This window comes from Pseudonocardia sp. GCM10023141 (assembly GCF_042653605.1).
Genome location: NZ_JBHSIR010000008.1, coordinates 168118 through 223606, shown reverse-complemented (window position 1 = coordinate 223606; position 55489 = coordinate 168118). Strand labels below are relative to the sequence as shown.

58 protein-coding genes and 2 pseudogenes (1 of these 60 cut by a window edge) are annotated in these 55489 nt (G+C 70.3%); 5 read left to right on the top strand and 55 right to left on the bottom strand.

The annotated features are described in order from the left end of the window. The 7 genes from glmM to eccCa form a co-directional block, all read right to left on the bottom strand. Positions 1-406: the start of a phosphoglucosamine mutase gene (gene glmM, locus ACFPFQ_RS04630; protein WP_379615077.1), read on the bottom strand. Its footprint begins 938 nt before the window's first position; 406 of the gene's 1344 nt are visible here — the first part of the coding sequence; it begins with the start codon at positions 404-406; the stop codon falls past the left edge of the window. A 5-nt stretch (positions 407-411) separates the two neighbouring features. Further along, a complete protein-coding gene (gene rpsI / locus ACFPFQ_RS04625; protein ID WP_379615075.1) occupies positions 412-981 on the bottom strand; it encodes a 30S ribosomal protein S9 in 570 nt (189 codons plus the stop codon). A 38-nt stretch (positions 982-1019) separates the two neighbouring features. Beyond that, positions 1020-1463 (bottom strand): 50S ribosomal protein L13, encoded by a 444-nt coding sequence (gene rplM / locus ACFPFQ_RS04620; RefSeq protein WP_379615073.1) that lies wholly within the window; start codon positions 1461-1463, stop codon positions 1020-1022. A gap of 255 nt (positions 1464-1718) precedes the next feature. Then, complete coding sequence (locus ACFPFQ_RS04615; protein ID WP_379615071.1) at positions 1719-2006, bottom strand: WXG100 family type VII secretion target; 288 nt, start codon at positions 2004-2006, stop codon at positions 1719-1721. Between the two features lie 13 nt (positions 2007-2019). Continuing rightward, complete coding sequence (locus tag ACFPFQ_RS04610; protein ID WP_379615069.1) at positions 2020-2331, bottom strand: WXG100 family type VII secretion target; 312 nt, start codon at positions 2329-2331, stop codon at positions 2020-2022. A gap of 129 nt (positions 2332-2460) precedes the next feature. Further along, positions 2461-3882 carry a type VII secretion-associated protein gene (locus ACFPFQ_RS04605; protein WP_379615067.1) on the bottom strand — a complete coding sequence of 474 codons (1422 nt, stop codon included), beginning with the start codon at positions 3880-3882 and terminating at the stop codon, positions 2461-2463. Then, positions 3879-7931 (bottom strand): type VII secretion protein EccCa, encoded by a 4053-nt coding sequence (eccCa, locus tag ACFPFQ_RS04600; protein WP_379615065.1) that lies wholly within the window; start codon positions 7929-7931, stop codon positions 3879-3881. Before eccCa ends, ACFPFQ_RS04605 begins: the two co-directional genes overlap by 4 nt. A gap of 146 nt (positions 7932-8077) precedes the next feature. On the opposite strand from eccCa, the gene eccD reads away from it, so the two are divergent. Then, entirely contained in the window at positions 8078-9445 is a 1368-nt protein-coding gene (eccD, locus tag ACFPFQ_RS04595) for a type VII secretion integral membrane protein EccD (RefSeq protein ID WP_379615063.1), read from the top strand. Continuing rightward, on the top strand, positions 9442-10728 hold the full coding sequence (gene mycP / locus ACFPFQ_RS04590; protein WP_379615061.1) for a type VII secretion-associated serine protease mycosin: 1287 nt from the start codon (positions 9442-9444) through the stop codon (positions 10726-10728). The genes eccD and mycP overlap by 4 nt, the downstream gene beginning before the upstream one ends. A gap of 103 nt (positions 10729-10831) precedes the next feature. Here the strand turns inward: mycP and eccB are convergent, their stop codons facing one another. The 15 genes and pseudogenes from eccB to infA all read right to left on the bottom strand — a co-directional run bounded on the left by eccB (position 10832) and on the right by infA (position 23347). Beyond that, positions 10832-12253 (bottom strand): type VII secretion protein EccB, encoded by a 1422-nt coding sequence (gene eccB / locus ACFPFQ_RS04585; protein ID WP_379615059.1) that lies wholly within the window; start codon positions 12251-12253, stop codon positions 10832-10834. Positions 12254-12312: 59 nt separating this feature from the next. Beyond that, entirely contained in the window at positions 12313-14169 is a 1857-nt protein-coding gene (locus ACFPFQ_RS04580; RefSeq protein ID WP_379615057.1) for a hypothetical protein, read from the bottom strand. Next, positions 14154-14906 (bottom strand): ABC transporter ATP-binding protein, encoded by a 753-nt coding sequence (locus ACFPFQ_RS04575; protein WP_379615055.1) that lies wholly within the window; start codon positions 14904-14906, stop codon positions 14154-14156. The genes ACFPFQ_RS04580 and ACFPFQ_RS04575 overlap by 16 nt, the downstream gene beginning before the upstream one ends. After that, positions 14906-15526 (bottom strand): TetR/AcrR family transcriptional regulator, encoded by a 621-nt coding sequence (locus ACFPFQ_RS04570; protein WP_379615053.1) that lies wholly within the window; start codon positions 15524-15526, stop codon positions 14906-14908. The genes ACFPFQ_RS04575 and ACFPFQ_RS04570 overlap by 1 nt, the downstream gene beginning before the upstream one ends. Positions 15527-15640: 114 nt before the next feature. After that, entirely contained in the window at positions 15641-16591 is a 951-nt protein-coding gene (locus tag ACFPFQ_RS04565) for an isopenicillin N synthase family dioxygenase (RefSeq protein WP_379615051.1), read from the bottom strand. After that, positions 16588-17043, bottom strand: a complete 456-nt coding sequence (locus ACFPFQ_RS04560) for a nucleoside deaminase (RefSeq protein ID WP_379615183.1) — start codon at positions 17041-17043, stop codon at positions 16588-16590. The genes ACFPFQ_RS04565 and ACFPFQ_RS04560 overlap by 4 nt, the downstream gene beginning before the upstream one ends. Before the next feature lie 46 nt (positions 17044-17089). Further along, on the bottom strand, positions 17090-18511 hold the full coding sequence (locus ACFPFQ_RS04555; RefSeq protein ID WP_379615049.1) for a purine-cytosine permease family protein: 1422 nt from the start codon (positions 18509-18511) through the stop codon (positions 17090-17092). Between the two features lie 91 nt (positions 18512-18602). Next, positions 18603-19466, bottom strand: coding sequence for a tRNA pseudouridine(38-40) synthase TruA (truA, locus tag ACFPFQ_RS04550; protein WP_417715027.1), 864 nt, complete (start codon positions 19464-19466; stop codon positions 18603-18605). A gap of 212 nt (positions 19467-19678) precedes the next feature. Next, a pseudogene (rplQ, locus tag ACFPFQ_RS04545) lies at positions 19679-20203 on the bottom strand (50S ribosomal protein L17); the annotation flags it as partial. Positions 20204-20205: 2 nt separating this feature from the next. Further along, on the bottom strand, positions 20206-21252 hold the full coding sequence (locus ACFPFQ_RS04540; RefSeq protein ID WP_379615047.1) for a DNA-directed RNA polymerase subunit alpha: 1047 nt from the start codon (positions 21250-21252) through the stop codon (positions 20206-20208). Positions 21253-21367: 115 nt separating this feature from the next. Next, on the bottom strand, positions 21368-21973 hold the full coding sequence (rpsD, locus tag ACFPFQ_RS04535; protein WP_379615045.1) for a 30S ribosomal protein S4: 606 nt from the start codon (positions 21971-21973) through the stop codon (positions 21368-21370). A 19-nt stretch (positions 21974-21992) separates the two neighbouring features. Then, entirely contained in the window at positions 21993-22400 is a 408-nt protein-coding gene (gene rpsK / locus ACFPFQ_RS04530; RefSeq protein ID WP_379615042.1) for a 30S ribosomal protein S11, read from the bottom strand. Continuing rightward, positions 22400-22780: a 30S ribosomal protein S13 gene (gene rpsM, locus ACFPFQ_RS04525; RefSeq protein WP_379615040.1), complete on the bottom strand. Its 381-nt coding sequence runs from the start codon at positions 22778-22780 to the stop codon at positions 22400-22402. Before rpsM ends, rpsK begins: the two co-directional genes overlap by 1 nt. 200 nt (positions 22781-22980) lie before the next feature. After that, positions 22981-23094 carry a 50S ribosomal protein L36 gene (gene rpmJ / locus ACFPFQ_RS04520; RefSeq protein WP_010148647.1) on the bottom strand — a complete coding sequence of 38 codons (114 nt, stop codon included), beginning with the start codon at positions 23092-23094 and terminating at the stop codon, positions 22981-22983. A 31-nt stretch (positions 23095-23125) separates the two neighbouring features. Then, complete coding sequence (infA, locus tag ACFPFQ_RS04515) at positions 23126-23347, bottom strand: translation initiation factor IF-1 (RefSeq protein ID WP_028929190.1); 222 nt, start codon at positions 23345-23347, stop codon at positions 23126-23128. Positions 23348-23632: 285 nt separating this feature from the next. On the opposite strand from infA, the gene ACFPFQ_RS04510 reads away from it, so the two are divergent. Both ACFPFQ_RS04510 and ACFPFQ_RS04505 read left to right on the top strand, forming a co-directional pair. After that, the gene (locus ACFPFQ_RS04510) at positions 23633-24913 is read left to right on the top strand and encodes an MFS transporter (RefSeq protein WP_379615038.1); all 1281 of its coding nucleotides are present in this window, start codon (positions 23633-23635) and stop codon (positions 24911-24913) included. 91 nt (positions 24914-25004) lie between these two features. Then, positions 25005-25748 (top strand): hypothetical protein, encoded by a 744-nt coding sequence (locus ACFPFQ_RS04505; protein ID WP_379615036.1) that lies wholly within the window; start codon positions 25005-25007, stop codon positions 25746-25748. Positions 25749-25820: 72 nt separating this feature from the next. Here ACFPFQ_RS04505 and ACFPFQ_RS04500 read toward each other — a convergent pair whose 3' ends face one another. The 31 genes and pseudogenes from ACFPFQ_RS04500 to rpsL all read right to left on the bottom strand — a co-directional run bounded on the left by ACFPFQ_RS04500 (position 25821) and on the right by rpsL (position 46235). Further along, positions 25821-27212 carry an NAD(P)(+) transhydrogenase (Re/Si-specific) subunit beta gene (locus ACFPFQ_RS04500; RefSeq protein WP_379615034.1) on the bottom strand — a complete coding sequence of 464 codons (1392 nt, stop codon included), beginning with the start codon at positions 27210-27212 and terminating at the stop codon, positions 25821-25823. Beyond that, the gene (locus ACFPFQ_RS04495; protein ID WP_379615032.1) at positions 27212-27535 is read right to left on the bottom strand and encodes an NAD(P) transhydrogenase subunit alpha; all 324 of its coding nucleotides are present in this window, start codon (positions 27533-27535) and stop codon (positions 27212-27214) included. Before ACFPFQ_RS04495 ends, ACFPFQ_RS04500 begins: the two co-directional genes overlap by 1 nt. Continuing rightward, complete coding sequence (locus tag ACFPFQ_RS04490) at positions 27535-28683, bottom strand: Re/Si-specific NAD(P)(+) transhydrogenase subunit alpha (RefSeq protein ID WP_379615030.1); 1149 nt, start codon at positions 28681-28683, stop codon at positions 27535-27537. The genes ACFPFQ_RS04495 and ACFPFQ_RS04490 overlap by 1 nt, the downstream gene beginning before the upstream one ends. A 100-nt stretch (positions 28684-28783) precedes the next feature. Continuing rightward, positions 28784-29611 carry a type I methionyl aminopeptidase gene (gene map, locus ACFPFQ_RS04485; RefSeq protein WP_379615028.1) on the bottom strand — a complete coding sequence of 276 codons (828 nt, stop codon included), beginning with the start codon at positions 29609-29611 and terminating at the stop codon, positions 28784-28786. Positions 29612-29636: 25 nt separating this feature from the next. Beyond that, positions 29637-30200, bottom strand: coding sequence for an adenylate kinase (locus tag ACFPFQ_RS04480; RefSeq protein WP_379615026.1), 564 nt, complete (start codon positions 30198-30200; stop codon positions 29637-29639). Between the two features lie 60 nt (positions 30201-30260). Further along, entirely contained in the window at positions 30261-31568 is a 1308-nt protein-coding gene (secY, locus tag ACFPFQ_RS04475; protein ID WP_379615024.1) for a preprotein translocase subunit SecY, read from the bottom strand. A gap of 241 nt (positions 31569-31809) precedes the next feature. Continuing rightward, complete coding sequence (rplO, locus tag ACFPFQ_RS04470; RefSeq protein ID WP_379615022.1) at positions 31810-32259, bottom strand: 50S ribosomal protein L15; 450 nt, start codon at positions 32257-32259, stop codon at positions 31810-31812. Next, entirely contained in the window at positions 32256-32486 is a 231-nt protein-coding gene (gene rpmD / locus ACFPFQ_RS04465; RefSeq protein WP_379615020.1) for a 50S ribosomal protein L30, read from the bottom strand. Before rpmD ends, rplO begins: the two co-directional genes overlap by 4 nt. Then, positions 32486-33136: a 30S ribosomal protein S5 gene (rpsE, locus tag ACFPFQ_RS04460; protein ID WP_379615018.1), complete on the bottom strand. Its 651-nt coding sequence runs from the start codon at positions 33134-33136 to the stop codon at positions 32486-32488. Before rpsE ends, rpmD begins: the two co-directional genes overlap by 1 nt. A gap of 28 nt (positions 33137-33164) precedes the next feature. Continuing rightward, entirely contained in the window at positions 33165-33569 is a 405-nt protein-coding gene (gene rplR, locus ACFPFQ_RS04455; protein ID WP_379615016.1) for a 50S ribosomal protein L18, read from the bottom strand. Further along, positions 33569-34108 (bottom strand): 50S ribosomal protein L6, encoded by a 540-nt coding sequence (gene rplF / locus ACFPFQ_RS04450; RefSeq protein WP_379615014.1) that lies wholly within the window; start codon positions 34106-34108, stop codon positions 33569-33571. The genes rplR and rplF overlap by 1 nt, the downstream gene beginning before the upstream one ends. Before the next feature lie 12 nt (positions 34109-34120). Next, positions 34121-34519, bottom strand: coding sequence for a 30S ribosomal protein S8 (gene rpsH / locus ACFPFQ_RS04445; RefSeq protein WP_379615012.1), 399 nt, complete (start codon positions 34517-34519; stop codon positions 34121-34123). 72 nt (positions 34520-34591) lie between these two features. After that, positions 34592-34777, bottom strand: coding sequence for a type Z 30S ribosomal protein S14 (locus ACFPFQ_RS04440; protein ID WP_379615010.1), 186 nt, complete (start codon positions 34775-34777; stop codon positions 34592-34594). A gap of 1 nt (position 34778) precedes the next feature. After that, positions 34779-35342, bottom strand: coding sequence for a 50S ribosomal protein L5 (gene rplE / locus ACFPFQ_RS04435; protein WP_379615008.1), 564 nt, complete (start codon positions 35340-35342; stop codon positions 34779-34781). Next, positions 35342-35656 (bottom strand): 50S ribosomal protein L24, encoded by a 315-nt coding sequence (rplX, locus tag ACFPFQ_RS04430; protein ID WP_379615006.1) that lies wholly within the window; start codon positions 35654-35656, stop codon positions 35342-35344. The genes rplE and rplX overlap by 1 nt, the downstream gene beginning before the upstream one ends. Position 35657: 1 nt before the next feature. Further along, a complete protein-coding gene (rplN, locus tag ACFPFQ_RS04425; protein ID WP_379615004.1) occupies positions 35658-36026 on the bottom strand; it encodes a 50S ribosomal protein L14 in 369 nt (122 codons plus the stop codon). Next, positions 36023-36310: a 30S ribosomal protein S17 gene (rpsQ, locus tag ACFPFQ_RS04420; protein ID WP_379615002.1), complete on the bottom strand. Its 288-nt coding sequence runs from the start codon at positions 36308-36310 to the stop codon at positions 36023-36025. Before rpsQ ends, rplN begins: the two co-directional genes overlap by 4 nt. Further along, positions 36307-36549 carry a 50S ribosomal protein L29 gene (gene rpmC / locus ACFPFQ_RS04415; RefSeq protein WP_379615000.1) on the bottom strand — a complete coding sequence of 81 codons (243 nt, stop codon included), beginning with the start codon at positions 36547-36549 and terminating at the stop codon, positions 36307-36309. The genes rpsQ and rpmC overlap by 4 nt, the downstream gene beginning before the upstream one ends. Next, positions 36549-36968 carry a 50S ribosomal protein L16 gene (rplP, locus tag ACFPFQ_RS04410; RefSeq protein WP_379614998.1) on the bottom strand — a complete coding sequence of 140 codons (420 nt, stop codon included), beginning with the start codon at positions 36966-36968 and terminating at the stop codon, positions 36549-36551. The genes rpmC and rplP overlap by 1 nt, the downstream gene beginning before the upstream one ends. A gap of 2 nt (positions 36969-36970) precedes the next feature. Next, positions 36971-37807: a 30S ribosomal protein S3 gene (gene rpsC, locus ACFPFQ_RS04405; protein ID WP_379614996.1), complete on the bottom strand. Its 837-nt coding sequence runs from the start codon at positions 37805-37807 to the stop codon at positions 36971-36973. Further along, positions 37807-38229, bottom strand: coding sequence for a 50S ribosomal protein L22 (rplV, locus tag ACFPFQ_RS04400; protein WP_379614994.1), 423 nt, complete (start codon positions 38227-38229; stop codon positions 37807-37809). The genes rpsC and rplV overlap by 1 nt, the downstream gene beginning before the upstream one ends. 36 nt (positions 38230-38265) lie before the next feature. After that, complete coding sequence (rpsS, locus tag ACFPFQ_RS04395) at positions 38266-38547, bottom strand: 30S ribosomal protein S19 (protein ID WP_379614992.1); 282 nt, start codon at positions 38545-38547, stop codon at positions 38266-38268. Positions 38548-38565: 18 nt separating this feature from the next. Continuing rightward, positions 38566-39402 (bottom strand): 50S ribosomal protein L2, encoded by an 837-nt coding sequence (gene rplB, locus ACFPFQ_RS04390; RefSeq protein WP_379614990.1) that lies wholly within the window; start codon positions 39400-39402, stop codon positions 38566-38568. Positions 39403-39414: 12 nt separating this feature from the next. After that, the gene (gene rplW / locus ACFPFQ_RS04385; RefSeq protein WP_379614988.1) at positions 39415-39714 is read right to left on the bottom strand and encodes a 50S ribosomal protein L23; all 300 of its coding nucleotides are present in this window, start codon (positions 39712-39714) and stop codon (positions 39415-39417) included. A 266-nt stretch (positions 39715-39980) separates the two neighbouring features. After that, positions 39981-40661: pseudogene (gene rplD, locus ACFPFQ_RS04380) on the bottom strand (50S ribosomal protein L4); the annotation flags it as partial. Beyond that, entirely contained in the window at positions 40658-41314 is a 657-nt protein-coding gene (rplC, locus tag ACFPFQ_RS04375) for a 50S ribosomal protein L3 (protein WP_379614986.1), read from the bottom strand. The gene rplC and the pseudogene rplD, both read right to left, overlap by 4 nt. A 13-nt stretch (positions 41315-41327) precedes the next feature. After that, positions 41328-41633, bottom strand: coding sequence for a 30S ribosomal protein S10 (gene rpsJ, locus ACFPFQ_RS04370; protein ID WP_040804197.1), 306 nt, complete (start codon positions 41631-41633; stop codon positions 41328-41330). 306 nt (positions 41634-41939) lie between these two features. Further along, entirely contained in the window at positions 41940-43133 is a 1194-nt protein-coding gene (gene tuf / locus ACFPFQ_RS04365) for an elongation factor Tu (RefSeq protein ID WP_379614984.1), read from the bottom strand. Between the two features lie 108 nt (positions 43134-43241). Then, positions 43242-45341: an elongation factor G gene (gene fusA / locus ACFPFQ_RS04360; RefSeq protein ID WP_379614982.1), complete on the bottom strand. Its 2100-nt coding sequence runs from the start codon at positions 45339-45341 to the stop codon at positions 43242-43244. 49 nt (positions 45342-45390) lie between these two features. After that, entirely contained in the window at positions 45391-45861 is a 471-nt protein-coding gene (gene rpsG / locus ACFPFQ_RS04355) for a 30S ribosomal protein S7 (RefSeq protein ID WP_379614980.1), read from the bottom strand. After that, positions 45861-46235, bottom strand: a complete 375-nt coding sequence (gene rpsL / locus ACFPFQ_RS04350) for a 30S ribosomal protein S12 (RefSeq protein WP_379614978.1) — start codon at positions 46233-46235, stop codon at positions 45861-45863. The genes rpsG and rpsL overlap by 1 nt, the downstream gene beginning before the upstream one ends. Positions 46236-46704: 469 nt before the next feature. On the opposite strand from rpsL, the gene ACFPFQ_RS04345 reads away from it, so the two are divergent. Continuing rightward, positions 46705-47601 (top strand): alpha/beta hydrolase, encoded by an 897-nt coding sequence (locus ACFPFQ_RS04345; protein ID WP_379614976.1) that lies wholly within the window; start codon positions 46705-46707, stop codon positions 47599-47601. A 249-nt stretch (positions 47602-47850) separates the two neighbouring features. On the opposite strand, the gene ACFPFQ_RS04340 is transcribed toward ACFPFQ_RS04345, so the two are convergent. Next, a complete protein-coding gene (locus tag ACFPFQ_RS04340) occupies positions 47851-51777 on the bottom strand; it encodes a DNA-directed RNA polymerase subunit beta' (protein WP_379614974.1) in 3927 nt (1308 codons plus the stop codon). A gap of 40 nt (positions 51778-51817) precedes the next feature. Next, positions 51818-55321 carry a DNA-directed RNA polymerase subunit beta gene (rpoB, locus tag ACFPFQ_RS04335; protein WP_379614972.1) on the bottom strand — a complete coding sequence of 1168 codons (3504 nt, stop codon included), beginning with the start codon at positions 55319-55321 and terminating at the stop codon, positions 51818-51820. Between the last annotated feature and the right edge of the window lie 168 nt (positions 55322-55489).

The window sequence follows — 55489 nt, the reverse complement described above, 5'->3', positions numbered from 1 at the left end:
TGCCGGCCTCCACCGCGTCCTCGAGCTCGTCGGCCAGCTTGTGGCCGCCCGCGGCGAACAGCTTGATGCCGTTGTCGGGCATCGGGTTGTGCGACGCCGAGATCATCACGCCCAGGTCGGCACCGAGCACGCCGACCAGGTGCGCGACCGCCGGGGTGGGCAGCACACCGACACGGACGGCGTCGACCCCTGCCGAGGTGAGGCCGGCGACGACCGCCGCCTCCAGCATCTCGCCACTGGCCCGCGGATCCCGCCCGACGACGGCGGTGGCCCGGCGCGACCCGTCACGGTGCGCCAGCACCCGTGCGGCGGACGCGGAAAGCCCAACGGCGAGCTCCGGAGTGAGGAGCTCGCCGTTGGCCAAACCACGAACGCCGTCTGTACCGAAGAGACGTCGCTCGCCCAAGGAGATCAGCGCTTGCTGTACTGAGGCGCCTTGCGGGCCTTCTTGAGGCCGTACTTCTTGCGCTCGATGACACGCGGGTCACGAGTGAGGAAGCCTGCCTTCTTCAGCGGCGGGCGGTCCTCCGGGTCGGACTCGATGAGCGCACGGGCGATGGCGAGGCGCAGCGCGCCTGCCTGGCCCGAGGTGCCGCCACCGTGCAGGTTGGCGAAGATGTCGAAGCGCTCGGTCTTCTCGACCGTGACCAGCGGCTCGCGGATGAGCTGCTGGTGGAGCTTGTTGGGGAAGTACTGCTCGAGCGTCTTGCCGTTGAGCTTGAAGGCACCGGTGCCCGGCATGAGGCGGACGCGGACGACGGCCTCCTTGCGGCGACCCACGGTCTGGATCGGGCGGTCGGAGTAGACGATCGGGGCCTCCGCCGCGATGTCGACCTCGATCTCCTGGTCGAACTCGTCGACGGCAGCCTGCTCGTCGACGGCCTGCTCGTCGGCCTCGACCTCGGGGGCCTCGATCTCGGTGGCCTCGGCGTCGACGGCGGCCTCCTCGACAGCCTCGATCTCCGGCTCGGGGGTGCTCACGGTCTGTCCCTCTTCCACTTCGTTGCTGATCGGCTCAGTCACTGAGCGACCTGGGTGATCTCGAACGCGGCCGGCTGCTGCGCGGCGTGCGGGTGCGTCGGGCCTGCGTAGACCTTGAGCTTCTTGCCCATCGCGCGGCCGAGCTTGTTCTTGGGGAGCATGCCCGTGATGGCCTTCTCGAGGAGGCGATCCGGGTGCTTCTCGATCATCTCGCCGACCGAGCGCTTGCGGAGGCCGCCCGGGTAACCGCTGTGGCGGTAGACGAACTTGTTCTCCCGCTTGTTGCCGGAGACCGCGATCTTCTCCGCGTTGATGATCACGACGAAGTCGCCGGTGTCCATGTGCGGGGCATAGGTGGGCTTGTGCTTGCCGCGCAGCAGCGTGGCGGCGTGGGTGGCGAGCCGGCCGAGGACCACATCCGTGGCATCGATCACGTGCCAGGCGCGGGTGATCTCGCCGGGCTTGGGGCTGTACGTGGGCACGGACCTACCTCGTCGCTGTCGTGTGCTCGTCGAAATACTCGGGAGCTGCTTCTGGTGCGCGGATGCGGAAGGCGCCGGGCCCGCGCTGCCGAAAATCACAACTGCCGGGCCGTGCGAGCCGCGGTGAAGCGACCGCGGGTTTCCACCCACCGCACGTCGAAGAACGAGGGTACCCGCCGGTCCGAAGCGGGGTCAAAACACCCCCTCCAACCGACGGGCACCGACGCCCTCAAGATCGCCGGAAGGCCCGCGTGGTCACGACCACCGCGCGGCATTGGCGTTCTCTACCTGCACGTAAGCGTCCTTCGCCAGGCCCAGCGCCACCCCGATCTTGGCGAGCACCCGGTTGAGGTCGGCCGATGCGGCGTCCCACTGGCGCTGCTTGGCCTGGTAGTCGGTGGCCGCCGCGCCCTCCCAGCTGGCGACCATCGGCGCGATGTAGCGCTTGAGATCCTCGAGCTGTCCGGAGATGCGCCCCGACGTGCCGGTGACGCTCTGCTGCGCGCTCTCCAGCGCCGCGAAGGTGACTTTGATCTCGCTCATGTCCGGCTCCCTCTCAGCCCAGTGCCGCACGGATCGCGGACAGGTCGCCCGCCTGCTGGTCCTCGTGTTGCTGATACGTCATCGCCGAGCCCTGGATCGCCTCGCCGATGCCGCGCAGCGCCTCGTTGATGGCACGCGCGTCGGTGTCCCACTGCACCATCAGCTGGGTGAACGTGCCGGCGGCCTCCCCCCGCCACGCGCCTTGCAGCGAAGCGAGCTGCCCGCGCAGCGCGGAGAGCTCCGCCTGCACGCTCTCGTTGACGGACAGCACATGCTTGCCCGCCCTCTGCATCTCCTCGGTCGTCGTACCGAATCCGGCAGCCATCGGGCCCACCCCTCGTTGATCGGTGCTGCGTGGTGAACTGCTCTGTGCCGGCACGATCGCAGCCGGGTGGGTCCCTCCGTGGGCGTTCGCCGTTGATCGTGTGCATGTGTGAACGCCGCGCATGTCGGTTCAGGCGCGCCGGACCGAGCCCACCACCGTCGCGCAGGCCGGGCGCATCACCGCGGCGCCGCTGGGGGTGTGCCGGCAGCCGACGCTGAGCTGGGCGTCGCCGTCGAGCACCACGTACCAGTCGACGATCGTGTTGCTCTGCTCCTGCTGCCGGTAGGTGGTGACGGCACGGCCCGCGAGGCGGTCGGCCGCGACGTAGCCCGACAGCGCCGACCCCTGCGCGACGGCTGCGTCGAACGCCGCCCGCAGCTCCGCCTGGGCGCGGTCCGGTTCGGCACCGGAGTCGTAGCCCAGCGGGGTGCGCTCGACGGCGATCACGTCGCTGCCATCGGGAGCGGCCACGGGCGTGATCAGGCTGCGCCTGCGCTCCGGCAGGCCGCCGGTGTGCTCCCAGCCCGCGGGCAGGTCGAGCCGGTAGCCGTACTGCACGAGCACCCCGGACGGCACGGCGGCGGCCTCGGCCACCGGCAGCATGCTGCCCGCGCCGACCAGCGCGCCACCGAGCCCGAGCACGGCCAGCGCCGCGACGGCGGCGCGCACCGGGTGCCGGTTGCGCGGTGGTGCCGGAGCCAGCCACGAGTCGGCCGGCGGCGGTTCACCCGATCCGGTCGGGTCGCACTCGCCGTGGTCCACGTCCCCGGCGAGTGCGAGCGCCCCGAGCACCGCGGCGGCATCCGGCCGGGAGGCGACGACCGCGGCGGCACCCCCAGCAGCACCCGCAGCAGCACCCGCAGCGTCGACGAGCTCGGCCAGCAACGGCGTGCGGGCCACCCCGCCGATCAGGAGCACCGGGCCGGGACGGCCGCGCACCATCGCCAGCACCTCCTGCAGGGGCGCCACGGCCTCCTGCAGGCGCGGCCGCAGCGCGGCGCGCAACTGCTCGGCGTCGACCCGGACCCGTCCGGCCGGGGTGCGCGCCGTGGCCGCAGGCTGCAGCGAGAGCGCCTCACGGACCCGCCGGACCTCCCGGCGGGCGGCCTCGGTGTGCAGCGCCTCCTGGGCCCCCAGCAGCTCCAGCACGGCGTCGTCGAGGCGGGCCCCGCCCACCGGCACCCGGCGCAGTGCCACGACGGCACCACGGTGCACCACGGCCGCCTCCGCACCGGTCTGGCCGACGTCGAACACCACCCGGGCGCTCACCCCCGCGGCCGCAGCCACCGGTGCCGGCACGGTGCGGACCCGGCCGGCGAGATCGGCGGCACCCCGGGCCCAGCCGACGGCCCGCTCCCCCGACCAGTGCCCGGGATGCACCAGCAGCAGCTCGTCCGGTGGCGACCCGACGAGCTGGTCGAGCAGCGCCGCGATCCCGTGGACCGCGCCACCGGGCAGCTGCGCGAGCAGTCGCGGGGCGCCGCCCTGCTCGACGCCCGCGATCCGCAGGGCCGTGGCGCCGGTCTGCACGGCGATCGCGGTGAACCTCACCGGGCGTCCTCCGCATCATCGGTTGCAGGATCGTCGGGGGCAGGATCGTCTGCGGCGGGCGGGAGCCAGGCCAGCTGCAACCGCCGGATCCCCCGGCGGCGGTCGACGAGCACGCCACGCCCCGGTGGCTGCGGCGCCGGCTTGACCGTTTCGAGCAGGGCACCCTCGTCGGGACTGCCGTTCATCACCAGCCCGGGCGCGGCGAGCTCGCGCAGCCGCCCCAGCATCGGGTCGAACAGGGCCCGGCCGGCACCGCCGCTGCGGCGCGCGACGATGACGTGCAGCCCCACGTCCTTGGCCTGTGGCAGGAACTCGACGAGGGGCAGGAGCGGGTGCACCGCGGCGCCGCCCGGTGCGACCAGGTCGTAGTCGTCGACGAGAACGTAGACCTCGGGACCGGTCCACCAGCTGCGCTCGCGCAACGCCCGCGGCGTGACGTTCGGGCCCGGCAGCCTGCGGCGCAGCGACTCGGCCACCTCCCGGGCCGCCGCCGCCGAGGTCTCCGGCGTGCTGGCGTAGGCGATGAGGTGCGACGACGGGACGCAGCCGAGCAGGCCGCGCCGGTGGTCGATCACCACGAGCCGGGCCGCGTCGGGAGCTTGCCTCGTGGTGATGCCGTGGACGATCAGCCGCAGCAGCGACGTCTTGCCGCTCTCGGCGTCGGCGAAGCACAGCAGGTGCGGCTCGGCGGTGAAGTCGAGCTCGACCCGCGCGAGCCGCTCCTCGTCGAGGCCGATGGGGATGGCGCCCGCCGTGCCGCCGGCGGCCGGCTCGGCGGGCGGCAGTGCGGCGAGCTCGACCAGCTCGGGCAGCAGCCGCACCGGCGGGAACCCGGGGCCGGTGGCCGCGGCGGCGATCCGCGCGACGAGTGCAGCGGTGTCGGCCCCGTCCCCGGCGTCATCGCCACCCGCGAGCCGGGGAGCGGCCAGCAGCGTGGGTGCACCGTCGACCGCGAGCCCGTGCCCGTGCCGGGGCGGTACCGCGGCGGCCCGGCGGCGATCGACCTCCGACTCCGCCGCCTCACCCAGCCGCAGCTCCAGCCGGGTGCCCAGCAGGTCCTTGAACGCCGGACGCAGCTCGCTCCACCGGGTGGCCGAGACCGCGAGGTGCAGCCCGTAGGACAGGCCCTGCGCGGCCAGGGGGAGCAGTCGCGCCTCCAGGTCGTCGAACTCGCCGCGCAGCGTCAGGTAGCCGTCGACGACGAGCAGGAGGTCGGTGGCAGGTTCGCCGTCGAAGCGGCTCTGTGCGCGCCCGGCCCGGAACGCCTCCACCGAGGCGATGCCGGCATCGCGGAACAGCAGCTCGCGACGGGCCAGCGCCGCCGAGAACTCCGCCACCGTGCGCCGCACGAGGTCGGGTTGCTGCCGATCGGCGACCGTGCCGACGTGCGGCAGCCCGGCCAGCGTGGTCAGCGCGCCGCCACCGAAGTCGAGCACGTGCACACCCAGCTCGTCGGGCCGGTGGGTCAGCGCGAGCCCGAGCACGGTGGTGGCCAGCCCGGTGGACTTGCCGCTGCGCGGGCCGCCGACGACGGCGAGGTGTCCGTCGGCACCGGCCAGGTCGACCACCAGCGGGTCGCGGCGCTGCTGGTAGGGCCGGTCGATCAGCCCGACGGCCACCCGCAGCGCACCCGACGGCGCTGCGGCCGCCACGAGCCCGCGCCCGGGCACCTGCCGGATCGGCCCGAGCAGCTCGTCCAGCGGCGGCGGGACCGAGAGCGGTGGCAGCCACACCCGGTGGGCGGGCGGGCCGCTGCCCTGCAGCGCGGCGATGACGGTGTCGAGCACGGTGGGTCCGGCGTCCTCGGCGTCTCCGGAGGGCGCCGACGGCGCCGGGCCGCCACCTCCGGCGGGCGCGGCGGTGACCGGACCCGCGCGGAACGGGTGGGCGCGCGGCCGGGGCCGCGCCGGACCGGGCCCGGCCGGAACCGCGGCAGGGGTGCCCGGCCCCGACACGTAGGCGCCCCGGAAGCGGACGAGCTCGTCGGTGCCGGTGGCCAGGAACGCCGATCCCGGAGCCGACGGGAGCTGGTGCGCGTCGGGCACGCCGAGCACGGCGCGCGACTCTGCCGCGGAGAACGTGCGCAGCGCGATCCGGTAGGACAGGTGCGACTCCAGCCCGCGCAGCCTGCCCTCGTCGAGCCGCTGGGAGGCCAGCAGCAGGTGCAGGCCCAGCGAGCGGCCCAGCCGTCCGATCGTGACCATCAGCTCGATCAGCTCCGGCCGCTGCGCGAGCAGCTCGGAGAACTCGTCGACCACCACGAACAGGGCGGGGAGCGGCGGCAGCTCGGCGCCCGCGCGGCGGGCCGCGGCGTAATCGGCGACGCCGACGAGGTTGCCGGCCGCACGGAGGATCTCCTGTCTCCTGGTGATCTCTCCGGCCAGCGCGTCGGCCATCCTGTCGACGAGGGTGAGCTCGTCGGCGAGGTTGGTGATCACAGCGCTGACGTGCGGCAACGCGGCGAGGCCGAGGAACGTGGCGCCGCCTTTGAAGTCGACGAGCACGAGGTTGAGCTCGGCGGAGGAGTGCGTGGCGGCGAGCCCGCAGACGAGCGTGCGCAGCAGCTCGCTCTTGCCGGAGCCGGTGGCACCGATGCACAGCCCGTGGGGGCCGCTGCCGCCCTGCGCCGACTCCTTCAGATCCAGCGTGACCGGTGCGCCGCGCTCGTCGACACCGATCGGGACGCGCAGCCGATCACTCTCCGACGCCGCCCAGCGCGCCCGCAGCGCGGCGATCCCGGCCGCTCCCGGAGCCATTCCCAGCAGGCTGGGCAGCTGCAGAGCGGCCCGGCCGGTGCCGTCGGCCGCATCGGGTTCGAGGCCGGCGGGCCGGTAGCGCGCGAGCCGGCGCGCCATCGCCAGCGCCTCGGCGGCACCGAGCGCATCGGGCACGCCGATCTCCGTGCGGCCGGCGGCCGGACCCATCGCGGGATCGGTGGCAGCCGGGCCGGAACTCGGCCCGGATCCGGCGCGGTGCAGCCGCCCGCCGCCCACCTGCAGCCGCACCACCGACGGCGCCGGGCGCCGCCCCGACGGGGCACCCACCCGCAGCACCGTGACGCCTGCGACGCCCGCCCACGGGCCCGGCCCCTCGGCCACCCCGTCGACGACGACGAGCAGGTGCGGCTCGCCCACCCCGGCCCCCGCCTGCCGGCCGGCGAGCTCGGCCACCCACCACCGCCGCACGTCGTCGACGTCGGCGGTGATCATGCGCAGCGCTCCGATGGCATCGCGACGGCGGGGATGGGCCGCGTGCGGCAGCCATTTGACCCACTCCCACTCCGGCGCCAGCGACGGCGGCGCCACCACCGCCACCAGCGCGTCGGCCGGGCTGTGCCACAGCGCGTACTGCGCGACGACGGCCCGGCCCAGCGCCCGGACGTCGACGAGGCCCGCTGCGGGATCGGTCGGCTCCAGCCAGACCGTGGAGCTGGCGCGCAGCGACAGCGCGAGCGGCAGGTCGGGCACGACGGCATGGCCGCGCAGGAACCGGCGCAGCGCCAGCGCCGTGACCGGTTCGATGCCCTCCACCGGACCCGTGTGGGGCGCGACGAGCCGGGTGGCGAGCCGCTGGGGCCCGATCCCCACGCGCACCTGCCCGAAGTCGGAGTCCGCCGCTCGCCGCTCCCACAGCCGGCCCGCGGCCAGCACCGCGGGCCATGCCGCCGGCTCGGGGTGCACCGACTCGACCGCCGCCCGCTGCTCAGCGGCGATCGAGCGGACACGCTCGCGCAGCATCCCGAGGTAGCGCAGGTAGTCGCGCCGATCCTCGTCGAGGGTGGCCGAGCGGTTGCCGCCGCCGCGGCCGCTGCCCGTGGCCATCATGCCGAGCGCGGACAGGGCGAACATGCCGCCGAACAGGTAACCCGTGACCCCCGGGCTCGCGACGACGAACCCGACCGCGCCCAGCATCATGAGCAGCGGCAGCATCTTCGCGAGCACCCCGGACGGCACCAGCCGTTCCGGCTCCGGTGGTGGCTCCAGCGCCAGCTCGCCAACGGGTGAGCGTGGTGGCACCCGGCGTGGACGCACGACGCCGACGGTTCCCATCGCCACCCCTTCCGTTCGGTGCCGGCAGCGCGGATTCCCCCAAACGGCCACGGGGAACGCACCGGCCTTGCGATGCTAGGCAGCAGCCGGGGTCCCCCGTGGGCGTTCGGAACAACTCGTCGATCTCAGTTGCCGGGAGGCGCCGCATGGCCGGTGACGGGCAGTTCTGCAGGCTCACCGTGCTGGCTCCACGCACGCGGGTCGACGTCGCGCTGCCGGCCGACGTGCCCGTGGCGGAGCTGCTGCCGATGGTGCTCGAGCTGGTCGGCGAGCCCGCTCCCGTCCCGGCGGGCCCGGTGCGGCGGCCGCTGCCGTGGCGGCTGTCCGGTGCGGCGGGCGGTCCACTGCCGGTCGCGGCCACTCTCGCCGAGCTGGGGGTGCTCGACGGTGAGCTGCTGCGGGTGGGCCCCGCCGATGCCGCACCGCCCCCACCCGTGTTCGACGACCCGGTCGACGCGCTGGCCGCCACGGCCGGGAGCGGCAGCGCGGGCGAGCATCCGTTCCCGGCCGCGGTGGTGCTGACGCTCGTCGTCGCCGCGGCCGGGATGCTGGCCTGGACCGTTCCCGGCCTGATCGGTGCCGGTGTCGCCGCGGTGGCAGCGGCCGTCGCCGTCGCCCACGCCGCGCGCCTGGTCCGCGAGCCCGGCCCGGTGCCACGAACCACGGGGTCCGACGCGGCCCGCACCGCTGCGCTGGCCGCCGTGCCGCTCGCCGCCGCGGCGGGCTGGGCGGCGTCGGGGCCCTCCGGTGGCGTGCTGTTGGCCGTCACCGCGGCCGGCGTCGCCGCGGCCGCCGCCCAGGTGGTGCTGCGCGTGGTCGCGCCGGTGCTGGTCGGGATCGTCGTGGCGGCCGTGCCGGCCGCAGCGGCCGCCGTCGCCGTCCGGTTCGGGGTGGCGCCGGCAGCGGCTGCCGCCGCGGTCGCCGCCGTTGCGGTCGCCGCCGGACCCATCCTCCCCCGCATCGCGCTGCGTCTGGCCGGACTGCCCCGACCGCTCGTCCCGGCCGACGGTGACGAGCTCGTCGACGCCGACAGCGGCCCTGACCTGCTGCCGCCCCACGAGCTCGCCGAGCGGGCCGACCTCGCCCGCGGCTATCTCGCCGGGCTGGTCGGGGGGTGGGCCACGGTGGCGGCAGCCGGCGCAGCGACCGCGGCCGCCGGGAGCGGTTGGGCCGGGCCCGCGGTCGCGGGTGTCACCGTTGCGGTGCTGGCGCTGCGCTCCCGTGGTTACGCCGACCGCGCACCCACCCGCGCCTCGCTGCTGGCCGCGATCACCGCCGCCGTGGCGCTGGCGGTGCTGCTCGGCGGCCGCGACGCCGCCATCGCCCGGCCGCTCGCCGGGGTGGTGCTGCTCGTGGCAGGCGGGGCCGGGCTGCTCGCGATGGGCCGCCCGCGACGCGTCGGCTCGCCGGTCGCGCGACGGGCCGTCGACTGGCTGGAGGCGCTGCTCGTGACCGCCGCGGTACCGCTCGCGTTCGGCGCGATGGACCTCTACCGGATCTTCCGCGAGCAGTGAGCGTCCGGGCCGCGGTGCTGGCTCTCGCGGTGGCCACGCTGGTCGGTCCCGCGCCGGTGCCGGCCGCGGTCGTCGGGCCGCCGGCTCCGCCTCCCGTCAGCAGCGATCCGCCGCCGGGGCACCGCCCGGGTCCGGCACCGGGGCTGCGCGCCCAGCAGGCGTGCTCCCCCGCGGCGCCCGACGCTCCCGCTCCCGGTGCCGCCGGTATCCCCGACGCCGCCACCCGCATGCAGCTCGACGCCGTGCACCGGCTCGCCACCGGCGCAGGCCAGGTCGTCGCCGTGATCGACACGGGCGTCGAGCGCCATCCCCAGCTCGGGTCCCGGCTGCGTGCCGGTGGCGACTACCTCACCGGCGGCGACGGCTTCGACGACTGCGACGGTCACGGCACCGCCGTGGCGGGTGTCATCGCCGCGGCCGCCGACGCACCCGGCGGGATGTCCGGCATGGCGCCGGGCGCCACGGTGCTCGCGATCCGCCAGTCCAGCCCCAGCTACGCCGTCGCGGGCCCGAGCGGCTCGTCGCACCAGGCGGGCGACACCGAGACGCTGGCCGACGCGATCGTGCTCGCCGTCCGGGAGGGGGCCGGGGTCATCAACATCTCCGAGGCCGTCTGCGTCGCCCCCGGCCTCGCGGCGACCACGGGCGAGTCGGTGCACGCCGCGCTGCGGTTCGCCGCGCGGTCCGACGTCGTGGTGGTGGCCGCCGCCGGCAACGTCGGCTCGGGCTCCTGCGCCGCCGCCGGCACGGCCCAGGTCCCGCTGCCGGCCTGGTACGACGAGCTGCTGGCCGTCGGCGCCGTCGGCCCCGACGACGCGCCCGCCGACTTCACCGTGCCCGGTCCCTGGGTGGACGTGGCCGCGCCGGGCACCGACATGCGGTCGCTGGCCGTCGGTGGCGGCACCACCGACATCGACGTGCGGGGCACCAGCTTCGCGGCACCGTGGGCCGCCGGGCTGGCCGCGCTGATCCGGCAGCGGTTCCCGGCACTGACCGCCGCCCAGGTCACCGACCGCATCATCGCCACGGCGCGGCGCCCGGCAGGCGGCCGCAACGACACCGTCGGCAACGGCGTGATCGACCCGGTTGCGGCGCTCACCGCGGTACCCGCCGTGCTCGACCGCGCCGTCGCCGCAGCGGCCCCGCAGGCCGAGCTCCCACCCGCGCCCACCCCACCCGCGCTGCCGGCAGGCGGAGCGGGCCTCGACCTCACGGCAACCGCGGCGCTGCTCGCGGCCGGGGCGCTCGCGGCCTGGCAGCTGCGCCGCCGGCGCCCGGCCTGATCCCCACCTCGCACACCCACCCAGGTCCTCGCACACGCTGCACACCCTGCGACGACCGGAGAACGTTTGCGAAGACCGCGTGGGTGTGCGAGGTCGCTCGGGCTCAGCCTCCGGGAAGCACGTCCACCACGTGCCCGGCCTGCGCGAGATCCTGCAGCGGCCCGACGGGCAGCAGCCGCAGCGCCGCCTCGGGCGCCGGTGCGGCCGGGCCCACGCCGAGCGCCGCCGCGGTGGCGGCGTCGGCCACCCCGTACGCGACGCCGCCCGCCGACACCAGCCACAGCGGGCCGGCACCCGGTGCCCGGCCGGGCCCGGTGGCGCGCACTGTCCCACCGCCACCGACCGCGACGGCGTCGATCCGCGGACCCGCCCCGTCGGCCTGCGCGAGCGGCACGGGAGGCGAGCCGGTCCTCGGCAGTGCCGCTCCCCACCACGTGCCGCCGCCGGGGACACCGCCGTCGACCCACGTCCAGCAGGTGACGGGCGCGTCGGCGGGCTCGAGCACCCGCAGCGAGTCTGCGGGCCAGCCGTTGACGCGCAGCAGGTCGACCTGTGCGGCCGCGTCCAGCACTCCGGACGCGACGGGGCGCGGGGCCCGGGCTGGCGAGGATTCCGCCAGCAGCTCACCGATCATCTTCGGTGTCTTCTGCAATCCCGCGGCCAGCACCACGTAGTACTGCGCCGGGCTGCCGCCGGGCTGCGTGACGAGCACGTCGCCGACCCTCCCCGGCAGGCCCGCAGGCGCGGGATCGCCGCGGCGGGGCACGTCCGGGATCGCGAGCGCCGGACCCTCGGGGATGAGGGACAGCAGGTCGGCCGACGCGCTGCGCGGCACGGGGCGGCTGAGCCCGAACGCCGCGAGCAACCGCCCGTCGGACGTGTCCAGCCGGTGCCGGTGGCCGCCCGTGACGAGCCAGGTGGCGCTGTCGGGCCCGGCCAGCAGCACGCTGTCGCCGTCCGGATCGGGCACGGGCGCAGCCACTCCCCCGAGCACGGTGGTTGCCGCGACCTGGCCGCCGTCGGTGACCTGGTCGCACACCGCCCAGCCCGCCGCCACGGTGGCGTCGGGGCGCACGGCGACCGCACCGGGCACCGCGGCGGTGGGGGTGTGGGCACCTTCGGCGAGCGAGGCGTCCGCGATGGTGACGGGTGCGAGTCTCGCGGGGTCGCCGGCACCCGGTCCGCGCACGGCGGCGGCGACGAGCCGGGCGGCCGTCAGGTTGGCGACGGGCACCAACCGGTCACCCGCCACCACGAACATGGCCCCGGACGGGGAGCCGACGACCACGGCCTGGTCCTTCCACGCCTTCGCGGGAACGATCTTGGCGTAGCCCAGCACCGCGCCGAGCCCGAGCATCCCCAGCAGGACGCCCACCAGAGCGGCCCGGCGCTGCGAGCGGATCTGCTCGTGCAGCGGCACGGGATCGCCGCGCACCAGTGCAGCCTCGAGCCTGCGCAGGCCGAAGCGGTACGCATCGGCCTGATCGCGGGTGGCAGGAGCCCGCGTGGAGCTGGGGCGAGGCACCCCCGGACGGTAGCCGCGAGGGTGCCCGTCCCGTGGGCGTTCGGGAAAACCCGCCGCGCCTACTCCGCGGGCTGCGGCGCCGCCGGCGCCCAGAACACCGACGCCACCGTGGCGTACATCGCGAGCCCGAGCGCGATCATCGCGACGATCACCGGCCAGGACCACGCGTCCGGCACGTGCATCGCGAGGAACCAGGACTTCGTCTCCACCCCGGAGAACTTGAAGATCATCGGAACGACGCCCTGGGGGAACAGCGGGATCGCCCCGAACGAGACGCACAGCCACACGAGCACCCGGCGCCAGAACGGCAGCGCCTCCATCCGCGCCGCCAACGAGCCCACGGCCGCACCACCGGGGCCGTCGGCCGGGCGACCGTGGCGCAGCAGGCTCAGCAGCTCCGGACCGCGGCGCTCCAGCCGGGAGATCGCGATCGCACCGAGCCCCCACCACGACAGCAGCCCGGTCGCGACGCCCACCGGCACGCCCCACCAGCCCCACCACAACGCGGCGCCGACGGCCGGGCCGGTGGTGAGCAGGATCAGCGCGAGCCCCGCGTAGACCTGGCCCATGGCCTCGCCGTCGTTGTCGCCGGACGAGAGCGGGTTGCCCGACCGCTGGTGCGCGTCGACGCCCGGCACGGCCATCACCACCGACAGCAGCGCGCTGATCCCGGCAGCCCCGCCGAGCACGGCAGGCAGCACGGCGAGCACCAGCGGCCAGGCCGTCGCGTCGCCCCACCACGTCGCCAGCAAGCTGATCAGCACCACCGGCGGCCCGTAGACCAGCAGGAACGCGCGTTGCCGCGACCGCAGGTCGATGCGGGCGGAGCCCGGCACCATCAACGTCAACCACAGCGCCGTGCCGTCGGCCGCGTACAGGTTCGACGACATGGCACCGCCCATCACGGCGCCGACCAGGCCGGCGAACGGCACCATGCCCGTCCAGCCGATCGCGAGCGGCATCAGGCAGAAGGCCAGGCCGTACACCAGGGAGAACACCACGCGGTGGCCGCTGAGCAGGTCCCGCGACCAGGTGCGCAGCTCCTTGGCACCGGCAGCACCTTGCGCGCTGCGGGCCGTCAGCGGGTACCTCGGCGTGACCCCGATCCGGTCGGCGGTACCGCGCCACGCCAGCAGCGCCGACCAGCCCAGGAACAGGACCGCCGCCAGCACGCCCAGCCCGGCGAGCGCGGCCAGCACCAGCAGCCAGTCACCGCGGCCCGCCGCCTCGACGGCCACCAGGGCCCAGCCCGACGGCGCGATCCGGCCCGCCGTCGCGAGCACGCCCTTGACGTCGAAGCTCACGAACGCGACGACGAGCGCCCAGCCCTGCGCCGTGAACGCGAGGATGAACGCGTTGACGGCGCCGGCGAGCACCGCGCCCGAACGCACCTGCAGCAGCAACCCGTACACGGCGACGGCCAGCCGCGACGCGAGCACGAAGCAGGCCAGCTCCAGCAGCACCGCAGGCACCCCGACCAGCGCTGCCGGCACCGAGATCCGGGCGCCCTGAACGATCACCGACGACAGCGCGACCAGCGCGATCACCGGGGCGACGCCGACGAACGACGCCGCGACCAGCCCGCCCGTCAGTGCCCGGCGCGACAGCGGGAGCGCGGTGAAGAACTCGGGGCGCAGCGACTCGTCGCCACCGCCGGTGAACAGCGGCCCGACCACCCAGCCGAGCATCCACAGCCCCAGCGCGACGGCCAGCAGGTCGGCGTCGGCGGCACCCGCCCACACGGTGCCGGCTGCCAGGCCGAGGCCGATCACGCCCCCGACCACCATGAAGAACACCCGGTTCTGATCGCGCAGCCCGTGGCGCAGCATCGCGATCTTCATGCGCACGAACACCTGCCAAGGCCGCGCGCCTGCCCCCACCGTCACGACATCGGGGGCCATCACACCGACAGCCATGCCAGCCCCTCCGCCCCGCGCGTCGACGCCCCGACGAGTGCCACGAACGCGTCCTCCAGCGTGCCGCCCGCCTGCACCTCGGACACGGTGCCTGCCGCCACGACCTGCCCACCTGCCACGACGGCGACGCGGTCGCAGAGCTGCTCGACCAGCGCCATCACGTGGCTCGACATGACCACCGACCCTCCGCCCGCGATGAAGCGGCCCAGAATCGTGCGGATCGTCGCGGCCGATACCGGGTCGACCGCCTCGAACGGCTCGTCCAGCACCAGCAGCCGGGGCGCGTGCAGCAGCGCGACGGCCAGACCCAGCTTCTTGCGCATGCCGGTGGAGTAGCCGATCACCTGCTTGCGGTCCTCGCCGTCGAGCTCGAGCACCTCGAGCAGCTCGGCCGCGCGCGCCGTCACCTCGGCGACGGGCATCCCGCGCAGCAGCCCGATGTAGGTGAGCACCTCGCGGCCGGTCAGCCGCTCCGGCATCGCCAGCCCGTCGGGCAGCACGCCGACCAGCGCCTTCGCCTGCTGGGGCGCCGCCCAGACGTCGACGTCGAAGATCCGTGCGGTGCCCGCGTCGGGCCGCAGCAGGCCCACCGCCATGGACAGGGACGTGGTCTTGCCTGCGCCGTTGGGGCCGAGCACGCCGAAGAACGAGCCGCGCGGCACCCGCAGGCTCAGGTGGTCGACCGCGGCGCGGCCACCGTCGGACTTGCAGAGTCCGTCCAGCTCGAGTGCATCCATCACGATGATCCTTCGATCGGGTGCGCGGTGGTCGCGCGTTCGAAGATGTCGGCGAGCTCGACGCCGTAGGCGACGAGGTCGAGATCGGGAAGCACGCCGATCAGCGCGGGCACGGCGTCGATGGCCGCCCGGATGGTGATCGCCATGGTGCGGGAGTCGAAGTCGCGGAACTCGCCCGTGGCGTGGCCCCAGGCCAGCACCCTCTGGACGTCGGTGACGGCCTGCACGCCCTGCGTCGCGTAGACGCCCTGCTGGTCGCTGCCGGCCGCGTCGTGGCGGATGATCTCCAGCAGTGCGCGCAGCTCGCGCGGGTGCCTGCGCATGAAGTCCAGGTTGCTGGTGATCAGCATCCGGAGCCCGGCCATCGCGGTGGGCTGGCCGACGATCTGCGGCTCCATGATCGCCACCGCCGTCGCAGCCACGTGCTCGACGACGGCCGCGATCATCCCCGCCTTGTTGCCGAAGTGGTACGAGATGACCCCGACGCTGATCTCGGCGCGCTCGGCGATGCGGGCCATCGACGCCCTCGCGAGGCCGACCTCGGCGATCACCTCCGCGGCGCATCCGACGATCTGGCTGCGACGCGCCTGTTCAATGAACGTCAGATTTTCTGAAGGCACGTTCAGAGATTAACACAGGCATTCAGTTCTGCCCGCATGCCAGAGCGAACGGCGCGTTCGTACACCTCGGGTGGACGAAAGTGCCGTTCGTGCGGGGTGGGGGCCCGCAAGCCGCTACACCGTGATCGCGTCCAGCCGTTCCCGCAGGAACGGTGCCGACACCACCGGTGCCAGGCCCGCGCGTCGCCCGACCGGCGGCTCCAGGGGCGTGACCAGCGCGTCGTGGTCGAGCTCGCCGAAGAACACCAGCGAGTACAGCTCCTCGTGCGGCGCCCCGGCCTGCGGCGGCAGCACGCGGTGGCGCCCCGAGCGCCAGCGCAGGCCCGTCCAGTGCTCCAGCAGGTCACCGATGTTGACGGTGAGCGCGGCCGGGTCGTACGGGGCGTCGATCCACCCGGTCGACGGGGTCTCGACCTGCAGCCCGCCCGCCCCCGGCTCCCGGTCGAGCACGGTGACCGTGCCGAAGTCGGTGTGCGGCCCGATCCGGTACTGCCCGGGTTCCGGCTCGCCCACCTCGGTCAGCGGCGGGTAACGGTTGATGTTGAACGTCCAGGTCGGGTGCGCGGCCAGCGCCGTCAGCGCGTCGAGCGGCTGCCCCAGCGCGTCGGCGCAGAGTCGCAGCAGGTCGCGCGACAGCGCTTCCATCGCCGCCGTGTACCGGACGGCGACGTCGTGCAGCGCCGGGACCTCGGCAGGCCAGACGTTCGGCAGGAACCACTCGGCGTCGACGGCCGCGTCGCCGGTCGGCACGAACGGGCCGACAGCGAAGGACTCCTTCAGGTCCGGGGGCGTCTCGACGCCCTCGACGCGACCGTTGGCCTCGACGCCGGGCCCGAGCCACCCCCGGCCGCCGACCGTCACCCCGTAGCGCGCCTTCTGCTGCGGCGGCAGCGCGAAGAACGCCCGCGCCGCGCTGCGGACGTCCGCGCGCAGCGCGTCGCCCACACCGTGGCCGGTGACCAGCAGGAACCCGGCCTCCTGCAGCGCGGCGTCGACGATCTGGCCGACACCGCGATCACCCGCCCGCCAGGCCGCGAGGTCGATCGTCGGGATCGGCGAGGTCATAACGGCTCCCCGATGTCCTCGTTCCACAGCTGCGGGCTCGCCGTGATGAAGTCGGTCATCAGCGACGCGCAGCGGTCGTCGTCGAGCACGGTGATCGCGACACCGTGCTCGGCGAGCCAGTCGTGGCCGCCGTGGAAGGTGCGCGCCTCGCCGACGAGCACCGCACCGATGCCGAACTGGCGCACCAGACCCGAGCAGTACCAGCAGGGCGACAGGGTGGTCACCATGATCGTCTTGCGGTAGTCGCGCTGCCTGCCGGCCGCCTTGAAGGCCGCCGTCTCGGCGTGCATCGACGGATCGTCGTCCTGGACCCGCCGGTTGTGGCCGCTGCCCAGCAGCGTGCCGTCGGTGGCGAACAGGGCGGCGCCGATCGGGATGCCGCCCTCGGCGAACCCGGCGCGGGCCTCGCCCAGTGCGACGTCGAGCATCGCGGCGGTGTCAGTCGGAGCCATCACCCGCCTCACTCTGCTGGCCGCGCAGCCACCGCCGCAAGCACCCTCAGCGCTTGCGGCTCGCCGACAGCCGCGGGAACAGCGCGGCGTAGACGGCGGCGGCGAGCGCGGTGCCCACGAAGAACGCGATGTCGCCGACGCCGGGCAGCAGCGATGGCACCAGCCCGGTGAACAGCACCTGGTTGGAGAACAGCGGCACCGACACCCCGATGCCGACGACCAGCGCGATCACGCCGGCGTGGTTGCGATACCCGCGGTCGTAGAGCAGCTCGCGGGGGATGTCACCGTGGCGCAGGTACATGTCGGTCAGCACCACGCCGAGCCACGGCCCGATCCAGTAGACGATCACGAGCAGGAAGCCCTCGTAGCCTGCCGCCGCGTCACCGAGCGCCAGCAGCGCGATGACGAAACCGATCACGCCGAACGCCGCCGCGACCACCGCCCGCGCCCGCCGCAGCGGCACCTCGAAGCCCATGCTCAGGAACGCCATCGCCCCGGAGTAGACGTTGAGGACGTTCGCGGCGACGGCCCCCAGCGCGATCGCCAGCAGCGTCAGGTTCGCGAGCAGGCCGGGCAGGACGCCCACGTACTTCGTGGCCGGGTTCTCCGACGTCACGCCCGCCATCGCCGAAGCGCTCACCGACGCCGCTCCGACGATCATCAGGACGGTCGTGGAGACGAACATGCCGAGCCCCGCGGCGAGCCCGGTGCGCCGCGGCGAGCTGTCGGCGGGCAGGTAGCGGGCGTAGTCGGCGGCATACGGGCTCCACCCCGCCGTGTAGCCGAACACCGCCCCGACGGTCAGCAGGAACCCCCCGATGCCGCCGCCACCCCCGTCGGCAGGCACCGCGGACGCGTCGAAGTGCGTCAGCACGATGACCGCACCGACCGCGAAGATCACCGCGAGCACCGGGAAGGCGATCCGCTCGAACGCCTGCACCAAGTTGTGCCCGAAGAACGCGATGGCCACCTGCACCAGCACGATGACGACGAGGCAGCCGACCGTCGGCAGGCCGGTGAGGGAGTTCAGCGCGAACGACGCGCTCACGCTGTTGACGGCGAACCAGCCGCAGCCCGACGTGATCGTCATCAGCCCGGCGGGCAGCACGTTGCCGCGGTAGCCGAACGCCAGCCTGCCCAGCACCATCTGCGGCACCCCGCCGGCCGGGCCCCGAGCGGAGATCACCCCGTGCGCGAGGGACGCGAGCCCGTTGCCGAGCAGGATCGCGGCGACCGCCTGCCAGAACGTCAGCCCGAAGACCAGCACCGAGAGCACGCCGACGAAGACCGTGGCGAACTCGAGGTTGGGCGAGGTCCACGTCCAGAACAGCTGGCGCGGCCTGCCGTGGCGCTCGGCGTCGGGGATCGGCTCGTTGCCGCCGGGTTCGACGGCGACGACGCGGCCGCCGTACTCTCGCCCGGGGTCGCTGCTGCCGGGAACCGTGCCCGGAACGGGATCCGCTGCCATCTGCACACTCTCGCCCCCGGCACGGCCGCGGACAACAGGGACCGAGCCGTGGACCGAAGCCGTAACACGGACGTTCCCGGGGGCGGCGGGCTCAGCCCTGCGCCACCCGTACCTGCCTCGTGACGGCGGCCCTGGCCGCGAGATCGGCCTCGTCGGGGTAGTCGACGCCGATGAGCGACAGGCCGTGTGCGGGAGCCACGGTGACCTCGCTGGCCCGGCTCCCCCGCTGCAGCAGCGTGGCGATCCACGCCGGATCCCGGCGGCCCCGCCCGACGTCCAGCAGCGCCCCGACGAGGCTGCGCACCATCGAGTGGCAGAACGCGTCGGCGCTGACGTACGCGAGGAGGACACCGGAGGCCTCGCCGGGTGTCCAGTCGAGCCGCTGCAGCGCACGCACGGTGGTGGCGCCCTCGCGGCGCTTGCAGAAGGCCGCGAAGTCGTGCTCGCCGAGCAACAGCTCCGACGCCGCGGTGACGGCATCGAGGTCCAGCGGATGCGGCCAGGCCAGCGTGTCGCGGGCACGCAAGGGCTCCGCCCCGAACGGGGCCGTGGCGACGCGGTAGCGGTAGTGGCGCCGCAGCGCGGCGAACCGCGCGTCGAACGTGTCGGGCACCGACGAGATCGCGTACACGCGGACGTCGGGCGGCAGCAGCCGGTTCACCCTGCGCAGCAGCTGCGCGGGGTCCACGTCCACCGGGAGGTCGATGTGGGCGACCTGCCCGTCGGCGTGGACGCCGGCGTCGGTGCGCCCGGCGACGGTGAGCGTGACCGGCAGCCGCAAGATCGTGGCCACGGCCTCGGTGAGCACGCCGCACACGGTGCGGAGCCCTGGCTGCATCGCCCAGCCGGAGAAGTCGGTGCCGTCGTAGCCGAGGTCGAGGCGGTAGCGGGAAACAGCACCGAGCCCGCCGTCCGGGGGGACGACGGGCTCGGTGGTGTGGTGCGGGTGGATCAGGACTCGTCCTTCTCCTGCTGCGACGGCGGCAGCGTGAACCCGGCGGCCTCGGCGGCCTCCGCGTTCGCGAACCAGACCTCGGCCACGGTGCGGTCGTAGAACGCCGTGCCGGGGACGTGGTACAGCATCGAGTCGGCGTTGCCCTTGATGTCGAAGCCCGCGGGGGCCTCCGCCGGGTCCTCGAGCGGGGCGTGGCTGCCCTCGCCGTAAGGCGCCTCGTCGGTGGACGCGGACTCGACGGCCTCGGGGGCCTCGACGACCTCGGCCTCGGCGACCGGAGCGGTCTCCTCGGTCTCGGCCGGTGCGGCTGCGGCCTTCTGGGCCGCCGCCTTCTGCGACGCGTCCGCGCGACGAGCCCGGTTGGCCTCGTCGGTGACGGTCTTCTGCGACACCAGCTCGATCACGGCCATGGGGGCGTTGTCGCCCTTGCGCGGCATGGTCTTGGTGATGCGCGTGTAGCCACCCTGACGGTCGGCGAAGAACGGGCCGATGTCGGTGACGAGGGCGTGGATGACGTCCTTGTCGCGGATGACCTTGGCGATCTCGCGGATGTTGTGCAGATCTCCGCGCTTCGCCTTGGTGATCAGGCGCTCGGCGTAGGGCCGGAGCCGCTTCGCCTTCGCCTCGGTGGTGGTGATCCGGCGATGCTGGAACAGCTGTGTGGCCAGGTTGGCCAGGATCAGCCGCTGGTGCGCGGGCGAACCGCCGAGGCGGGGCCCCTTGGTGGGCTGAGGCATGGCTACAGCTGCTCCGTTTCTGCGTAATCCTGACCGTCGTCGCCGAACGGCTGGTCGGCGTCGAATCCGTCGGAGCCGTACTCGGCAGCCGCAGCCGACGGGTCGAATCCGGGCGGGCTGTCCTTGAGCGCGAGGCCGAGCCCGACGAGCTTCATCTTGACCTCGTCGATCGACTTCGCACCGAAGTTGCGGATGTCGAGCAGGTCGGCCTCACTGCGGCCCACCAGCTCACCCACGGTGTGGATGCCCTCGCGCTTGAGGCAGTTGTAGGACCGGACGGTGAGGTCCAGCTCCTCGATCGGCATCGCGAAGGCCGCGATGGTGTCGGCCTCCTGCGGCGACGGCCCGATCTCGATGCCCTCGGCGTCGACGTTGAGCTCGCGGGCGAGCCCGAACAGTTCGACGAGCGTCTTACCGGCAGAGGCCAGCGCGTCGCGGGGGGTGATCGAGGGCTTCGTCTCGACGTCGAGCACCAGCTTGTCGAAGTCGGTGCGCTGCTCGACACGGGTGGCCTCGACCTTGTAGGTCACCTTGAGGACCGGCGAGTAGATCGAGTCGACCGGGATGCGGCCGATCTCGGCGCCGGTGGCCTTGTTCTGCATGGCCGGGACGTAGCCACGACCACGCTCGACGACGAGCTCCACCTCGAGGCGGCCCTTGTCGTTCAGCGTGGCGATGTGCAGATCCGGGTTGTGCACGGTGACACCGGCCGGGGGCACGATGTCGCCTGCGGTGACCGGGCCGGGGCCCTGCTTGCGCAGGTACATCGTGACCGGCTCGTCCTCCTCGGAGGACACGACCAGCTCCTTGAGGTTCAGGATGATGTCGGTGACATCCTCCTTCACCCCGGGAACGGTGGTGAACTCGTGGAGCACGCCGTCGATGCGGATGCTCGTGACCGCTGCCCCCGGGATGGAGGACAGCAGCGTGCGCCGGAGCGAGTTGCCCAGCGTGTAACCGAAGCCCGGCTCCAGCGGCTCGATGACGAACCGGGAGCGGGTGTCGACGACCGAGTCCTCGGTCAGTGCGGGGCGCTGAGAGATCAGCATGGGGATGTGCCTCCTTCAGGCCTGCGGCAACCGCTATTTGATGCCGCAGCAAGCCCCCGCCGCCTCCCTGCGGCGACGGGGGTGTCGAGTAGCTACCTACCCAAGAGAGAGAGAACTACTTGGAGTAGTACTCGACGATGAGCTGCTCGGTGACCTGCGTGTCGATCTGCGCACGCTCGGGCACGGAGTGGACCAGGATGCGCAGGTTCGACGGAACGACCTGCAGCCACGCGGGAACCGGACGATCGCCGAGGAGCTCCTTGGCGATGATGAACGGATCGGTGGCCAGCGACTTCGGGCGGACATCGATGATGTCGTAGCGAGTCACCTGGAAGCTGGGGATGTCGACCCTCTTGTTGTTCACAAGGAAGTGGCCGTGGTTCACCAGCTGGCGAGCCATGCGCCGCGTGCGGGCGAGGCCCGCGCGGTACACGACGTTGTCGAGGCGGCACTCGAGGAGCTGCAGCAGGTTGTCGCCGGTCTTGCCCTCGCGACGGCTGGCTTCCTTGTAGTAGCGGCTGAACTGCCGCTCCATCACGCCGTAGGCGAAGCGCGCCTTCTGCTTCTCCTGCATCTGCAGGAGGTACTCGGTCTCCTTGATCCGGATCCGGCCGTGCTGGCCGGGCGGATACGGGCGACGCTCGAACGCCTGGTCGCCGCCGACGAGGTCGACCTTGAGCCGGCGGGACTTGCGGGTCATGGGTCCGGTGTAACGAGCCATGTCTTGTTACTCCCTTTCCCTAGACCCGGCGCCGCTTGGGCGGCCGGCAGCCGTTGTGCGGCTGCGGGGTGACGTCGGAGATGGTGCCGACCTCGAGGCCGGCGGCCTGGAGGGAACGGATCGCGGTCTCGCGGCCGGAGCCGGGACCCTTGACGAACACGTCGACCTTCTTCATGCCGTGCTCGGCGGCCTTGCGGGCGGCGCTCTCGGCGGCCATCTGCGCGGCGAAGGGGGTGGACTTGCGCGAGCCCTTGAAACCGACGTGGCCTGCGGAGGCCCACGCGATCACGGCACCGGTCGGGTCGGTGATCGACACGATGGTGTTGTTGAAGGTGCTCTTGATGTGCGCGTGGCCCATCGCGATGTTCTTCTTCTCCTTGCGGCGGACCTTCTTGGGTCCGGCGCCGGAGCGGGTACGGGGCGGCATTACTTCTTACCTGCCTTCTTCTTGCCGGCGACCGTCTTCTTCGGTCCCTTGCGGCCGCGGGCGTTGGTCTTGGTGCGCTGGCCGCGCACCGGCAGGCCCCGGCGGTGCCGGATCCCCTGGTAGCAACCGATCTCGATCTTGCGACGGATGTCGGCCTGCACCTCGCGGCGAAGGTCACCCTCGACGCGGAGGTTGCTCTCGATGTACTCGCGCAGCGCGGTCAGGTCCTCGTCCGTGAGGTCCTTCGAGCGCAGGTCCCGGTCGATGCCGGTGGCCTCGAGAATCTGCTTCGAGCGCGTGCGCCCGATGCCGAAGATGTAGGTGAGCGCGATCTCCATCCGCTTGTCGCGGGGGAGGTCGACGCCAGAGAGTCGTGCCATGCGGCGGTGTTCTCCTGTCGATTTTTCGTGCCAGGTCTGCTCAACGACCGTCCCGCTGCCGACCTCGCATGCTGCGTCGGGCGGGCCCCGGCCTGGTCCGGGGGTGAACCGGGCCCGTGTGGCCCGGCAGGTGCGCTGAGTTCCTCTGTGTAACTGCGGTCAGCAAGACCGCGACGTGCTCGATCCCCTTGCGGGGGTGATCAGCCCTGACGCTGCTTGTGACGCAGGTTCTCGCAGATCACCATGACCCGCCCGTGACGGCGGATGACCTTGCACTTGTCGCAGATCTTCTTGACGCTTGGCTGGACCTTCACGTCCGTCGCTCTCTTTGTTGTTGGTGCTCGTTCACTTGTAGCGGTAGACGATCCGGCCGCGGGTGAGGTCGTAGGGAGAGAGCTCCACGACCACCCGGTCCTCAGGGAGGATTCGGATGTAGTGCTGCCGCATCTTCCCGCTGATGTGCGCGAGGACCCGGTGTCCGTTCTCCAGCTCCACGCGGAACATCGCGTTCGGCAGGGGTTCGACGACCCGGCCCTCGACCTCGATCGCCCCGTCCTTCTTGGCCATATCCTCCGCGATCCGTGACAGGTGTGCGTACCCTTGGTTCCGTGCTGTGTTGCCCGTGCGGGCACGCCACCAACCCGGGACCAGAAGTGCACCGGGCACGACGGAACCGGCGCCATGAGGCGCGCCGAACCCCAAGTGTACGTCCGTTGCGCGGAGGGCCGCGCATGGGGTACAAGGCGCGGGCGCGACACCCGGAGAATGCGGACAATTCACGCGCGGCGGGCGGATCGCAGGGTTAGCGTAGCCGGTCGACACCACCCGGCTGACGTCCCCCGCGGAGATCCGATGACCGACCGGCGGCGCACCCTGCCCCGCGCGCTGCGCCCGTTCCGGCACCGCGACTACCGCTTCCTCGTCGCGTCGATGGGGGTGTCGCTGGTCGGCAGCGGCATGTGGATCGTGGCGCTCGTCTGGCAGGTGATGGCGCTCGGGGGCGGGCCGGCCGAGCTGTCGGTGGTGGCCACGGCCACGAGCATCGGGCTGCTGCTCAGCGTCCTCCTCGGCGGGGTCGCCGCCGATCGGCTGCCCCGCCGCGCGCTGCTCATCGTCGTGGAGATCACCCGGATCGCCACGGCCGGCATCGTGGGCCTGCTCGCCATCAGCAACACGCTGGCGCTGTGGCACCTGGCCGTCATCGCCTTCGTGCTCGGTGCCGCCGAGGCCTTCTTCTTCCCGGCGTACACGGCGCTGCTGCCCACGATGCTGCCTGCCGACGAGCTGCTGGCCGCCAACGGCGTCGAGGGCACGCTGCGGCCCATCGCCCAGCAGGCGCTGGGTCCCGCGGCCGCCGGTGTGGTGGTCGGCGCCTTCAACCCGGGCGTGGCCATCCTGCTGGCCGCGGCGGCCTACCTGGTCGCACTGCTGGCCCTGCTGGTGATGCGCACGCTGCCCGTCACACCGGCCGCCGAGCACAGCTCGGTGCTGCACGACCTCGCGGAGGGCTTTCGGTACCTGTTCCGGACGGGCTGGTTGTTCGCGTCGCTGGCGTTCGCCACGTTGTACGTGCTGGTGATCATCGGCCCGATCGAGGTGCTGCTGCCGTTCGCCGTCCGCGACAACACCGGCAGCGGCGCGGGCGGGTTCGCCTTCGTGCTGGGCGCGTTCGGTGTGGGCGGCGCGATCGGATCGCTCGTCGTCTCGTCGCTGGCGATGCCGCGGCGCTACCTGACGGTGATGCTGCTGCTGTGGGGCGCAGGCGCGGCGCCGCTCGTGCTGCTCGGGATCACCGCCCAGCTCTGGGTCATGGCGATCGCGGTGTTCGCCGTCGGGTTCACCGGCTCCGCCGCGATCGTCATCTGGGGCACGCTGCTGCAGCGCCGGGTCCCGCCGCACCTGCTCGGCCGGGTGTCGAGCCTGGACTTCTTCGTGTCGCTGGCCCTGATGCCGATCTCGATGGCCATGGCGGGCCCGGTCGGCACCTGGCTCGGGGTCCCGCTCACGTTCGTGCTGGCCGGCGCCGTACCGGTGTTCCTCGCCGCCGCGGCGATACTGGGGTGGCGGTTGCCGCGTGACGAGATCGCGCACCCGCTCGACCCACCCGCGGCCGTCACCGCCACCGCGGGCTGACGTTCCGGGGATCGTCGTAGCCGGTGGAGACGCCCGGTCGATCTTGGGACGATCGGGCGGCACTGTCGACCACCACCCGTTGGAGTCCAGGTTGTCCGCACGATCTCGCAGTTCCGCGCGCTGGCTCAGCGTCGCCATCGGCATGGTCCTGGTCATCGGTGCGGTCACCGGCACCGCCGATGCCGCAGGCGAGACCTACGACCAGTACTCGCTCATGAGCAGCCGCTCCGCAGGCCAGCTCGTGGACACCGCCGGGGCCCCTGCGAGCCAGTGGGCCTGGAACCCGACGGGTGCCGGCCGCTCCGAGATCCGCTGGGACACCCCGGCGAACTGGAACAACCCGGCGACGGGCGTGGAGCACTTCGTCCACGACGGCGACTGGGTCTACCTCGACGGCTACGAGGACAAGGGCACGGGCGCGTACAACCCGCAGCGCGTCACGTCCGAGCAGGTCGGTGACGGCGACTGCGCTCACCTGGTGTCGTTGCCGAGCCACGGCGGCCAGCAGCACTACGTCCGGTGGACGGTTCCCACGGCGGCCTACTGCCTCATCGCCGACGGCACCATCACGACCGCTGCCGGCGTCGTGCACTTCCGGCACCGCCAGATCTGGCGCCCCGCCACCACCTGCGCCACGAGGTTCCTCGGCACCGTCGCCTGCATCGAGCAGCAGGAGACCTGGTGGGACGACAACGGCCACCCGATGCGCATGCAGATCGACCGCACGCAGAAGCTGGGCAGGGGCAAGGGACCCGGCCTGCAGATCCACGCGACGGTGGGCGAGGGCAAGCCGATCGACTGGACCGCCGACCTGCGCTACACCTGGACCTGGTAGTCCACGCACACCACAAGGGGGTCGCGCACACCGTTGACGGTGTGCGCGACCCCCTGACGGTGTGCGTCGGTGCTACAGGACCTTCAGTTCCTCACTGACCTCGGCCACCGACTTCTTCGCGTCACCGAAGAGCATCGAGGTGTTGTCGGCGTAGAACAGCGGGTTGTCGATGCCGGCGAACCCGCTGCTCATCGAGCGCTTCAGCACGATCACCGAGTGGGACTGGTCCACGTTGAGGATCGGCATGCCGAAGATCGGCGAGCTCGGGTCGCTGCGCGCCGCCGGGTTGGTGACGTCGTTCGCCCCGATCACCAGCGTGACGTCGGTGCGGGAGAACTCGTCGTTGATGTCGTCCATCTCCTTGAGCGCGTCGTAGGAGACGTCGGCCTCGGCCAGCAGCACGTTCATGTGCCCCGGCATCCGGCCCGCGACCGGGTGGATGGCGTACTTGACCTCCACACCCCTGGCCTCCAGCAGCTTCGCCATGTCCTTGACGGCGTGCTGGGCCTGCGCCACGGCCATGCCGTAGCCGGGCACCACGATCACCGACGACGCGTAGGCCATCTGGATCGCCGCGTCGGCGGCGCTCGTCAACTTGACCGTGCGGTCGATGCCGTCGTCGGCACCGGGCAGCGTCGTGGTGCCACCGAACCCGCCCGCGACGATCGCCGGGATCGAGCGGTTCATGGCCTTGGCCATCAGGTTGGTCAGGATCGAACCCGACGCCCCGACGATCATGCCAGCGACGATCATCGCCGTGTTGTCGAGCGCGAGGCCCGCCGCCGCGGCGGAGAGCCCGGTCAGCGCGTTGAGCAGCGAGATCACCACGGGCATGTCGGCGCCACCGATCGGGAGCACCACCAGCACCCCGAGCACGGCCGCCAGCACCAGCAGGAGGATGACCCAGATCTCGGGCGCGCCGCCCAGCCCGGCGAACACGGCGCAGACGATCGCGCCGAGCAGCAGCACCGCGTTGACGAACTGCTGCGCCCTCCCCAGCCCGATCGGGCGGCTGGGCAGGATCTCCTGCAGCTTGCCGAACGCGATGAGCGAGCCCCAGAACGACACCGAGCCGATGATCGCGCCGAACAGCGACGCGACGATCACGTAGGCCGGCTCGGTCTCGAACCCGCCGGACGTGCGGAACTCCGACCAGGCGATGAGCGCGACCGCGCCACCACCCACACCGTTGAACAGCGCCACCATCTGCGGGATGGCCGTCATCTTGACCTGGCGCGCCGACGGGATGCCCAACGCGGCACCGACGATCAGCCCGACGATGATCAGCACCCAGTTGTGGCGCACCTGCAGCAGCGCCGCGATGACGGCGATCGTCATGCCGACCGCGGCGATCTTGTTGCCGCGCACGGCGGTCTTGGGGCCGGTCAGGCCCATCAGGCCGTAGATGAACAGCGCGAACGCGATGATGTAGAGGATCGTGACGATGATGTTGAGCGTTTCCATCAGACGTCGACGTCCTTCTTCTGCTGAGCAGCCGGCTTGGGCTTGAACATGCCCAGCATCCGGTCGGTGACCAGGAAGCCACCGATCACGTTGATCATGCCGAAGGCGATCGCGATCACCAGGATGATCGAGTCGAGCACCGAGGGGTTCTCCAGGCTGCCCAGCACGATGAGGCCACCGAGCAGCACGATCCCGTGGATCGCGTTGGTGCCCGACATCAGCGGCGTGTGCAGCGTGTTCGGCACCTTCGAGATCACGGCGAAGCCCACGAACCCGGCCAGCACCAGGATCGCGATGTTCGCCAACAGTCCGCCGGATTCCATCAGGCCTCCACCACCCGGGTGACGCACGCCTTCGCGAGCACCTCGTCGTCGAAGTCCGGCGCGAGCGCGCCTTCCTTGTCGAGCATCAGCTCCAGCAGCGCCGACACGTTGCGCGAGTACAGCTCGGAAGCGTGCTCGGGCATGTCGGCGGGCAGGTTGAGCGGCGAGGCGATGGTGACGTCGTGCCTGACGACGATCTGGCCCGGCTCGGTGAGCTCGCAGTTGCCGCCGCTCTCCCCCGCCATGTCGACGACGATCGAGCCGGCGCGCATGCCCTCCACGGCCTTCGCCGTGACGAGCGTGGGCGCCTTGCGGCCCGGGACGTTGGCCGTGGTGATCACGACGTCGAAGCCGGAGATCGCCTCCTCGAGCCGCTTCTGCTGCTCGGCCCGCTCGTCGGCGGTGAGCTCACGGGCGTAGCCACCCTCACCGACGGCCTCGATGCCCAGGTCGAGCCACTGAGCGCCCAGCGAGCGGACCTGGTCGGCCACCTCGGGACGCACGTCGTAGCCGGTGGTGCGAGCACCGAGCCGCTTGGCCGTTGCCAGCGCCTGCAGGCCGGCGACGCCCACACCCAGCACGAGCGCCGTGGCCGGCTTCACGGTGCCGGCCGCGGTGGTGAGCATCGGGAAGAACCGCGTGGAGCGGTCGGCCGCGAGCAGCACGGCCTTGTAGCCCGCCACGCCTGCCTGCGACGACAGCGCATCCATCGACTGGGCACGGGAGATGCGGGGGATCGACTCCATCGCGAAGGCCTGCACGCCTGCGGCCTTGAGCGCGGCGACCGTCTCCGGGGCGCTCAGCGGCGCCAGGAAGCCGATCAACGTGGCGCCGGAGCGGAGCTTGGCCACCTCCGCCGCCGAGGGCGGAGCGACCTTCACGACAACGTCCGCCGCCCACGGGTCACCGATGGTGGCTCCCGCTTCCACGTACTGGGCATCCGGGATGAGGGCCCCGGCCCCCGCCCCCGCCTCGACGACGACCTCGACACCGCGCGTGCGCAGCTTCTCGACGATCTTGGGGACGAGCGCGACCCTGCGCTCGCCGGCACCGGACTCGCGCGGTACCCCGACGACCGTGGCTCCCGTCGGCTGCTGAGCAGCCTCGACGGTGCCCTCGCCGGTTCCCGGAGCGGACTCTTCACTCATGAGCCAGGAACCTAGTGCAGCAGCGTCCGCGCACTCACCCGGTGTGATCTGCGTCGGCACCCCAACGTCAACTCGACCGATTCAGGTGACGGCCGCGATCTCAGTCTGCGGGAAGCGTGAGGATGCGCGGCCCGTCGTCGGTGATCGCGACGCTGTGCTCCCAGTGCACCGCACGGGCACCGTCGGCGGTGACGACCGTCCAGCCGTCCTCGAGCTCCCTGGTCTCCGGATCACCCGCGGTGATCATCGGCTCGACGGCGAGCGCCATGCCGGCCCGCAGGCGCGGACCCTGGCCCGCCTCGCCGAAGTTGGGCAGGAACGGATCCATGTGCATGGACGTGCCGATCCCGTGCCCGCCGTACTCCGCGACGATGCCGTACTCGACGCCGTCGCGCCGCCCGGCCGCCTCGCAGGCCAGCTGCACCGCGTGGGAGATGTCGGTGAGCCTGCCACCGGGCTGCACCGCGCCGATGCCGGCGTGCAGCGCCTCCTCGCAGGCCGCGGACAGCGCCAGGTCGGCCGCCGACACGGCACCGATCGGAATGGTGACCGCGGCGTCGCCGTGCCAGCCCTCGAGGATGGCACCGCAGTCGACGGAGACGAGATCACCCTCGGCCAGCACCTGCGCCAGGCTCGGGATGCCGTGCACGATCTGCTCGTTGACCGACGAGCAGATCGAAGCCGGGTAGCCGTGGTAGCCCAGGAACGAGGGAACGGCACCGGCCTCGCGGATGGTCTGCTCGGCCAGCGCGTCCAGGTCACCGGTACTCACCCCCGGCTTCGCCAGCTCGATGACCGCAGCCAGCGTGCGCGCCACCAGCGCACCCGCTGCCCGCATCGCCTCGAGCTCGGCCGGGGTCTTGAGCTCGATGTCGCGTCCACGCCACCGCGCCACCATCGCGCGGACGCCGGAGCGTCCGGAGGTCATCGCCGCCCCGCGGTCATCGTTGCCGTCACCGGTCCCCTGCGGTGGACCGCGACAGCGCGTCGGCGACGCGGTCGGTGATCTCCCCGACGGAGCCGACGGCATCGACGGTGACGAGGATGTCGGCGTAGTGCGCGAGCAACGGCGCCGTCTCGTCGCGATACACCTGCTGGCGCCTGCGGATGACGTCCTCGGTGTCGTCGTCGCGCCCGCGACCGAGCAGCCGCGCGACGAGGACGTCCTCGGCCACCTGGAACTCCACGACCGCGTCGAGTGCCTCGCCACGCTCGTCGAGCAGGTCCTTGAGGGAACCCGCCTGGCTCAGCGTGCGCGGGAAGCCGTCGAGGATGAACCCCTTGGCCGCGTCGTCATGGGTCAGCCGGTCGCGGACCATCGCGACGGTGACGGCGTCGGGCACGAGATCGCCCGCGTCCATGTAGCCCTTGGCTTCGACACCCAGCGGTGTCTCCTGCTGGAGGTTGGCCCGGAAGAGGTCGCCCGTGGAGATGTGGGGCACTTCGAGCCGCTCCGCGAGCCGCTCAGCCTGTGTGCCCTTGCCCGCACCCGGGGGACCGACGAGAACCAGTCGCACGCGACACCGACCTCCACTATTCGAAACCGAACCGACAACCGAAACGCCAACTGCTCGACGCTAGCGCAGGAATCCGTCGTATCGACGCTGCATGAGCTGGCTCTCGATCTGTTTGACGGTGTCGAGGCCCACACCCACCATGATCAGCACTGCGGTGCCACCGAACGGGAAGTTCTGGTTGTTGCCGCTGCCGGTGATGCCCAGGAAGAAGTTGGGCAGCACGGCGATGATGCCGAGGTACAGCGAGCCGGGCAGCGTGATGCGCGAAAGCACGAACTGCAGGTACTCGGCGGTGGGCCGGCCGGGCCGGATACCGGGGATGAACCCGCCGAACTTGCGCATCTCGTCGGCACGTTCTTCGGGGTTGAACGTGATGCCGACGTAGAAGTACGTGAAGAAGATGATCAGCGCGACGTAGAGCGCGATGTGGACCGGGCTCGACTGGTCGACGAGGTAGGTCTGCACGAACTGCTGGAAGCCGCCGCCGGTGGAGCCGGTGAGCCGCGCGATCAGATCCGGCAGGTACAGCAACGACGAGCCGAAGATCACCGGGATGACACCGGCCTGGTTGACCTTCAGCGGCAGGTACGTGGACGTGCCGCCGTACATGCGGCGCCCGACCATCCGCTTCGCGTACTGCACCGGGATGCGGCGCTGGCCCTGCTCGACGAACACGACGCTGGCGATGATGGCGAGGCCGAAGAAGCAGACCCCGGCGAAGACCAGCCCGCCGTTGTTGAGGATGTTGGCGCCCTCGGACGGGATGCGGGCCGCGATGGAGGAGAAGATCAGCAGCGACATGCCGTTGCCGATGCCCCGCTCGGTGATCTGCTCGCCGAGCCACATGATGACGGCGGTGCCGGCCGACATCACGATGACGATGATCGACATCTGGTAGACGCTGGCGTCCGGGATGACCGGCAGCGAGCAGTTGCCGAACAGCTGGCCGCGCTGTGCGAGCGCGACGATGCCGGTGGCCTGCAGGATGGCCAGCGCGATCGTGAGGTAGCGGGTGTACTGGGTCAGCTTGTTCTGACCCGACTGCCCTTCCTTCTTCAGCTGCTCGAACCGCGGGATCACGACCGTGAGCAACTGGATGATGATGCTCGCGGTGATGTACGGCATGATGCCGAGCGCGAAGATGGAGAGCTGGAGCAGCGCGCCGCCGGAGAACAGGTTGATCAGGGAGTAGACACCTGAGTTGTCACCGCCCTCGACCTGGCGGATGCACTCCTGGACGTTGGGGTACGAGACACCGGGCGACGGGATCTTGGCACCGAGTCGGTAGACGGCGATGACCCCGAGCGTGAAGAGGATCTTCTTCCGGAGATCCGGCGTCGTCAGTGCCGACCGGAAAGCGCTGAGCACTCGGTGACCCTCCCTGTACTGGTGACCCGCTCCAACCGCAGGCCTCCCGCCGAACGGCGGTGCGGCATCCCGCAGCTGTGGCGGGTGCCCGGAACCCTCCATGGGGTAACGGGCGGGAACGACTCTACAGCGGCCGTATCGCCCCCACGGCACGGACCGGCGACCAGTGGATGTGCTGGACGCCGGCCCGCACCGAACGGACCCCGACTGCCTTGCGTGAAGCGTGCGCGGACGCACGCCCCTAGAGCTCGGTGACGGTCCCGCCAGCTGCCGTGATCTTGTCACGGGCGCTTCCGGAGAAGGCGTGCGCGCTCACCGTGAGCGCAACGCCGTCGATGTCGCCGTTGCCGAGCACCTTGACGAGCTGGTTGCGGCGGACAGCGCCGACCTCGACCAGCTCGGCCGGGCCGATCTCGCCGCCCTCGGGGAACAACTGGGCGAGATCGCCCACGTTGACCACCTGGTACTCGGTGCGGAACCGGTTCTTGAACCCCTTGAGCTTGGGCAGCCGCATGTGCAGCGGCATCTGCCCACCCTCGAAGGCGACCGGAACGGTCTTGCGGGCCTTCGTGCCCTTGGTGCCACGGCCGGCAGTCTTGCCGCCCTTGCCACCCTCACCACGGCCGACGCGGGTCTTGGCGGTCTTCGCGCCAGGAGCCGGACGGAGGTGGTGGACCTTGATGACACTCACTTCGAGTGCACCTCCTCGACCGTCACCAGGTGGCGAACGGTGTGGATCATGCCACGGATCTGCGCCGTGTCGGGCCGCTCGACCGTCTGACGGATCTTGCGGAGACCGAGCGACAGCAGCGTGGCGCGCTGGTTCTGCTTGCAGCCGATGGTGCTGCGCGTCTGCGTGACGAGCAGCTTCGTCGACGTGATCGGCTCCTGCTGAGCGGTGGGCGAGATGTCAGCCATCACGACCTCGCGCTCTGAGCTGCGGCCGCACGGGCCCGCAGCATCTGCGCCGGAGCGACGTCCTCGAGCGGCAGACCACGGCGGGCCGCGACCTCCTCGGGACGCTGGATCATCTTCAGCGCGGCGATCGTGGCATGCACCACGTTGATCGCGTTGTCGCTGCCGAGGCTCTTCGACAGGATGTCGTGGATGCCGGCGCACTCCAGGACGGCACGCACCGGGCCACCGGCGATGACGCCGGTACCGGGGCTGGCCGGGCGCAGCATGACCACACCGGCCGCCGCCTCACCCTGGACGCGGTGCACGATCGTGCCGCCGATGCGGGGGACGCGGAAGAAGTTCTTCTTCGCCTCCTCCACACCCTTGGCGATCGCCGCAGGCACTTCCTTCGCCTTGCCGTAGCCGACGCCGACCATGCCGTCGCCGTCACCGACGATCATCAGGGCGGTGAAGCTGAAGCGACGACCACCCTTGACGACCTTGGCGACACGGTTGATCGTGACCAACCGCTCGATGTACGGGGTCTTGTCCTGGGCCGCCCCGCCGCGGCCGCCGTCCCGGCGATCCCGGCCGCCGCCGCGGTTGTCACCGCTGCCGCCGGTGGCGGGCCCTCCGGCCCCCCCGCCGTCACGCCGTGTACGTCCCGGCATCAGACGTTCCCTTCAAAGTTGTGCATCATCAGAACTCCAGACCACCCTCGCGGGCGGCGTCGGCCAGTGCAGCGATCCGACCGTGGTAGCCGAAGCCACCGTGGTCGAACACCACAGCCGTGACGCCGGCCTCGCGGGCCCGAGCGGCGACGAGCTCGCCGACCTTGGTCGCGCGTGCCTTCTTGTCGCCGTCGAGCGCACGGACGTCGGCTTCCATCGTGGACGCCGACGCGAGCGTGTGACCGGCCAGGTCGTCGATCAGCTGCACGATCAGGTGCCGCGAGCTGCGCTTGACGGCCAGGCGCGGCCGCTCGGGGCTGCCGCTGACCTTCTTGCGCAGCCGGGCGTGCCGGCGCGCGACCGCGGTGCGGCGCTTGCTGGACACCTGGGATGCGGTGCGCTTCTTGGCAGCCGCAGAGATTGTCTCGGCCATTACTTACCCGTCTTCCCGACCTTGCGCCGGACGACCTCGCCGGCGTAACGCACACCCTTGCCCTTGTACGGCTCGGGCTTGCGAATCTTCCGGATGTTCGCCGCCGTCTCGCCGACCAGCTGCTTGTCGATACCCACGACAGCGAACTTGGTGGGCGACTCCACGGTGAACGTGATGCCTTCCGGCGGCGTGACGACGACGGGGTGGCTGAAGCCGAGCGCGAACTCGAGCGCGCCTGCCTTCAGTGCCACGCGGTAACCGACACCGACGATCTCGAGCTTCTTCTCGTAGCCGGCGGTGACGCCGACGAAGAGGTTGTTGACCAGCGTGCGCGACAGGCCGTGCATGGCCTTGCTGCGGCGCTCGTCGTCCGGTCGCTTGACCTGGACCACTCCGGCTTCGTCGCGCTCGATCGTGATCGGCTCGATCACGGTGTGCGACAGGGTGCCCTTCGGCCCCTTGACGGTGACCGTGCGGCCGTCGATCTGTACGTCGACCCCGGACGGCACGGTGATGGGCAGCTTCCCGATACGGGACATGGTGTTATCCCCTCACCAGACGTAGGCGAGGACTTCTCCGCCCACGCCGTTCTTCTTTGCCTGCTGGTCGGTCTGCAGGCCGCTCGACGTCGAGATGATCGCGACGCCGAGTCCGCCGAGGACACGGGGCAGGGTGGTGGACTTCGCGTAGACCCGCAGGCCGGGCTTGGAGACCCGGCGGAGGCCGGCAATGCTGCGCTCGCGGTTGCGCCCGTACTTCAGCTCGATGACCAGGGACTTGCCGACTTCGGCGTCCTCGACGGTGTACGAGGAGATGTAGCCCTGCTTCTGCAGGATCTCCGCGATCGACACCTTGAGCTTGGAGTGCGGCATGACCACACGGTCGTGGTACGCCGAGTTGGCGTTGCGCAGACGGGTGAGCATGTCTGCGATGGGATCGGTCATCGTCATGTGACGTCACTACTTTCCCGCCTGGTTCCCCCGGGTGTTGCCCGGGGGCCTGTGGCGATCATGGGGGTACTGCTACCAGCTGCTCTTGTGCACGCCCGGCAGCTCGCCGGCGTGTGCCATCTGACGAACGCAGATCCGGCACAGGCCGAACTTGCGCAGCACGGCGCGCGGACGGCCGCACTTCTGGCAGCGGGTGTAGCCGCGAACCTTGAACTTCGGAACGGCCGCAGCCTTGATCCGGAGGGCCTTCTTGGCCATCTCACGCCTCCCTGAAAGGAAAGCCGAGCTTGCGGAGCAGCGCACGGCCTTCGTCGTCGGTCGTGGCCGTGGTGACGACCGTGATGTCCATGCCGCGCGGACGGTCGATCGAGTCGGGGTCGATCTCGTGGAACATCGACTGCTCGTTCAGGCCGAACGTGTAGTTGCCCCGGCCGTCGAACTGCGCGGGCGAGAGGCCGCGGAAGTCACGGATACGCGGCAGTGCGATGGTCAGCAGCCGGTCCAGGAACTCCCACATCCGGTCGTTGCGAAGGGTGACCTTCGCGCCGATCGGCATGCCCTCGCGCAGCTTGAACTGCGCGATGGACTTGGTCGCCCTGCGGACCTGCGGCTTCTGGCCGGTGATGGTGGCCAGGTCGCGGAGCGCGCCGTCGATCAGCTTGGCGTCGCGGGCGGCGTCGCCGACACCCATGTTGACGACAACCTTGACGACACCCGGGATCTGCATGACGTTCGGGTACGCGAACTGCTCGCGCAGCTCCCCGGCGATCTCGTCGCGGTAGCGCTGCTTGAGCCTCGGGATGGTCTTCTCAGCCGTGCTCATCAGATCTCCTTCCCGGAACTCCGGGAGATCCGGACGCGCTTGCCGTCTTCACCGGTCTTCTTGCCCACGCGGGTCGGCTTGCCGTCGGCGTCGATCAACATCACGTTGGAGATGTGGATCGCGGCCTCCTGCGTGACGATGCCACCGGACTGGGCACCGCGCTGGTTCTGGCTGATCCGGGTGTGCTTCTTGATCCGGTTCACGCCCTCGACCAGCACGCGGTCCTTGTCGGGGTAGGCCTGGATGACCTTGCCCTTCGCGCCCTTGTCCTTGCCGGCGATCACCAGAACGGTGTCACCCTTCTTGATCTTCATATCAGAGCACCTCCGGCGCGAGGGAGATGATCTTCATGAACTTCTTGTCGCGAAGCTCGCGACCGACCGGTCCGAAGATGCGGGTCCCTCGCGGCTCGCCGTCGGGCTTGATCAGCACGGCGGCGTTCTCGTCGAACCGGATGTATGAGCCATCCGGGCGGCGCCGCTCCTTGACGGTGCGGACGATGACGGCCTTGACGACGTCACCGCGCTTCACACCGGCACCGGGAATGGCGTCCTTGACCGTGGCGACGATGATGTCGCCGATTCCTGCGTAGCGACGCCCGGAACCGCCCAGCACCCGGATGCAGAGGATTTCCTTCGCACCGGTGTTGTCGGCGACGCGCAGCCGCGACTCCTGCTGGATCACTTCGCCTTCTCCAGGATCTCCACCAGCCGCCAGCGCTTGGTCGCCGACAACGGACGGGTCTCCATCAGCCGGACGCGGTCGCCCACGCCGGCAGAATTCGACTCGTCGTGCGCCTTGACCTTGCTCGTGCGGCGGATGACCTTGCCGTACATCGGGTGCTTCACGCGGTCCTCGAGAGCCACGACGATCGTCTTGGCCATCTTGTCGGACACGACCAGGCCCTCACGGACCTTCCGCTCCGCGCGCGCCACCTCAGTCGGTGGCGTCTTGCTGCTGTCGCTCATGCGGCGCCCTCATCATCGGTCGGCGCCACGGAGAGGCCCAGCTCGCGCTCGCGCATGATCGTGTAGATCCGCGCGATGTCGTGCCGGACGGTACGCAGCCGCCGGTTGTTGTCCAGCTGCCCGGTGGCCATCTGGAAGCGGAGGTTGAACAGCTCCTCCTTGGCCTCCCGCACCCGGAGCGTCAGCTCCTCGTCGGTCAGCTCACGCAGCTCGGCGGCGGTGGTCGTCGAGGCGGCCATCAGATGTCACCACCCTCACGGGTCACGATCCGGCACTTCATCGGGAGCTTGTGGATCGCGCGACGCAGCGCCTCGCGGGCCGTCTCCTCGTTGGGGTAGCTCATCTCGAACAGCACCCGACCGGGCTTGACGTTGGACACCCACTTCTCGGGTGATCCCTTACCGGAACCCATGCGGGTTTCGGCCGGCTTCTTGGTGAGCGGGCGGTCCGGGAAGATGTTGATCCAGACCTTGCCGCCACGCTTGATGTGCCGGTTGATGGCGATACGAGCGGACTCGATCTGCCGGTTGGTGACGTAGGCGGGCTCGAGAGCCTGGATGCCGTAGTCACCGAAGCTGACGCGCGTGCCACCGGTGGACGCACCGGTGCGGTGCGGCCGGTGCTGCTTGCGGTGCTTGACCCTGCGTGGGATGAGCATGACTAGGCCTCCCCACCGGTGTTCTCCACGGCGGGGGCCGGAGCCTCCGCCGTGGCGACGCCGCCTGCAGCCTGCTCGGCTGCGGCGCGACCGGCCTCGGTACCGCCGGACGTGGTGCCGGTGGCACCCGAGCGACGGCGGGCCGGGCGCTCGCGACGCGGGCCACCACGGCCCGGGTCGGCTGCCGCGGCGGGAACGCCCTCACGGCGGCCACCGACGACGTCACCCTTGTAGATCCACACCTTGACGCCGATGCGACCGAACGTCGTACGCGCCTCGAACAGGCCGTAGTCGATGTCGGCACGCAGCGTGTGCAGCGGGACGCGACCCTCGCGGTAGAACTCCGACCGCGACATCTCGGCGCCACCGAGGCGACCGGAGCACTGCACCCGGATGCCCTTGACCTGCGGCGAGCGCATGGCGGACTGGATGCCCTTGCGCATCGCGCGCCGGAAGGCGACGCGGTTGGAGAGCTGCTCCGCCACGGCCTGCGCAACGAGCTGCGCGTCGGACTCGGCGTTCTTGACCTCGAGGATGTTGAGCTGGACCTGCTTCTTGGTCAGCTTCTCGAGGTTGCCGCGGATGCGGTCGGCCTCAGCGCCACGCCGGCCGATCACGATGCCCGGACGAGCGGTGTGGATGTCCACCCGCACGCGGTCCCGGGTGCGCTCGATCTCGACCTTGGAGATGCCGGCCCGCTCCATGCCCTTGGAGAGCATCTTGCGGATCTCGACGTCTTCCTTGACGTACTCGGCGTACTGCTTGTCGGCGTACCAGCGCGACTTCCAGTCGGTGGTGATACCGAGCCGGAAACCGTGCGGATTGATCTTCTGACCCATTAGCGGGCCCTCCCCTTCGCACCGCGGGCGCCCCGACCGGCCTTCACAGGCACGCTCTCGACCTCGACGGTGATGTGGCTCGTCCGCTTGCGGATCCGGTACGCACGCCCCTGGGCACGCGGGCGGATGCGCTTGAGCGTCGGGCCCTCGTCGGCCGTGGCCAGCGCCACCACGAGGGTGTCGCGGTCCAGCTGCAGGTTGTTCTCAGCGTTCGCCGCAGCGCTCGCGATGACCTTGTACAGGGGCTCGCAGGCAGCCTGCGGCGAGAACCGCAGGATGTCGAGTGCCTCCTGGACCGGCCGCCCCTTGATCAGCGCAACGACGCGCCGAACCTTGGTCGGCGACATGTGCACGTACCGCGCCACCGCGCGCGCTCGAGCGGGCTCGAGCGCGGCAGGGCTCTGGCTTGTTGTCTCAGCCATGTTCTTCCACCCTTCCTAGTCGCTACTGGAGCCGGCTCAGCGCCTGCGCGCCTTACGGTCGTCCTTGATATGGCCACGGAACGTGCGGGTGAGCGCGAACTCACCGAGCTTGTGTCCGACCATCGAGTCCGAGATGAACACCGGCACGTGCTTGCGGCCGTCGTGCACCGCAATCGTGTGGCCGATCATGTCGGGGATGATCGTGGACCGTCGGGACCAGGTCCGGATGACGGTCTTCTTGTCGACCGCGTTGAGAGCGTCCACCTTCTTGAGCAGGTGGTCGTCCACGAACGGGCCCTTCTTCAGGCTGCGCGGCATTGGTTAACCTCCCTGCTCTCAGCGCTTGTTCTTGCCGGTACGGCGCCGGCGGACGATCAACTTGTCGGAAGCCTTGCGGAGACGCGTACGTCCCTCGGGCTTACCGGCCGGGTTCACCGGGTGGCGACCACCGGAGGTCTTGCCTTCACCACCACCGTGCGGGTGGTCAACCGGGTTCATGGCGACACCACGGACGGTCGGGCGCTTGCCCTTCCACCGCATGCGGCCTGCCTTGCCCCAGTTGATGTTGGAGTGGTCGGAGTTGCCGACCTCGCCGACGGTGGCGCGGCAGCGCACGTCGACGTTGCGGATCTCGCCCGACGGCAGCCGAAGCTGCGCGTAGGGGCCGTCCTTGGCGACCAGCTGCACCTTGGCACCTGCCGACCGCGCCATCTTCGCGCCGCCACCGGGGCGGAGCTCGATCGCGTGGATCACGGTGCCGGTGGGGATGTTGCGCAGCGGCAGGTTGTTGCCGATCTTGATGTCGGACCGGGGGCCGGCCTCCACCTTGTCGCCCTGCTTGAGCTTGTCCGGGGCGATGATGTAGCGCTTCTCGCCATCGGCGTAGTGGAGCAGCGCGATCCGCGACGTGCGGTTCGGGTCGTACTCGATGTGCGCGACGGTGGCGGGGATGCCGTCCTTGTCGTTGCGCCGGAAGTCGATGACGCGGTAGGCGCGCTTGTGCCCGCCGCCCTGGTGCCGGGTGGTGACCCGCCCGTGCACGTTTCGCCCGCCCTTGCTGTGCAGCGGACGGATCAGCGACTTCTCCGGCGTCGACCGGGTGATCTCAGCGAAGTCCGAGACACTCGAGCCACGACGGCCCGGAGTGGTCGGCTTGTACTTGCGGATGCCCATCAGTTACGCCCCTCAGCTCGCCCGGCCACCGAAGACGTCGATCGTGCGGCTCTCCTCGGAGAGCGTGACGATCGCGCGCTTGGTGTCCCTGCGCTTGCCGTAGCCGGTGCGGGAGCGCTTGCGCTTCCCGTTGCGGTTCAGGGTGTTCACACTGAGCACCTTGACCCCGAACACCTTCTCCACGGCGATCTTGATCTGTGTCTTGTTCGCTTCCGGGCGGACGATGAAGGTGTACTGGCGCTCTTCGAGCAGCCCGTAGCTCTTCTCCGAAACCACCGGCGCGAGCAGGATGTCGCGCGGGTCGGGGATCACTTGCTCTCCTCCTTACGCTGCGACGGGGGCAGCTGGAAACCGGCTGCCTCTGCCGCTTCCGCGGAGGCGAACCAGACCTCCGCCACGGTGCGGGCGTAGAACGAGCTGCCCGGAACGTGGTAGAGCATCGAGTCGGCATTGCCCTTGATCGGGAAGCCCTCGGGCTGCGAGCCGTCGGCCAGCGGCGCGTGGCTCTCCGCACCGAAGTCGGGACCGTCGGCATCGGTGGTGGCGGCGGCCGCGGGGGCCTTCGCCAGTCCGACCGTCTCGCTCTCGCGAGCGGAGGCCTTGGCCACCGACTTGCGGGTCTCGACCGCGATCGGGCCCGCGAGGAACGCGTCGAGCGCGTCCTGCGTGAACACCACGACGTCGTTGACGAGCACGTCGTAGGTGTTGAGCTGGTCCGGCGTGATGAGGTGCGCGGTGGGGAGGTTGCGCAGCGAGAGCCACGTGACCTCGTCCTCGCGGGTCAGCACCACGAGTGCGCGGGTGGCCGCGTCGCCTGCGATGCCGGTGAGCGCGGTGCGCGCGGCCTTCGTGGACGGAGCCTCACCCGTGACCAGCCCGGAGACGACGTGCACCAGGCCCGCGCGAGCGCGGTCCGAGAGCGCCCCGCGCAGAGCGGCGGCCTTCATCTTCTTGGGCGTCTTCTGGGTGTAGTCCCGCGGCACGGGGCCGTGCGAGATGCCACCGCCGGTGAACTGCGGCGCGCGGATCGAGCCCTGGCGGGCGCGACCGGTGCCCTTCTGGCGGTACGGCTTCTTGCCACCACCGCTGACCTCGGCACGCGTCTTGGTGGAGTGCGTGCCCTGGCGGGCGGCGGCGAGCTGTGCCGTGACCACCTGGTGCATCAGCGGCACGTTGGCCGTGACGTCGAAGACGTGGGCGGGGAGCTCGACGGAACCGTCGGCCTTGCCCGCTGCGGACTTGATCTCGACGCTCGTCATGCGGTAACACCACCCTTCGCGGCCGACTTGACCAGCACGAGACCACCGCGCGGTCCGGGGACGGCGCCCTTGATCAGCAGCAGGCCGCGCTCGGCGTCGACGCGGTGAACCTTGAGGTTCTGGGTGGTCACCCGTGCAACACCCATGCGGCCGGCCATCCGGAGGCCCTTGAAGACCCGGCCCGGGGTGGCACAGCCGCCGATGGAGCCCGGCGAGCGGTGCTTGCGCTGCACACCGTGCGAGGCGCCGAGGCCGTGGAAGCCGTGGCGCTTCATGACACCCGCGGTGCCCTTGCCCTTGGTGGTGGCGACGACGTCGACCGTCGTGCCCTCGCCGAAGACCTCAGCCGTGATCTCCTGGCCGACGGTGTACTCGCCGGCGTCGGAGGTGCGCAGCTCGACCAGGTGCCGGCGCGGCGTGGTGCCCGCCTTGGCGAAGTGACCGGTGCGCGGCTTGTTGACCTTGCGGGGGTCGATGGCGCCGTAGGCCAGCTGGACGGCGACGTAGCCGTCGTTCTCGGTGGTCCGGATCTGCGTCACCACGTTGGGGCCCGCCTGGACCACGGTGACCGGGACCACCCGGTTGTTCTCGTCGAAGACCTGGGTCATCCCGAGCTTGGTGCCCAGGATCCCGGTGATCTGCCGTTCGCTCATGAGTCCGTCAGCCCTACTGAATGTTCACGTCGACCGACGCCGGAAGGTCGATGCGCATCAGCGCGTCGACCGTCTTGGGCGTGGGGTCGAGGATGTCGATCAGCCGCTTGTGGGTGCGCATCTCGAAGTGCTCGCGCGAGTCCTTGTACTTGTGCGGCGAGCGGATGACGCAGTAGATGTTCTTTTCCGTCGGCAGTGGCACTGGCCCGACGACCCGAGCGCCCGTACGCGTGACCGTCTCAACGATCTTGCGCGCGGAAGCGTCGATGGCCTCGTGGTCATAGGCCTTCAGCCTGATGCGGATCTTTTGTCCCGCCATGGTCGTCGGTCGTCCTCTTCTTCCTGCCGCTCATGTACGCGTGCTCCGGGTGGCGCACACGTGGAGGAGCCCCGCTGCTTGCTCAAGTGGGTCTCACTCGACGTGGCTCCGGTCCACGAGGTCGGGCGTGTCGCGCCTGAACCTCAGACCGGTCCCCGGATCACCCGCTCCCCCAGGGGGGTTGCTGTGCTCGGGGGCTGACACCAGGATCGGCGCGCGGATACATGACCCGCGCGCCGACGCCCGATGTCCAACCCGTCAAGGATGCCACACGGGCGTGCGGCACCCTCGACCGGGGGTGGAACCTTACTTGTTGATCTTCGTGACCTGACCGGCACCAACGGTGCGGCCACCCTCACGGATGGCCAGCTGCAGGCCCTCCTCCATGGCGATCGGCTGGATCAGCGAAACGCTCATGGTGGTGTTGTCGCCCGGCATCACCATCTCGGTGCCGCTGGGCAGGGTCACAACACCGGTCACGTCCGTGGTACGGAAGTAGAACTGCGGCCGGTAGTTGTTGAAGAACGGCGTGTGCCGGCCACCCTCGTCCTTGGACAGGATGTAGACCTGCGCCTCGAACTCGGTGTGCGGGGTGATCGAGTTCGGCTTCACGACGACCTGGCCGCGCTCGACGTCCTCGCGCTTGATGCCGCGCAGCAGGAGGCCGACGTTCTCGCCCGCACGACCCTCGTCGAGCAGCTTGCGGAACATCTCGACACCGGTGACGGTGGTCTTGGTCGACTTCTCGCGGATGCCGACGATCTCGACCTCCTCGTTGACCTTGACGATGCCACGGTCGATCTTGCCGGTGACGACCGTGCCACGACCGGTGATCGTGAAGACGTCCTCGATCGGCATCAGGAACGGCTTCGCGATGTCGCGCTCCGGCTCCGGGATGCTCTCGTCGACCGCGTTCATCAGGCCGAGGAGCTTCTCGCTCCACTCGGGGTCACCCTCGAGTGCCTTCAGCGCGGAGACCTGGACCACAGGAAGGTCGTCGCCGGGGTAGTTCTGCGAGCTGAGCAGCTCACGAACCTCCAGCTCGACGAGCTCCATGATCTCCTCGTCGTCCACCATGTCGGCCTTGTTCAGCGCGACGACGATGTACGGCACGCCGACCTGGCGGGCGAGCAGCACGTGCTCACGCGTCTGGGGCATCGGGCCGTCGGTGGCCGCGACCACCAGGATGGCGCCGTCCATCTGCGCCGCACCGGTGATCATGTTCTTGATGTAGTCGGCGTGCCCGGGGCAGTCGACGTGCGCGTAGTGGCGCTTCTCGGTCTGGTACTCGACGTGCGCGATGGAGATGGTGATGCCGCGCTGGCGCTCTTCGGGCGCCTTGTCGATCTGGTCGAATGCCGAAGCCTCGTTGAGGTTCGGGTACTTGTCGTGCAGAACCTTGGTGATTGCCGCCGTCAGCGTGGTCTTACCGTGGTCGATGTGACCGATGGTGCCGATGTTGACGTGCGGCTTGGTCCGCTCGAACTTCGCCTTCGCCACTGGGGGATCCTCCTGGACTGGTGTACTTGTCCGCCGTGCTGACGGCAGGTCTCTGGTAGTGGTGCGGGTGCAAGCCGCGGACGGTACTCCGCCCGCGGCATGCGCCTGTTACTCGCCCGTCGCCTTGGCGATGATCTCCTTGGCAACGTTGGTCGGGACCTCCGCGTAGGAGTCGAAGACCATGGTGTAGTTCGCCCGGCCCTGGGTCCGCGACCGCAGGTCGCCGACGTAGCCGAACATCTCCGACAGCGGAACCAGCGCCTTGACGATGCGGGCGCCGGCCCGCTCCTCCATGGCCTGGATCTGACCACGGCGGGAGTTCAGGTCGCCGATCACATCGCCCATGTACTCCTCGGGCGTGGTGACCTCGACGGCCATCATCGGCTCGAGCAGCGCGGGGCTGGCCAGCCGTGCGGCTTCCTTGAGGGCGATCGAGCCGGCGACCTTGAAGGCCATCTCGGACGAGTCGACCTCGTGGTAGGCGCCGTCGATCAGGGTCAGCTTGATCCCGACGAGCGGGTAGCCCGCGAGGATGCCGTACTGCATGGCGTCCTGCGCACCGGCGTCGACCGACGGGATGTACTCCCGAGGGATGCGGCCACCGCTGACCTTGTTGTCGAACTCGTACAGCGCACCGTCTGCAGTGTCCAGCGGCTCCAGGGTGATGATCACCTTGGCGAACTGGCCGGAACCACCGGTCTGCTTCTTGTGCGTGTAGCTGTACTTCTCGACCGCCTTGCGGATGGTCTCCCGGTAGGCCACCTGCGGCTTACCGATGTTGGCCTCGACCTTGTAGTCGGTCTTCATCCGGTTGACGAGCACCTCGAGGTGCAGTTCGCCCATGCCGGCGAGGATCGTCTGACCCGACTCCTCGTCCTGGTGGACCTGGAAGGTCGGGTCCTCCTCGGCGAGGCGCTGGATCGCGATGCCCAGCTTCTCCTGGTCGGCCTTCGTCTTCGGCTCCACCGCGACCTGGATCACCGGGTCGGGGAAGGACATCGACTCGAGCACGATCGGGTTCTGCGGGTCGGACAGCGTCTCACCCGTGGTGGTGTCCTTGAGGCCCGTGACCGCGTAGATGTGGCCGGCCGAGGCCTCGTCGACCGGGTTCTCCTTGTTGGCGTGCATCTGGAAGAACTTCCCGATGCGCTCCTTGCGGTCCTTGGTCGAGTTGATGACCTGGGCGCCAGCAGGCAGCTTGCCGGAGTAGACCCGGATGTAGGTGAGCTTGCCGAAGAACGGGTGCGCGGCGATCTTGAACGCCAGCGCCGAGAACGGCTCTTCGGTGTTGGGCTTGCGGAAGGCCGGCGTGGTGCCGTCCGTGAGCGTGCCCTCGACCGGCGGCACGTCCAGCGGCGACGGCAGGTAGTCGATGACCGCGTCGAGCATGGGCTGGACGCCCTTGTTCTTGTACGCGGAGCCACAGAGCACCGGGTATGCCGCCCGGTCGTTCACGATCTTGCGGATGCCCCGCTTGATCTGCGCGACCGAGAGCTCCTCGCCGCCGAGGTAGAGCTCCATGAGGTCGTCGTCGGTCTCGGCGACGGCCTCGACGAGTGCCAGCCGGTACTCGGCGGCCTTCTCGGCCAGATCGGCCGGGATCTCCTCGACGGTGTAGTCCTCACCGATCTTGACCTCGCCACGCCACGTGAGCGCGCGCATCTCGACCAGGTCGACCACACCGATGAACTCGCTCTCCGAGCCGATCGGCAGCTGCAGGGGCAGCGGCGTGGCACCGAGGCGCTCCTTGATGGTGCGCACGGTGAAGTAGAAGTCCGCGCCGAGCTTGTCCATCTTGTTGACGAAGCAGATGCGCGGGACGTCGTACTTGGTGGCCTGCCGCCAGACCTGCTCGGACTGCGGCTCGACCCCCTCCTTGCCGTCGAAGACCGCGACCGCGCCGTCGAGCACCCGCAGGGACCGCTCCACCTCGACGGTGAAGTCGACGTGCCCCGGGGTGTCGATGATGTTGATCTGGTGGTCTTTCCAGAAGCAGGTGATCGCGGCGGACGTGATCGTGATGCCGCGCTTCTGCTCCTCTTCCATCCAGTCCATCGTGGCGGCGCCGTCGTGCACTTCACCGATCTTGTAGTTGATCCCGGTGTAGAACAGGATCCGCTCGGTGGTCGTGGTCTTGCCGGCGTCGATGTGGGCCATGATGCCGATGTTGCGGACCTTGCCCAGGTCCGTCAGCACGTCCCGTGCCACAGCTATCTCGCTTCCCTCAACAGGTTGGCGCGGACCTCAGGGCCCGTCATCACCATCGATAGTGGGCGAAGGCCTTGTTGGACTCCGCCATCTTGTGCGTGTCTTCGCGCCGCTTCACAGCAGCGCCGAGACCGTTGCTCGCGTCGAGCAGCTCGTTCATCAGGCGCTCGGTCATGGTCTTCTCGCGACGCTGCCCGGCGTAGGAAACCAGCCAGCGCAGAGCCAGCGTGGTCTGCCGGGTGGCGCGGACCTCGACGGGAACCTGGTACGTGGCACCACCGACGCGACGGCTCTTGACCTCGAGGGCCGGCCGGACGTTGTCCATGGCGCGCTTCAGGGTGACGACCGGATCGGTACCGGTCTTCTCCCGGGTGCCTTCGAGTGCCGCGTAGACGATGCGCTCGGCGAGCGAGCGCTTTCCGTCCTGGAGCACCTTGTTGACCAGCTGCGTGACCAACGGCGAGCTGTACACCGGGTCGGACACCAGCGGACGCTTCGGAGCGGGGCCCTTGCGAGGCATCAGCTCTTCTCCTTCTTCGCGCCGTACTTGCTGCGGGACTGCTTGCGGTTCTTGACGCCCTGGGTGTCCAGCGAACCTCGGACGATCTTGTAGCGCACGCCGGGAAGGTCCTTCACGCGGCCACCACGGACCAGAACGATCGAGTGCTCCTGCAGGTTGTGGCCCTCACCCGGGATGTACGCGGTGATTTCCATGTTGCTGCTGAGCTTGACGCGGGCCACCTTGCGCAGCGCGGAGTTCGGCTTCTTCGGCGTGGTCGTGTACACGCGCGTGCACACCCCGCGGCGCTGGGGACTCCCCTTCAGCGCTGCTGTCTTGGTCTTGGTGACCTTGTCCTGACGGCCCTTGCGGACCAGCTGCTGGATCGTGGGCATGAACCGTCTACTTCTTCCCGTCGGCGTGCTGTGGCTAGAACTTCTGTCGTGCGGGGAGGCCGGTTGCACCGGCCGCCCTCCCCCGAGGTCGGGCGTGTCGCAGGTTGTACGCATAACTCCCCGTAGCTCGCACAACGAGATCGGGGGAGACCTCACGAGGAACCGGGGCCCGCACTCCCGGCGGGACCGATCTCGCACCGAGATGCGCGACCAGCGACCACAGGGCGCGCAGATCGGCCCGACCGCAGTCGGGCGCAAGACCATAGAGTACCCGCCCCCGTGAAAGGGGGTCAAAACGGGTCCTGGTCAGGGCCGGTCGGTCCTGGCAGCGTGCCGCAAGCCCGGCGCGTCCGCAAGAGGACTCGCCCGCTCGCCGCTCCCGGACCCCCGTTCGTCGCGGCCTGTCACGGCTCGCGGCCGATCGAACGCACCCAGCCCCGCACCCGTCACTCGCAGTACCTTCTCTGTCATGCACCTACCGCTCGCCGTCGTCAGCGCGATGACGCGCGGCGTCATCTCACCGCTGCTCGACTCGCCGCTGCCGCGACGGCTGCGCCGCCGGCTGCTCGACGTCACGGGCTACTCCGTGCCGAGCCCGCGCGGTACGCGCCGCGCACCCGGCGAGCTGGGTGGCGTGGCCACCGAGCTCGTGGCCGCTCCCGGGGTGCCCGGACCGCACGTCGTGCTGTACCTGCACGGCGGCGGCTACGAGGTGGGATCGCCGACGTCGCATCGGGCCCTGATCGCCCGGCTGAGCCGGGCGGCGGGCGCACACGTCTACGCCCCCGCCTACCGGCTCGCACCGGAGCACCCGTTCCCGGCCGGCTCGGCAGATGTTCTTGCCGCCTACCGGGCCCTGCGTGCCGCCGGCCATGATGCACAACGCATCGCGGTGGCCGGAGATTCCGCCGGTGGCGGCCTCGCCATGACCCTGCTCCTGCAGTTGCGAGCGGCGGGCGAGGAGCTGCCGGGGTCGGTCGGCCTGATCTCGCCGTGGCTCGACTTCTCCCACCGCTCCCCCACGCTGGCGCTGAACGCCGGATCCGACGCGATGCTCAGCCCCGAGATGCTCGTGCGCGCTGCCGACGCCTACAGCGTCGGGTCGGACGCCCCCGAGCTGCGGTCGCTCGATGCGGACCTGTCGGGCCTGCCCCCACTGCACGTGATCGCCGGTGCGGCGGAGATCCTGCTCGGCGACTCCGACACCCTCGTGGAGCGGGTCGAGGCGGCAGGTGGAGCGGTGACCTACCGCCGCGAGCCCCGCATGTGGCACGCCTTCCCGGTGTTCGTCGGGATGCTGCGGGAGGCGGACGAGGCCGTGGAGGAGCTGGGCGCGCAGCTGCGCGCCGACTGCGCAGGGGTGTGATCGAGCCCGGTCCGCTCAGCGCTCGAACGCCGAGCCCGACTTGTCCAGCACCGTGGCGATGGGGCGTCTTCGCACGTCGTGGTGGGTCTTCGCACACGCTGGACCGCGTGCGAAGACGGGTGCAGGTGTGCGACGTCGGGCAGAAACGTCGGAAGGGGCCGGACACCGCCACGGGAGAGCGGTATCCGGCCCCTTCACGGGCCATCGAACTGCTGCCGGGCGACCGTCGCCGCCCGGCAGGACCACCGGCTAGCGGTAGTCGCGTCCGAAGTCGTAGTCGTCCAGCGGCACCGCGGCACCGGTGCCCGTGCCGAACACGTCGGGGCTGTAGTAGCCGTCGTCGTAGCTCGGCAGCGCGTAGGCGGCCGCGCGGGCCTCCTCCGTGGGCTGGACCTGGATGTTGCGGTACCGGCTGATGCCCGTACCGGCCGGGATCAGCTTGCCGATGATCACGTTCTCCTTGAGCCCGACGAGCTTGTCGCGCTTTCCGTTGATCGCAGCATCGGTGAGGATCCGGGTGGTCTCCTGGAACGAGGCCGCGGACAGCCACGACTCGGTGGCCAGCGAGGCCTTCGTGATCCCCATCAGCACCGGACGTCCGGCGGCCGGCTCGTTGCCCTCGGCCACGAGGCGCTTGTTCTGCGTCTCGAAGTCGGCGCGCTCGGTGAGCGAGCCGGGCAGGAAGTCCGACGCACCCGAGTCGATGATCGTGACCCGGCGCAGCATCTGCCGGACGATCACCTCGATGTGCTTGTCGTGGATGTCCACGCTCTGCGTGCGGTACACCTTCTGCACCTCACGCACGAGGTGCAGCTGCACCTCACGCGGACCCATGACCCGCAGCACCTCGTGCGGGTTGGCCGTGCCCTCGAGCAGCAGCTGCCCGACGTTGACGTGGTCGCCGTCGGCCAGCGGACGCTCCTGGCCGTCGATCGTGGTCATCGCCAGCCACTGCTGCTTCGACAGCTTCTCGTAGATGATCTCCTCGCCACCGTCGTCCGGGGTGAGGGTGATCTTGCGGAAGCGGTCGCCGTCGTCGATCGAGATCCGACCGTCGACATCGGCGATGGGCGCCATGCCCTTCGGGGTACGGGCCTCGAAGAGCTCCTGGACGCGCGGCAGACCCATCGTGATGTCGTCGGCACCCGCCACACCACCGGTGTGGAAGGTACGCATCGTCAGCTGGGTGCCGGGCTCACCGATGGACTGCGCGGCGACGATGCCGACGGCCTCGCCGATGTCCACCAGCTGGCCGGTGGCCATCGAACGGCCGTAGCAGAACGCGCAGATCCCGGTGGCCGAGGTGCACGTCAGCGCACTGCGGACCTTGATCTTCTCGACGCCGGCCTCGACCAGCGCGTCGAGCGCGGGGTCGCCGAGGTCGTCACCACGACGGACCACGAACTCGCCGTCCGGCCCCATGACGTCCTCGGCCGACGTGCGGGCGTAGACGCTGGTGCGGATGTAGCGGTGCGGGATCCGGCGGCCGTCGGAAGTCTCCTCCGTGACGGCCATCGTGATGCTGCGCTCGGTGCCGCAGTCGACCTCGCGGACGATGACGTCCTGCGAGACGTCCACGAGACGACGGGTCAGGTAGCCCGACTCGGCCGTACGCAGCGCGGTGTCGGCCAGACCCTTTCGGGTGCCGTGCGTGGAGATGAAGTACTCCAGCACCGACAGGCCCTCACGGAAGTTGGCCTTGATCGGACGCGGGATGTACTCGCCCTTGGGGTTGGCCACCAGACCACGCATACCGGCGAGCTGCCGGACCTGGGTCATGTTGCCCGCCGCCCCGGACGCCACGATCGTGGGGATCGGGTTGTCCGGCGGGAAGTTGGCCTCCATCGCCTTGGCCACCTCTTCGGAGGCCTGCGTCCAGATCTTGACCATCTCGTCGTTGCGCTCCTGGCGAGACAGCGCACCACGCTGGTAGCGCTTGTCGACCTGGAGTGCCCGCTCCTCGTAACCGTCGAGGATCTGCTGCTTGTTCGGCGGCACGATGACGTCGGAGATCGCGATGGTGACACCCGAACGCGTGGCCCAGTAGAAGCCCGCGTCCTTGAGCCGGTCCAGGACCTGGGCGACCTCGGTCATCGAGTACCGCTCGGCCAGCGCGTTGACGATCACGGCCTGGCGCTTCTTGGGCAGGATCTCGTTGACGAACGGGTAGTCCGACGGCAGCAGCTCGTTGAACAGCACCCGGCCCAGGGTGGTCTCGGCCAGGTACGGCTCACCGGGTGACCACCCCTTCTCGACGAGCGAGGGGTAGATGTCGGCCGGCGGGACGACCCCGTGGAGCCGGATCTTGATCGGCGCCTGCAGGTGGAGCACCTTGCGGTCGTAGGCCATGATCGCCTCGGCGACCGACGAGTAGACGCCGCCCTCGCCGTAGGCGCCAGGGCGCTCCTTGCTCAGGTGGTAGAGCCCCGTGACCATGTCCAGACGCGGCATGGCAAGCGGCCGACCCGACGCGGGCGACAGGATGTTGTTGCTCGAGAGCATCAGCACCCGGGCCTCGGACTGCGCCTCGGCCGACAGCGGCAGGTGCACCGCCATCTGGTCACCGTCGAAGTCGGCGTTGAACGCCTCACACACGAGCGGGTGGAGCTGGATGGCCTTGCCCTCGACCAGCTGCGGCTCGAAGGCCTGGATGCCCAGCCGGTGCAGGGTCGGTGCGCGGTTGAGCAGCACCGGGTGCTCGGAGATGACCTCTTCGAGCACGTCCCACACCTGAGAGCGCCCACGCTCGACCATGCGCTTCGCAGACTTGATGTTCTGCGCGTGGTTGAGGTCGACCAGCCGCTTCATGACGAACGGCTTGAACAGCTCCAGCGCCATCTGCTTGGGCAGGCCGCACTGGTGCAGCTTGAGCTGCGGGCCGACCACGATGACCGAACGGCCCGAGTAGTCGACGCGCTTGCCGAGCAGGTTCTGACGGAACCGGCCCTGCTTGCCCTTCAGCAGGTCGGACAGCGACTTGAGCGGCCGGTTGCCCGGGCCCGTCACCGGACGACCGCGACGGCCGTTGTCGAACAGCGCGTCGACGGCCTCCTGCAGCATCCGCTTCTCGTTGTTGACGATGATCTCGGGCGCGCCGAGGTCGATCAGTCGCTTGAGGCGGTTGTTGCGGTTGATCACACGGCGGTACAGGTCGTTCAGGTCGGACGTGGCGAAGCGGCCACCGTCGAGCTGCACCATCGGGCGCAGGTCCGGCGGGATGACCGGGACGCAGTCGAGCACCATGCCCATCGGCGAGTTGCCGGTGGTCTGGAACGCCGCGACGACCTTGAGGCGCTTGAGCGCGCGGAGCTTCTTCTGCCCCTTGCCGCTGCGGATGGTCTCGCGCAGGTTCTCGGCCTCGGCCGGGATGTCGAAGTTCTGCAGCAGGGTCTGGATCGCCTCGGCGCCCATGGACCCGGTGAAGTAGTCGCCGTAGCGGTCGTAGAGCTCGCGGTAGAGCCCCTCGTCCGCGATCAGCTGCTGCACGTCGAGCTTCGAGAAGGACGTCCAGATCTCGTCGAGCCGGTCCAGCTCGCGCTGGGCACGGTCACGGAGCTGGCGCATCTCGCGCTCGCCACCCTCCTTGACCTTGCGGCGGACGTCGCTCTTGGCGCCCTCGGCCTCGAGCTCGGCCACGTCGGCCTCGAGCTTCTGGGCCCGGGCCTCCAGGTCGGTGTCGCGGCGGTTCTCGACCCGCTTGCGCTCCACGCTCATCTCGTTCTCGAGCGTGGACAGGTCGGTGTGGCGCTGGTCCTTGTTGACCGACGTGATCACGTAGGCCGCGAAGTAGATGATCTTCTCGAGATCCTTCGGCGCCAGGTCGAGCAGGTAGCCCAGCCGGCTGGGCACACCCTTGAAGTACCAGATGTGCGTGACCGGGGCGGCCAGCTCGATGTGGCCCATCCGCTCACGGCGCACCTTGGCGCGAGTGACCTCGACGCCGCAGCGCTCGCAGATGATGCCCTTGAAGCGGACGCGCTTGTACTTACCGCAGTAGCACTCCCAGTCCCGGGTCGGACCGAAGATCTTCTCGCAGAAGAGCCCGTCCTTCTCCGGCTTGAGGGTGCGGTAGTTGATGGTCTCGGGCTTCTTGACCTCGCCGTGGGACCACTGCCGGATGTCCTCGGCGGTGGCCAGGCCGATGCGCAGCTCGTCGAAGAAGTTGACGTCGAGCACTAGTGTCCTCAGTTCCTTCGTGTGTCGGCTCTGGGCGGGGTCAGTTGACGACGTCGTCGACGGTCATCGACTCACTGCCGGGACGGCTGGACAGGTTGATGCCCAGGTTCGCCGCGGCACGTTCGAGGTCCTCGTCGTCGCTGTCGTGCATCTCGATGGCCGCGCCGTCACTGGAGAGCACCTCGACGTTGAGGCACAGCGACTGGAGCTCCTTGAGGAGCACCTTGAACGACTCCGGGATACCCGGCTCAGGGATGTTCTCGCCCTTGACGATCGCCTCGTAGACCTTGACCCGGCCCACCACGTCGTCCGACTTGATCGTGAGCAGTTCCTGCAGCGTGTATGCCGCGCCGTAGGCCTGCATCGCCCAGCACTCCATCTCACCGAACCGCTGGCCACCGAACTGGGCCTTACCACCCAGTGGCTGCTGCGTGATCATCGAGTACGGGCCGGTGGAACGCGCGTGGATCTTGTCGTCCACGAGGTGGAGCAGCTTCAGGATGTACATGTAGCCGACGGCGACCGGGAACGGGAACGGCTCCCCGGAGCGACCGTCGAACAGCTGGGCCTTGCCGTCGCCCTTGACCATGCGCTCGCCGTCACGGTTGGGCAGCGTCGAGCCCAGCAGGCCGGTGATCTCGTGCTCCTTGGCACCGTCGAACACCGGGGTGGCGGTCTTCGTGCCGGGAGGAGCCTCGAACAGGCTCTCCGGGATCTGGCTGGCCCAGTCCGGCTGCCCGTCGATCGACCAGCCGGTCTTGGCGATCCACCCGAGGTGGGTCTCCAGCACCTGGCCGATGTTCATCCGGCGCGGCACACCGTGGGTGTTGAGGATGATGTCGATCGGCGTGCCGTCGGGCAGGAACGGCATGTCCTCGGCGGGGAGGATCTTGCCGATGACGCCCTTGTTGCCGTGGCGGCCGGCGAGCTTGTCGCCGTCCTGGATCTTGCGCTTCTGGGCCACGTAGACGCGGACCAGCTCGTTGACGCCCGGCGCCAGCTCGTCCTCGTCGTCGCGGGAGAAGACCCGGATGCCGATGACCTTGCCGGTCTCGCCGTGCGGGACCTTCAGCGACGTGTCGCGCACCTCGCGCGCCTTCTCGCCGAAGATCGCGCGCAGCAGGCGCTCCTCCGGGGTCAGCTCCGTCTCGCCCTTGGGCGTGACCTTGCCGACGAGGATGTCGCCGGGCTGGACCTCGGCACCGATGCGGATGATGCCGCGCTCGTCGAGATCGGCGAGCACCTCCTCGGAGACGTTCGGGATGTCCCGGGTGATCTCCTCGGCGCCCAGCTTCGTGTCGCGGGCATCGATCTCGTGCTCCTCGATGTGGATCGACGTCAAGACGTCGTCCTGCACCAGGCGCTGCGAGAGGATGATGGCGTCCTCGTAGTTGTGGCCCTCCCACGGCATGATCGCCACGAGCAGGTTCTTGCCGAGCGCCATCTCGCCGTTCTCGGTGCACGGCCCGTCGGCCAGTACCTGGCCGACCTCGACGCGCGAACCCTCTTCGACGATGGGCTTCTGGTTGATGCAGGTGCCCTGGTTGCTGCGGCGGAACTTGTACAGCCGGTAGGTCTGGCGGGTGCCGTCGTCGGCCATCACCGTGATGAAGTCGGCGCACAGCTCCTCGACGATGCCGGCCTTCTCGTTCACGACCACGTCGCCCGCGTCGACAGCGGCGCGCAGCTCCATCCCGGTGCCCACGAGCGGTGAGTCGCTGCGCAGCAGGGGGACGGACTGACGCTGCATGTTGGCGCCCATGAGCGCGCGGTTGGCGTCGTCGTGCTCGAGGAACGGGATCATCGCCGAACCGACAGACACCATCTGCCGCGGAGAGACGTCGATGTAGTCGACACCGGCCGACGGGATGAGGTCGGGCTCGCCACCCTTGCGGCGGACGAGCACGCGCTCCTCGACGAAGTGTCCGTCCTCGGTCAGGCGCTCACTGGCCTGCGCGATGACGAAGCGGTCCTCCTCGTCGGCGGTGAGGTAGTCGATCTGATCCGTGGCCTGGCCGTTGTTGACCTTGCGGTACGGGGTCTGGATGAAGCCGAACGGGTTGACCTGCGCGAAGCTGGCCAACGACCCGATCAGGCCGATGTTCGGGCCCTCAGGCGTCTCGATCGGGCACATCCGGCCGTAGTGGCTGGCGTGCACATCCCGGACCTCGTAACCGGCGCGTTCACGCGACAGACCACCCGGGCCCAGCGCGTTGAGCCGACGCTTGTGCGTCAGGCCCGCGAGGGGGTTGGTCTGGTCCATGAACTGCGACAGCTGCGACGTGCCGAAGAACTCCTTGATCGCCGCCACGACGGGACGGATGTTGATCAGGGTCTGCGGCGTGATCGCCTCGACGTCCTGGGTGGTCATCCGCTCGCGGACGACCCGCTCCATGCGCGAGAGGCCGACGCGGATCTGGTTCTGGATCAGCTCGCCCACGGTGCGGATGCGGCGGTTGCCGAAGTGGTCGATGTCGTCGGTCTCGACCGGGATCTCGACCGCGTTCTCGCCCTCGCCGACCGTCATCATCGTGTCGCCGGCGTGCAGGCGCACCAGGTACTCGATGGCGGTGGCGATGTCGTCCTCGGTCAGCGTGCCCACCGAGTTCGGCGTCTTCTGCCCGAGCTTCTTGTTGGTCTTGTAGCGACCGACGCGCGCGAGGTCATAGCGCTTGTCCTTGAAGAACAGGTTCTCCAGCAGCGTCTGCGCGCTCTCACGGGTGGGCGGCTCGCCCGGGCGCAGCTTGCGGTAGATGTCGAGCAGCGCCTCGTCCTGCCCGGCGGTGTGATCCTTCTCCAGCGTCGCCAGCATCGTCTCGGAGAACCCGAAACGCGCCGCGATCTGCTCGGCGGTCCACCCCAGCGCCTTGAGCAGCACGGTGACCGGCTGGCGGCGCTTGCGGTCGATGCGCACACCGACGGTGTCGCGCTTGTCGACGTCGAACTCCAGCCACGCACCCCGGCTCGGGATGACCCGGACGGAGTAGACGTCCTTCTCGGTGGACTTGTCGATCTCGTGGGAGAAGTACACGCCCGGCGAGCGGACCAGCTGCGAGACCACGACACGCTCGGTGCCGTTGATGATGAAGGTGCCCTTGCGCGTCATCACGGGGAAGTCGCCCATGAAGACGGTCTGGCTCTTGATCTCACCCGTGGTGTTGTTCGTGAACTCCGCGGTGACGAACAGCGGAGCCGCGTAGGTCATGTCCTTGTCCTTGCACTCCTCCTCCGAGGCCTTGACCTCGTCGAAGCGAGGGTCGGAGAAGGACAGGGACATCGAGCCGGAGAAGTCCTCGATGGGCGAGATCTCGGTGAGGATGTCCTCGAGACCACCCATCGGGTTCTCGTCACCGGCATCGATCCGCCGCTGGAACCACGCCTCGTCGCCCACCAGCCACTCGAACGACTGGGTCTGCAGGTCGAGCAGGTCGGGCACCCGGAGGGGTTCACGAATCTTCGCGAACGAGACCCGGATCGGGGCGCCGGGGAGATTCATGTGGTCCGAGGTGGTCGCGGGGGTCTTGGTGGCGTGCGGCGATGCCAAGATGCGTCCTTCCGGAACTGCGCTTCTCGTCTGGCGGGCAACGGTCCGTACGCGATACCGTTCGACCTGAGCGGCCGTCGGTGATCAGTTGTGGATTCCGGTGCACGCCGTCTGTGTTGTCAGGGCGCAGCCACCGACCAGACCCGCGAGTGCACTGCATGGAAGTCC

Excerpts from the sequence above, each read along its gene's own strand:
- rpmD (WP_379615020.1), bottom strand. The coding sequence starts at position 32,486 with ATGGCTGACATCTCGCCCACCGCTCAGCAGGAGCCGATCACGTCGACG.
- ACFPFQ_RS04500 (WP_379615034.1), bottom strand. The coding sequence starts at position 27,212 with ATGGAAACGCTCAACATCATCGTCACGATCCTCTACATCATCGCGTTC.
- rpsD (WP_379615045.1), bottom strand. The coding sequence starts at position 21,973 with ATGGCTCGTTACACCGGACCCATGACCCGCAAGTCCCGCCGGCTCAAG.
- rpsK (WP_379615042.1), bottom strand. The coding sequence starts at position 22,400 with ATGCCGCCCCGTACCCGCTCCGGCGCCGGACCCAAGAAGGTCCGCCGC.
- rplE (WP_379615008.1), bottom strand. The coding sequence starts at position 35,342 with ATGAGCACGGCTGAGAAGACCATCCCGAGGCTCAAGCAGCGCTACCGC.
- rplR (WP_379615016.1), bottom strand. The coding sequence starts at position 33,569 with ATGGCCGAGACAATCTCTGCGGCTGCCAAGAAGCGCACCGCATCCCAG.
- rplP (WP_379614998.1), bottom strand. The coding sequence starts at position 36,968 with ATGCTCATCCCACGCAGGGTCAAGCACCGCAAGCAGCACCGGCCGCAC.
- infA (WP_028929190.1), bottom strand. The coding sequence starts at position 23,347 with ATGGCCAAGAAGGACGGGGCGATCGAGGTCGAGGGCCGGGTCGTCGAA.
- rpsH (WP_379615012.1), bottom strand. The coding sequence starts at position 34,519 with ATGACGATGACCGATCCCATCGCAGACATGCTCACCCGTCTGCGCAAC.
- rplC (WP_379614986.1), bottom strand. The coding sequence starts at position 41,314 with ATGAGCGAACGGCAGATCACCGGGATCCTGGGCACCAAGCTCGGGATG.
- map (WP_379615028.1), bottom strand. The coding sequence starts at position 29,611 with ATGACCTCCGGACGCTCCGGCGTCCGCGCGATGGTGGCGCGGTGGCGT.
- rplB (WP_379614990.1), bottom strand. The coding sequence starts at position 39,402 with ATGGGCATCCGCAAGTACAAGCCGACCACTCCGGGCCGTCGTGGCTCG.
- ACFPFQ_RS04580 (WP_379615057.1), bottom strand. The coding sequence starts at position 14,169 with ATGGCTGTCGGTGTGATGGCCCCCGATGTCGTGACGGTGGGGGCAGGC.
- rpsM (WP_379615040.1), bottom strand. The coding sequence starts at position 22,780 with ATGGCACGACTCTCTGGCGTCGACCTCCCCCGCGACAAGCGGATGGAG.
- ACFPFQ_RS04495 (WP_379615032.1), bottom strand. The coding sequence starts at position 27,535 with ATGGAATCCGGCGGACTGTTGGCGAACATCGCGATCCTGGTGCTGGCC.
- ACFPFQ_RS04565 (WP_379615051.1), bottom strand. The coding sequence starts at position 16,591 with ATGACCTCGCCGATCCCGACGATCGACCTCGCGGCCTGGCGGGCGGGT.
- rpsC (WP_379614996.1), bottom strand. The coding sequence starts at position 37,807 with ATGGGTCAGAAGATCAATCCGCACGGTTTCCGGCTCGGTATCACCACC.
- eccCa (WP_379615065.1), bottom strand. The coding sequence starts at position 7,931 with ATGGGAACCGTCGGCGTCGTGCGTCCACGCCGGGTGCCACCACGCTCA.
- rpsL (WP_379614978.1), bottom strand. The coding sequence starts at position 46,235 with ATGCCCACGATCCAGCAGCTGGTCCGCAAGGGCCGTCAGGACAAGGTC.
- rpsJ (WP_040804197.1), bottom strand. The coding sequence starts at position 41,633 with ATGGCGGGACAAAAGATCCGCATCAGGCTGAAGGCCTATGACCACGAG.
- ACFPFQ_RS04540 (WP_379615047.1), bottom strand. The coding sequence starts at position 21,252 with ATGCTGATCTCTCAGCGCCCCGCACTGACCGAGGACTCGGTCGTCGAC.
- rplX (WP_379615006.1), bottom strand. The coding sequence starts at position 35,656 with ATGAAGATCAAGAAGGGTGACACCGTTCTGGTGATCGCCGGCAAGGAC.
- ACFPFQ_RS04345 (WP_379614976.1), top strand. The coding sequence starts at position 46,705 with ATGCACCTACCGCTCGCCGTCGTCAGCGCGATGACGCGCGGCGTCATC.
- rplV (WP_379614994.1), bottom strand. The coding sequence starts at position 38,229 with ATGGCTGAGACAACAAGCCAGAGCCCTGCCGCGCTCGAGCCCGCTCGA.
- ACFPFQ_RS04440 (WP_379615010.1), bottom strand. The coding sequence starts at position 34,777 with ATGGCCAAGAAGGCCCTCCGGATCAAGGCTGCGGCCGTTCCGAAGTTC.
- ACFPFQ_RS04560 (WP_379615183.1), bottom strand. The coding sequence starts at position 17,043 with ATGGCTCCGACTGACACCGCCGCGATGCTCGACGTCGCACTGGGCGAG.
- ACFPFQ_RS04555 (WP_379615049.1), bottom strand. The coding sequence starts at position 18,511 with ATGGCAGCGGATCCCGTTCCGGGCACGGTTCCCGGCAGCAGCGACCCC.
- rpsE (WP_379615018.1), bottom strand. The coding sequence starts at position 33,136 with ATGCCGGGACGTACACGGCGTGACGGCGGGGGGGCCGGAGGGCCCGCC.
- ACFPFQ_RS04490 (WP_379615030.1), bottom strand. The coding sequence starts at position 28,683 with ATGAGTGAAGAGTCCGCTCCGGGAACCGGCGAGGGCACCGTCGAGGCT.
- rpmC (WP_379615000.1), bottom strand. The coding sequence starts at position 36,549 with ATGGCCGCCTCGACGACCACCGCCGCCGAGCTGCGTGAGCTGACCGAC.
- rpsG (WP_379614980.1), bottom strand. The coding sequence starts at position 45,861 with ATGCCTCGCAAGGGCCCCGCTCCGAAGCGTCCGCTGGTGTCCGACCCG.
- ACFPFQ_RS04510 (WP_379615038.1), top strand. The coding sequence starts at position 23,633 with ATGACCGACCGGCGGCGCACCCTGCCCCGCGCGCTGCGCCCGTTCCGG.
- rpsQ (WP_379615002.1), bottom strand. The coding sequence starts at position 36,310 with ATGAGCGACAGCAGCAAGACGCCACCGACTGAGGTGGCGCGCGCGGAG.
- ACFPFQ_RS04615 (WP_379615071.1), bottom strand. The coding sequence starts at position 2,006 with ATGAGCGAGATCAAAGTCACCTTCGCGGCGCTGGAGAGCGCGCAGCAG.
- rpsS (WP_379614992.1), bottom strand. The coding sequence starts at position 38,547 with ATGCCGCGCAGCCTGAAGAAGGGCCCGTTCGTGGACGACCACCTGCTC.
- rplF (WP_379615014.1), bottom strand. The coding sequence starts at position 34,108 with ATGTCCCGTATCGGGAAGCTGCCCATCACCGTGCCGTCCGGGGTCGAC.
- ACFPFQ_RS04575 (WP_379615055.1), bottom strand. The coding sequence starts at position 14,906 with ATGGATGCACTCGAGCTGGACGGACTCTGCAAGTCCGACGGTGGCCGC.
- eccD (WP_379615063.1), top strand. The coding sequence starts at position 8,078 with ATGGCCGGTGACGGGCAGTTCTGCAGGCTCACCGTGCTGGCTCCACGC.
- ACFPFQ_RS04610 (WP_379615069.1), bottom strand. The coding sequence starts at position 2,331 with ATGGCTGCCGGATTCGGTACGACGACCGAGGAGATGCAGAGGGCGGGC.